Genomic DNA, 57,394 nt, shown 5'->3' with positions numbered 1-57,394 from the left:
ACGGCGCAAGCATGGCGCCACTGGCGCCGTCTACATGAAGGGCAACGTTCAGACCCTTGCGCTTTTCCAGATCGTCCAGCGCATCGGACAACGGCTTCACGGTTTCATACAGGCCGGTAAAGGTTTGACCAAAGGTCGGCACCACAACAATGGTGTTTTCATCGACGCGCTCGAGCATGTCCTCTGGCGTCATGAACCATTGCCCGTCCGACATGGGCACCTCGCGGATTTCAACATCCCAGTAACGCGCAAATTTGTGCCAGCACACTTGCACCGGCCCGCAGACCATATTCGGTGTCGTGGCCTGTTTGCCCGCTGCTTTGCGAGCGGCCCGCCAACGCCACAATGCTGCCAGCCCGCCCAACATGCAGGCCTCGCTGGAACCGACTGTCGACGTACCGATGGTGGTTGCAGCCGACGGCGAATGCCACAGATCCGCCAGCATGTGAATGCAGCGGCTTTCGAGTTCGGCGGATTGAGGGTATTCGTCCTTGTCGATCATGTTCTTGTCGATAGACAGGTCCATGAGCTTGTGCACTTCATCCTCTTCCCAGGTCTGACAGAACGTCGCGAGGTTCTGGCGGGCGTTGCCGTCCAGATACAGCTCGTCGTGCACAAGCTGGTAAACCTCACGCGCAGCCTGCTCGGCTTCGGGAAAACGTTTGGTAGCCGCGGCATGAGCCAATGCCGAAGAACCAAAGACAGGATCCGTGCCGGTATGACGTTTGATGCGGTGCAGCGCCATGGGAGCTCTCCTTGAATAATGGACCTTGGCTGGCCGACCTCCTCTTCACTGGCTCAGCGTTGGGCTAAGAGCATAGACAAGCATTTTGACTTTGCCCTGCCTGCGGGCATGTCCGGAAATTCCGTCCTATAGTTCCCGGCGACTCAACGTACGCACGGAGCGAGCGCAATGAAAACACAACCTCTCACGGTTGACGGATCAGTGACCCACGCACTGCACGAAGCCCATCAACGTTTTGCCAGCAATCACCACGGAAAAAACGCCAGTTACATTCCGTACCTGGCGTCTGTCCCTGCCAATCTGTTCGGCATCAGCATCATGTTTTGTGACGGCACCCATGCCGAGGTCGGCGACACCGATTACGCCTTTGCCATCGAGTCGATTTCAAAGGTGTTTACCCTCGCCCATGTACTGGATGACATCGGGCCGCAATCCTTGCGCAGCAAAATTGGCTGCGATCCGACCGGCGAACCTTTCAACTCTGTTGTGGCACTAGAGCTGCACAAAGGACGACCGCTCAATCCCTTCGTCAACGCCGGGGCCATGGCAACGGTCAGCCTGCTCAAGGCCGAAAATTCGACCCAGCGCTGGACGCAAATTCATTCCACGTACAACGCTTTTGCCGGACGCGATCTGGTCGTCAATGAAGAGGTGTACGCCTCTGAAGCCTCGACCAATCAGCACAATCGCGGCATTGCCTGGCTGCTTCAAAGCTACGGCTATATGTATGCCGACCCGATGGAGGTGTGCGATGTGTATACCCGCCAGTGCTCGGTTGCGATCACCTGCCATGACTTGGTCACGATGGGAGCAACACTGGCCAATGGCGGGGTCAACCCCGTGACGTACAAGCAGGTGATCGCTGCCAAAACCGTGGCGCCCATTCTGGCTGAAATGACCATGAATGGCCTCTATGACACGACGGGCGACTGGTATTACAAGGTGGGGCTACCTGGCAAAAGCGGGGTTGGCGGCGGGATTCTCGCGGTGGTTCCGGGGGTCTGCGCAATTGCGGCATTTGCCCCGCCGCTGGATGTTGCGGGCAACAGCGTTCGTGGCCAACTGGCTGCTGAACACCTTAGCCGCACGCTCAATTTGAGCCTGCTGCACTGACGCGCAAGAAGGGAGGCAATATGGCTACCACCAGTAAAGCTAAAACTTACATGTCATGGTTAACCATCTGTTTCATGATGGTTGCGGCTGTTGCCAGTATCCGCTCATTGCCAAGCATGGCGGTTTACGGCCTGGGTTCAATTTTTCTCTATGTCATCCCGGCGCTGCTGTTTTTCATCCCGGTCTCACTGGTCGCCTCTGAACTGGGAACCGGCTGGAACGGAGGCATCTATGGCTGGGTCAGGCAAGCTTACGGCGACCGCCCCGGCTTTTTCATCATGTGGTTCATGTGGATACAAGTGGTGGTCTGGTACCCGATTGTGCTTGGGTTCGGTGCAAGTACCATGGCCTACCTGATCAACCCTGAACTGGCCAAGAGCGGGGTGTTTACGGCTGCGGTCATCATTGTTCTGTATTGGTTGTCGACGTTTGTTGCCCTTAACGGGCTGACAACCCTGTCCAAGCTGACGTCGTGGTTCATGCTTCTGGGTACGGCTCTGCCCGCCGCTTTACTGGTTCTGCTGGGCGTGGCCTGGCTGGTGCTGGGGCACAAATCGGCTGCACCTCTGACCTGGGATGCATTGATTCCGGCCATCTTCGACACACACTCCACCGTCAAAACCGGCGCGCACAATCTGCATCCGGATTTGTGGCGTGAATTCACCGGCGCCATCACTGGCCTGGTGTTGATTGTGAGTAACTTCCTGGCCTTTGCCGGTATCGAAATGAACGCCATTCACGCGCGCGAATTGCGTAACCCGCAAAAAGAAATGCCCCGCGCCATTCTGCTGGCCTTTTTTATGATTCTGCTGGTGTTCATCCCGCCGACTGTCGCGATTTCACTGGTCGTGCCGGCGGATTCGACGAGCCTGACTGCGGGCGTTATTCAGGCATACGCAGCCTTCTTCGAAGGGTTCAACATGCCTTGGGCCACGCCTATCATGGCCATTTTGCTGATCATTGGCGCATTGGGCGGCGTACTCGCGTGGACGGCCGGACCCTCCACCGGCCTGCTGTTTGTGGGTAAGGCGGGAATGCTTCCACCAGTGATGCAAAAAGTGAACAGCAAAGGCGTGCAAAAAAACATTTTGTATTTACAGGCCATTATCGTCACGTTGCTTTCGACGATTTACATCTTCATCGACAACGTATCCGATGCGTTCTGGATGATCAGCGCCATGGCGGCATTGATGTACCTGATCATTTACGTATTCATGTTTATGTCCGCCATGAAGCTACGCAAAACCCAGCCCACTGTTAAACGTGGTTACGTGCTCAAGGGGCTGCATGGCTGGTGCTACCTGGGGTTGTTTTCAACGTGCGTGGCGTTGATCTTCGGTTTTATTCCACCGAATAACTTCAGCAGCATGCCGTTTTTTGAATACGCAGGGATTTTGTTGCTGGGATTGATCGTGGCAGGCGCCCCGCCGTTTGTCTTCTATGCCCTGCGCAAACCCTCATGGCAGATGGTGCCGAAGGCCGAGGCAGATCAATATTCGGCAGCTTTGCAGGATTTGCAGGATGCCGACGACAAGGCCGCTAAAACCTGATCGGCCCGGGGTGCCCAGGGCTTGTCACAGTTACAGAGCACCGACACGGCATCACGATAAATTCATGAGCAAAAAAAAAGCGTCCCTAAGGACGCTTTTTTCATGGCAGCTAATGCAACTGGCATTAGCACCTTATTTTCTACACCCATTACTGCCGGGCAGAAAATGGTCGGGGTAAGGGGATTCGAACTCCTGACATCCTGCTCCCAAAGCAGGCGCGCTACCGGACTGCGCTATACCCCGGTAAAAAAAAGGCACCTTCAAAGAGGCGCCTTCTGCGATCAGCGCTTTTGGCCTCTGATCTTAAGATCTAACCCCAGCGAACTGGAGCCAAAAATGGTGGGTCGTGTGGGATTCGAACCTACGACCAATTGGTTAAAAGCCAACTGCTCTACCAACTGAGCTAACGACCCAAAAATGGTCGGGGTAAGGGGATTCGAACTCCTGACATCCTGCTCCCAAAGCAGGCGCGCTACCGGACTGCGCTATACCCCGGCTTGAAAATGGCTCCACGACCTGGACTCGAACCAGGGACCCAATGATTAACAGTCATTTGCTCTACCAACTGAGCTATCGCGGAACTACATATTTCAATCTACAACGGCGCTGCAATACTACTTTGTAACTCTTTGCAATTCTCGTTGACTTCAGCGCATCTCCGCGTTGTCGTCTCTGAGGCGGGCCATTTTACAACCTTTGAAACCCTTGTCAACCCTTTTTTTTCGTTAGAAGACAATGATTTAGCTCTTCTAACTGACGCCTTGGTTTGGGCCAAGTTGTCGTTGCGGGTGACTGACTGCGGGGCGCACTTTACTCGCGTTTTCCTTACAGATCAACACCCTATGTAAAAAAAACCAAAAAAAGGGCCTCGCACTGCGAGGCCCCCTTTCAAAGCACCGATAACAGGCCTTATGCAAAGACGATTTCGTCGTCTTTGACGCTGGCCACCACGGTGGTTCCCGGCAGGAACTGACCCGAGAGAATCAGTTGTGCCAGCGGGTTTTCGATCCAGCGCTGGATTGCACGTTTCAGAGGACGCGCGCCATACACAGGGTCGTAACCAACCGCAATCAACTTATCCAGAGCCTCCTGGCTCAGCTCCAGGCTCAGGTCGCGTTCAGCCAGACGGCTGCGCAGGCGACCCAACTGAATCTCGGCAATGCCAGCGATCTGATCACGGGCCAGAGGCTCGAAGATCACCACTTCGTCGATCCGGTTCACAAACTCCGGACGGAAGTGAGTACTCACCGCATCCATCACTGCCGCACGTTGCGCCTCACGATCGCCCACCAACTCCTGGATCTGTGCAGAGCCCAGGTTGGAGGTCATCACGATCACGGTATTGCGGAAGTCAACCGTGCGACCGTGGCTGTCAGTCAACCGGCCATCTTCAAGCACTTGCAGCAACACGTTGAAGACGTCCGGGTGAGCCTTCTCAACCTCATCCAGCAGGATCACCGAGTAAGGCTTACGCCGTACGGCCTCGGTCAGATAGCCACCTTCTTCATAACCCACATAGCCTGGTGGAGCACCGATCAGTCGAGCCACGGAATGTTTCTCCATGAACTCGGACATGTCGATTCGCACCATCGCCTCTTCCGTATCAAAGAGGAACTCGGCCAACGCCTTGCACAACTCGGTTTTACCCACACCGGTTGGGCCAAGGAACATAAACGAGCCGCTTGGGCGATTCGGATCACTTAAGCCAGCACGTGAGCGACGCACGGCATTGGACACGGCCACCACGGCCTCGTCCTGACCAATCACGCGCTCGTGCAGCAAGCTTTCCATCTTCATCAACTTGTCGCGCTCGCCTTCGAGCATTTTGGACACAGGAATACCGGTCCATTTCGACACAACTTCAGCGATCTCTTCCTCAGTCACCTTGCTGCGCAACAACTGGTTCTCAGTCTTGCTGTGCTCATCAACCATTTGCAGGCTGCGTTCCAGGTCCGGGATGATCCCGTACTGCAACTCGGCCATGCGGTTGAGATTACCGCTGCGACGTGCCACTTCGAGTTCCTGGCGGGCTTGCTCGATCTTTTGCTGGATCTGGGCAGAGCCCTGCACTTCGGCTTTTTCCGAAGTCCAGATTTCTTCCAGGTCAGAATATTCACGCTCGTGGCGCTCAATTTCTTCCTGCAATTTTTCGAGCCGTTTTTTCGCAGCCTCGTCTTCTTCTTTCTTCAGCGCCTGCGCTTCAACCTTCAACTGAATCAGGCGGCGCTCCAGACGGTCCAGCACTTCAGGCTTGGAGTCGATTTCCATGCGAATGCGGCTGGCGGCTTCGTCAATCAGGTCAATCGCTTTGTCAGGCAACTGCCGATCAGTGATGTAGCGATGGCTAAGCTTGGCCGCTGCAATAATGGCACCGTCCGTAATCGCGACTTTGTGGTGCACTTCATAACGCTCTTTCAAGCCCCGCAGGATCGCGATGGTGTCTTCTTCGCTTGGCTCGTCGACCAGTACTTTCTGGAAGCGGCGCTCAAGGGCAGCATCCTTTTCAATGTACTGACGGTACTCGTTGAGCGTGGTTGCACCCACGCAATGCAACTCGCCCCGCGCCAACGCTGGCTTGAGCATATTGCCCGCATCCATGGCTCCTTCGCCTTTACCGGCGCCGACCATGACATGCAGTTCGTCAATGAACAGGATGATTTGACCTTCCTGTTTAGACAGCTCGTTCAGCAGCGCTTTCAGGCGCTCCTCGAATTCACCCCGGAACTTGGCACCTGCAATCAGAGCACCGATATCCAGCGACAACAGACGTTTGCCTTTAAGGCCATCAGGCACTTCGCCGTTAATGATGCGCTGAGCCAGACCTTCGGCAATCGCGGTTTTACCCACACCAGGCTCACCGATCAACACCGGGTTGTTTTTGGTCCGGCGTTGCAGCACTTGAATGGTGCGGCGAATTTCATCGTCACGACCAATCACCGGATCGAGCTTGCCTTCTTCGGCGCGCTTGGTCAGGTCAATGGTGTACTTGTCTAACGCCTGACGGGACTCTTCAGCATTGGGGTCATTGACGGCTTCACCGCCGCGCAAATTATTGATGGCGTTTTCAAGCGCTTTTTTGCTAACGCCCTGCCCCAGCAACAACTTGCCCAACTTGCTGTTTTCGTCCATGGCGGCCAGCAATACGACTTCGCTGGTGATGTACTGATCGCCTTTTTGTTGCGCCAGACGGTCCGCCTGATTCAACAGACGCGCCAAATCCTGCGACATGTTGACGTCGCCGGTCGGATTCTGAATTTTTGGCAGTTGATCGAGCTCTTTGGTCAGCTCTTTACGCAGGCTGTTTACATCGAAACCGACTTGCATCAGCAATGGCTTGATCGAGCCGCCCTGCTGCTCCAGCAATGCCTGCATCAAGTGCGCTGGCTCAATCGCCGGATGATCATGGCCGACAGCCAATGACTGAGCATCGGACAATGCCAATTGCAACTTGCTGGTTAATCTATCTATACGCATTCGTCACCTTCCTTATGAGCAGGCCGGAGGGATGGAAACTCCTGAATGAAGAAACCTGCCAGATACCTTAGTAGATGCGGGCAATTCTGGGAGTTTCAAGCGTATGACAAATGACACAGATCAGCTGGACGGTGTTTCGATCCAGACCAGCGAAGCGAAGCGACCCGTACGCGGGCTGCGGCGGTAGGAAAAGAAACGCGGGTCGGTCACCGTGCAAAACCCGCCGCCGTACACGGCATCAATACCGCAACGCGCCAGACGCAGGCGCGCCAGCTCATAGATATCAGCCATATAGCGACCGGGATGAGTGCTTGGCACGAACGCCGAGGCGGCTTGGGGCATGTCGTTAATAAAAACATCACGCACCTCGCCACCGACCTCAAATGCCTTGGGGCCAATGGCTGGACCAAGCCAGACCACTATGTCCTGAGGCTCAACATGAAGGCTACGTGCCGCAGCTTCAAGCACCCCGGCTGCCAGCCCGCGCCAGCCTGCATGCGCTGCAGCCACGCGCGTACCCGCACGGTTGCAGAACAGGGCAGGCAGGCAGTCGGCCGTCATAACCGTGCACGCAATGCCCGGCGTTGAAGTCCAACTGGCATCCGCCTCAACGATCTGCGAGGGATCGGCAGGCGCAACCACAACCCCGTGGACCTGGCTAAGCCAGGCGGGCTGTACGCGAAAGGTGCGGGTCAGGTGCTGGCGATTCAGAGCAACGGCATGCGGATCGTCGTCGACATGATCGCCAAGATTGAAGCTGTCGTACGGCGCCTGACTGACGCCGCCCGCACGGGTGGTTACGCAGGCCCTGATGCCTGCCGGCGCAGGCCAGTCAGGGATCAGGAACGCGCTCATCCGATGAACGCCTCGCGGTCTTGCTTAAGCAGCGTCAACAACCAGACAAAATCGTCAGGCAGCGGAGATTCCCAGCTCATGCGTTTACCGGTCGTCGGATGATCCAGCTCCAGGAAACGCGCATGCAGCGCCTGACGCGGGAAGTTTTTCAAGGACTCGACCATGGTTACACTGGCTGCCGGCGGGATACGGAAACGACCGCCGTAGGCAGGGTCTCCGACCAACGGGAAGTTAATGTGAGACATATGCACACGGATCTGGTGCGTACGCCCGGTTTCCAGCTTAACGCGCACATGGGTGTGGGAACGGAAGCGCTCAAGCACGCGGTAATGACTCACCGCTTGCTTGCCACCTTCCATTACCGCCATGCGCTGGCGTTGCTGGCCGTGACGGCCGATGGGCGCATCGATCTTGCCCCCGGCGGTGACGACACCGATAACAATGCACTCATAAATCCGGCTGACACTGCGGCTCTGCAATTGAGCAACCAACTGCGTCTGCGCCTGAATGGTCTTGGCGACCACCATCAAACCCGTGGTGTCTTTGTCGAGGCGATGCACGATCCCCGCACGCGGCACATTAATAATGTCCGGTACGTGGTGCAGCAACGCATTGAGCAAAGTGCCATCAGCATGCCCCGCAGCCGGGTGCACCACCAAACCCGCAGGTTTGTTGATCACCAGGATGTCATCGTCTTCGTAAACGATGTCGAGGGGAATGTCCTGGGCGATCCACTCACCCTGGGCTTCCTGCTCTGCAGTCAGCTCCAAGATGGCGCCACCATGCACGATGTCACGGGGACGTATGACGTCTCCGTCCACAGTGAGGCGGCCGTCTTTGATCCAGGCGGAAAGGCGCGAGCGCGAGTGCTCAGCGAATAATTGTGCGGCGACTTGATCGAGGCGTTGGCCGCCCAATTCGGACGGCACCTCTGCGCGAAGTAGTATTTTCTCGGACATGCTCATCAGGACGGCGCCAAGCCTTTGGTTTCGGCTGCGCGCTTGTGGTTAAATACGGCGTCTTTTGCCCCGAGGCTTTTCACGGGGCGCTCATCATAACAGGACGGCCTCGCCCAAGACAGCGGCCGTCATAGGGACGCAAGCCGCCATGCAAGTGAGACACCTGCTGCTGATCGCCATCCTCGCACTGACCGCCGCTTGCTCGTCGACAAAGGAAGTCGTTGACGAAAACCTCAGCGAAGTCGAGCTGTACCAGCAGGCACAGGCCGATCTGGACAACCACAGCTATACCAGTGCAACCGCCAAACTGAAGGCACTTGAGTCACGCTACCCGTTCGGCCGCTATGCCGACCAGGCTCAGCTTGAACTGATCTACGCCTACTATAAAAACTCCGAGCCGGAAGCTGCCAAGTCCGCCGCAGAGCGGTTTATCCGCCTGCACCCCCAGCACCCGAACGTTGATTACGCCTACTACCTCAAAGGCCTGACTTCGTTTGACCAGGACGTTGGCCTGCTGGCGCGCTTCCTGCCGCTGGACATGACCAAGCGTGACCCCGGTGCGGCCCGTGACTCGTATAACGAGTTTGCCCAGCTCACCAGCCGCTTCCCCAACAGCCGCTACGCCCCGGATGCCAAGCAGCGCATGATTTATCTGCGCAACCTGCTGGCTGCGTACGAAATCCACGTGGCGCACTACTACCTGACCCGTCAGGCCTATGTGGCGTCGGCCAACCGTGGCCGGTACGTGGTTGAAAACTTCCAGGAAACGCCCTCGGTCGCTGACGGCCTGGCAGTGATGGTTGAGTCTTACCAGCGCCTGCACCTCGACAAACTGGCTGACACCAGCCTCGAAGTGCTCAAAGACAACTACCCGAACCACCCAAGCCTGGTTGACGGTCAGTTTGTGCCTCAAGTGTCCGAAGCCGACAACCGCTCGTGGTTGAGCAAGGCAACGTTGGGCCTGATTGAATCCAGTACGCCTCTGCCACCGGGTGAAACCCGCGCCAACCAGGACGTGCAGAAGCAATTCCAGGATGCAAAAGATGCCATTCCTGCCGAGCTGAAACCTAAAGATGCCGACGGCAATATCATCGAAGCGCCAGAGACGGAAGACACCAGCCGCTCATGGTTCAGCTACATGACCTTCGGTCTTTTCGACTAATCGTCAAACCCAAAAAAAGAGCCTTCCGGGGCTCTTTTTTTTGCGTCGCATTTGTTGCTGGGCGCTTTACAGGTCCTTGGCTAAACTGGCGCATCTTTTCTCAATTAGCGATGAGCCATGTTTCGTTTACTGATCTGGGTTGCCTTGATTGCTGCGGGTGTGTGGTTGTGGCGCAAATACAAATCGGGCCTTACAACCACCCAAAAACCGGGTACCCCCAGCGCCCAACCGATGGTGCGCTGTGCCCATTGCGGTGTTCACTTGCCCCGGGATCGCGCCCTGAGCCAACGGCAAGAATGGTATTGCACCCAAAACCATTTGGAGCAAGGCCCAAGTAAAGGCTGAGCAACTGCTGTCTCAGCCTGGCAACACAAGGCTGCCAGGCAGACGCAATTATTCAGAGTCGCCCTGCAGGGGCGTACGGAGCCGGGTCAATGATAGGTGTGCGCTCCAGCATCAAATCTGCAAACAACTGGCACGATGCTGGCGCCAATACCAACCCATTGCGGTAATGCCCGCAGTTCAGCCAGAGCCCTTCTAAGCCGGGAACCGGCCCGATATACGGGATGCCCTGCGGAGATCCCGGACGCAATCCGGCCCAATGCGCAACGGGCTCGGCATCCGCCAATGCGGGAATCAACGCCACGGCCGACGCCTTCAAGCTCTCGAGCGCGCTCTGGGTTGGGGTCTTGTCGAACCCCTCGTGCTCCAGCGTACTACCAATCAGGATATGGCCATCGCGACGTGGAATGGCGTAGCGGCCGTTCGCCAACACCATGCATGACAAGAAATCCGTAGCGCATTTGTACAAAATCATTTGGCCTTTGACCGGCTCGACGGGCAACTCAAGATCCAAAAGCTTGAGCAGTTCACCACTCCAGGCCCCGGCAGCCAATACCACGGCATCACCCAATATGGAGCCTTTAACCGTATTGACGCCCGTAATCCGCTCTCCCTCCCTGACAAAACCCAGAACCTCGGATTGTTCGTGGACCGAGACATTGGGCATCGCTTGCAGAGCCGCTTTTAGTGACTTAACCAACCGCGGATTCCGTACATTCGCCACATCCTTCATGTAAATAGCACGGGAAAAACCGCTGCCCAATACGGGCACATGGCTCTCGACCGACGCAATATCTACCGAACTCAAAGGCCTGCCGGCTTGCCGGGCCCACGCCAGGGCTTGGGCCTCATCGTCCAGATCAAGCCAGTAAAGACCCGTCGTATGCACTTGCGGATCCAGCCCGGTAGTCGCCAACAAACGTTCAGCCAAATGCGGGTAAAAATCCTGGGACCAGTGGGCCAGCGCTGTTACGGCCGGGGTGTAACGCCATGGATAAAGCGGCGAAACGATCCCGCCGCCCGCCCAGGAAGACTCCTGACCGACACCACCGCGCTCCAGCAGAATTACCTGATCGACTTCTGCGGCCAGATTAAACGCAGTCAGCAGGCCGATTACTCCGCCTCCGACAATCACTACCCGTTGGTGCCTAGCCATCTATCAGTCCAGCCCTTATTCAAAAGTAATAGGTCAGCGCCCCCAACACTGCTGTGCGGTGAGGCCCGGGGCCGCCTGGGTTATCGCTGTCAGACCGGTATGCGCCAACGTGTAGTTCCCACACGAATCATTCGCCATGGGCGAGCCGTCCTTCCGTATAGCCGTCAGTAAAAAAGCATGGTCTAAAAGGTCTGACGTAATGCTGTAGTTGTCATTGCCGGCACTGATGTCCGGCAGACCGCTATATAACCCGTTTTTCGTATAGAACCGCTCTAGACTTTGGGCTTGCTCAGAGAGCAACACCACGATTTGAGAACGGTGCACGCGCTTTATGTAATCGCTGTAAAGCTGATAAACAAAGGCGCCAAGGATACCGGTGATCGCCACCACGATCATCATTTCGATCATGGTAAAACCTGCTGTGGGCCTAAACATGCATACACTTCCTATTGAATTTGTCGCCACATGACCCGACGAAAGCGTTGAACAGGAACTGCCCCCTCCCCTTGCGCCATCTGGTGGCGGGCATAAAGGGTTTCGAGCACCGTCCGGGATTGAGCTCGCAGACCAATCCCTGTTATTCGATACAAATAGACAGAACCGCTCGTTTCGGACGCTGAACGCGGGATGCTAAGCCCCAGAAACTGGAGGCCATACAAGCCATGCTCAGTTTGCATCCAGTTAATACCTGACTGAGGGTCTAACCCCGGTGACCGTCGAGTACGTACTTCTGCTGGCGGAGCGCAGCGCGTCGGTGTTTTGCACTCCGTCATGCCTGGCCATTGCCCATGCAGCCACGATTCCCCTCTATGCATCGCCGCTTCAGCCCCCTGAAATGACTGATTGGCGACCCGTATTGCTCCCGCCATTTTTTCTTGCTGCGCGGCGCTTTCCATCGCAGATAGCCCCAAAAACCCCAGCAGCATCAAAAATACCAGGCTGACCAACAGCACCATTCCTTTTTGCGTCCCTAACACTGGCAGCATACGTCTCCTTACCCCAGCCGGTTACGGACGGCGACTACCACGTGGTAGGTCTGGTCTTTTACATGGGATCGCGGATCTCTCAAGGTCAAGACCATACGTACACTGCGAATGCTCGCGGCATCTGCAGGGCTGTACTCATAGCGCACAACCGCGTTGGACCCGACGGAGTCCGCCATACCAAAGCTCACGTCGAACGCGACTACATTGTCCAGAAGCACGGCGTTAGTGGAACCGCTCCTTAATTGCCCCCCCGCATGACGATATGCAATGCGACGCACCGCAAAGCCGATGTCTCCAGGCCCCAATCCTGTCTGCGCGCCAGCAAAAGCCTGCGCATGGTTTTTGCAGTCCGTCACAACCGTCCAGTCAGGCTTGCCGGACTGAGGCCCCACATCTGCGCTAATCATTTGCAACGTTCCTGAACGTGCAGCTCCCTGCCACGAAACAGGTGTTCCAAAGGCGGCAGGCGCATTGATTATTTGCGTCAACGGCAAGCAGCCAAACATGCCAGCCATGCGAATTTCCTGAGCTATTTTGCTCAACACATAACGCGCATCTTCTTGTAGTTGAGCGGACGCAGTCTGAGCCAGAGAGGTTTGACGGGCACTCAAGAACACCTGAGTCATCCCCAGAACCAGCAGCAAGCCCAAGGTCATTGCAATCATCAGCTCAATCAAGCCAAAACCAGCGTCAGCCTGTCTCATGGCTTACGCGCAGCCTGTTGGTCGGCCAGATAGCCGGTGAGGGTGAAGGATTGAAAGGCGGCGTCTTTTTTCTCAGCACGCGAGTCATCCCAGTAAATGTTGATACTGACCTGACGATCGCTCACTGAAATCACGCCGCGTGCGTTCTCCCCACCGAAGGCGCGTATGTTGCGCTTGAAATCACTCAGATCCTGACCGACGATCCCTGCAACGCTGGAAGTGGCAACATCAACGCCTGAAAAGCGATAGTCACCTGTGGCATTGGCCCGCATTCGATCCAGCATGTCGTATGCAATAAAACTGGCCTGCGTGCTCATGCGCGCGCTGTCGGTGTACTTCAAGGCATTGATTTGTGCGCTTGCAGCCCCTAGTAAACCAAGACCTAAAATCAGTGCAGCTACCAGCACTTCAATCAGGGTCATGCCAGCTTGTTGCTGTTTGCAGCCTCGACTCTGGTGATTCATCCCTGCGCACCTGTTTTAACGGCACGTCCTGCGCCGTCATGATCACAGCCTAGACCTGCGTCAGGGGTTCACAGGTCAGAAACAGGTGAACCAAATCGAAGGAATATTCGCCAGCGTACGTGCTCTACCTGTAAAACCACGACATACATATTGGGCAACTATTGAACCGACGTTTTATACGTGGCGGCCCCGTCGTAGCCGCTATACCTAAGCGTGCTCACCACAAAAAAGTCCAGGGAGGACCCGGTGTATCAAAGAGGGATGACCTTGATTCAGCTGGTGATTACCCTGTCGATCGTGGCCATCACAGCCCAATTCGCCAGCCCGGCCTATCACACGCTTACGGAACAACAACGTCGCCAGACCACGGCCGAGCAGTTGGCCAACAGCTTGCGCAAGGCACGCAGCGAGGCGTTGATACGCCATCAGTACGTGGTGATTCACGCGCTGGATGATGACTGGAGTAATGGGTGGAGAGTGATTCTTGACGAGAGCGGCCAGGGCCATACCGATGAAAATAACCCGGTGCTGGCTGAAAAACAGAACAGGAACCTGATACCCGTAGCAGGTAATTCGCCGGTCAAACACTACGTGCGATTCAACCCGCTGGGCGAGCCATTATTAAATGCGGGAGGTTTCCAGGCGGGCACCCTGCATGTTTGCCAGGTGAAAGAAGCGTTAAGCCATTACCAGATCGTGCTGGCAAAAAGCGGGAGAATCAGCCTGCGCAACCAAAAATCTGCGCAGGCTTTGTGTGCAATGGCTTAGGTAATGGAGCGAACCCGCAATTCTTTGGGCATGGAAAAGGTGATGTTCTCTTCGCGGCCAGCCAACTCATCCGCTCCCGTGGCACCCCAGGCGTGCAATTGCTGAATCACGCCGCGCACTAGCACTTCCGGAGCCGAGGCACCCGCTGTGATACCAATGCGTTCTACACCGTCGAACCAGCTTTTTTGCATGTCTTCAGCGCCATCGATCAGGTAGGCGGGGGTGGCCATGCGCTCTGCCAACTCGCGCAAGCGGTTGGAGTTAGAGCTGTTTGGGCTGCCCACTACCAGCACAACGTCGCACTCGTCAGCCAGTTGCTTTACCGCGTCCTGGCGATTTTGCGTGGCGTAGCAGATGTCATCTTTACGGGGGCCACCAATGGCCGGAAATCGCGTACGCAGTGCATCGATAACCCGGCTGGTGTCATCCATCGACAGCGTGGTCTGTGTCACGAACGCCAGTTTTTCAGGGTTGCGCACTTGCAAATTGGCGACGTCTTTTTCGTCCTCAACCAGGTAGATAGCGCCGCCATTACTGGCGTCGTACTGCCCCATCGTGCCTTCAACTTCCGGGTGACCGGCGTGGCCAATCAGGATGCATTCGCGGCCATCACGGCTGTAGCGGGCCACTTCGATATGAACCTTGGTGACCAAGGGGCAAGTCGCGTCGAACACCTTCAGGCCGCGCCCGGCGGCTTCACTGCGTACGGCCTGAGAAACGCCGTGGGCGCTGAAGATCACGATAACGTCATCCGGTACCTGATCCAGCTCTTCAACGAAGATCGCTCCGCGGGAGCGCAGGTCTTCGACGACAAATTTGTTGTGCACCACTTCGTGGCGAACATAGATAGGCGGGCCGAATACTTCCAGAGCGCGATTGACGATCTCAATCGCTCGGTCCACCCCGGCGCAAAAACCACGGGGGTTGGCGAGTTTAATGTGCATGCTAGGCCTCGTGGGACGCGCAGAAAGATAATGCCAAACAGGCCCGGCCGAAGCCGGGCACTGGATTTACAGCGCTTTGACAGCTTGGATTTCCACTTCGAAGGTCAGGGTTTTACCTGCCAACGGATGGTTAAAATCGATGGTGACCTGCTCGTCGTCAAACGCCTTGACCACGCCCGGCAACTCGGTGTTTGCCGCGTCATTGAAGATCACCAGCAAACCTTCCGACAGCTCCATGTCTTTGAACTGCGAACGCGCAATGATCTGCACATTTTGCGGGTTGGGCTGACCGAACGCATTCTCCGGAAGAATCTCCAGTGTCCGCTTGTCACCTGCCTTGAAACCGAAAATCGCAGCCTCAAAACCGGGCAACAGGCTCCCATCACCCACTTTGAAAGTAGCCGGGGATTTGTCGAACGTGCTGTCGACCGTGTCGCCATTCTCCAGGCGCAAAGCGAAATGCAGGGTGACTTCCGTGTTCTGGCCAATACGAGGCTCAGTCATGAACGGGTTCTCCGGACTTTTTACTTTTGAACATATCCAGTGCCAGCATCACCGCACCCACACAGATTGCACTGTCGGCAAAGTTGAATGCAGGGAAATACCAGCGGTTTTGCCAGTGCACAAGAATGAAATCAATGACATGGCCGTAGGCAACGCGGTCATACAAATTGCCCAAGGCCCCGCCGAGAATCAAAGCCAGTGCAATCGCCAGCCATGTGTCATCACGTCCCAGGCGCTTAAGCCAGATCACCAGTACGGCACTGACCACCACGGCAATCAGGGCAAACAACCATCGCTGCCAACCGGCACTGTCAGCCAGAAAGCTGAAGGCCGCACCCGTGTTGTAGGCCAACGTCCAACTGAAGTAATCCGGAATGATCACGACCTGTTGGTACATCTGTAATGCGCTGTCGAAATAGACCTTGCTGGCCTGGTCAATGACCAGGACCAGCAGGGTCAACCACAGCCAGCTCAGGCGCCCGAAGCGCCCGGCAGTGCGGGCATCAGGCATAGTGACGTACCTCACCGGCGCCGCTGATGTTGTCCACGCAGCGACCGCAGATTTCCGGATGCTCAGGGTTCACGCCGACGTCTTCGCGGCAATGCCAGCAACGGGCGCACTTGGCATGAGCAGATTTGACCACTTTGAGCTTCAGGCCGGGCACTTCAGTTACCACCGCATCCGCCGGGGCCGATGCAAACGGCGCAACGCTGGCTGTTGAGGTAATCAGCACGAAGCGCAGCTCGTTGCTCAATTTGGTGAGGTCGGCTGCCAGTTCGTCTTCAGCGAACAAGGTGACTTCGGCCTGCAAGTTGCCACCAATGGCCTTGGCCGCGCGCAGGTTTTCCATTTCCTTGTTGACCGCGACCTTGACCGCCATGATCCGCTCCCAATAAGCGCGGTCCAGTTCGGTCCCTTCAGGCAGCTCGGTCAGGCCCTGATACCAGGTATTGAGCATCACGGACTCGTTACGCTCGCCCGGCAGGTATTGCCACAGCTCGTCAGCAGTGAACGCCAGGATCGGAGCGATCCAGCGCACCAGCGCTTCGGAGATATGGAACAACGCGGTCTGGCATGAACGACGGGCCTTGCTGTTGGCGCCCGTGGTGTACTGACGGTCCTTGATGATGTCGAGGTAGAAGCCACCCAGCTCTTGCACGCAGAAGTTGTGCACTTTGGAGTACACGTTCCAGAAGCGGTATTCACCGTAGTGAAGTTCCAGCTCGCGTTGCAGCAACAGTGCGCGATCCACAGCCCAACGATCCAGTGCCAGCATTTCTTCGGCAGGCAGGATGTCGGTGGCCGGATTGAAACCGGTCAGGTTCGACAGCAAGAAGCGGGCAGTGTTACGGATACGGCGATAGGCGTCGGCGCTACGTTGCAGGATCTGGTCGGAAACCGCGATCTCGCCCGAGTAGTCGGTCGAAGCGACCCACAGACGCATGATGTCGGCGCCCAGTGTGTCGTTGACTTTCTGCGGCGCAATCACGTTGCCCAAGGATTTGGACATCTTGCGACCCGCCTCGTCCACGGTGAAACCATGGGTCAGCAGTTCGCGATAAGGCGCGTGATTGTCGATGGCGCAGCCGGTCAACAACGAGGAGTGGAACCAGCCACGGTGCTGGTCGGAACCTTCCAGGTACAGGTCGGCCCGAGGGCCGGTTTCGTGACCCATCGGGTGCGAACCACGCAGCACGTGCCAGTGCGTAGTGCCCGAGTCAAACCACACGTCCAGCGTGTCGGAAATCTTGTCGTACAGCGGCGCTTCATCGCCCAAGAGTTCGGCAGCGTCCATCTTGAACCAGGCTTCGATGCCTTCCAGCTCAACGCGCTTGGCCACTTCTTCCATCATTTCAACAGTGCGCGGGTGCAGCTCGCCGCTTTCCTTGTTCAGGAAAAACGGGATCGGCACACCCCAGTTGCGCTGACGTGAGATGCACCAGTCCGGGCGATTGGCGATCATTGAGTGCAGGCGCGCCTGACCCCATGCCGGAACGAACTGGGTGTCTTCGATAGCCTGCAACGCACGGGTGCGCAAGGTATCGCCAGCAACCGGCTCTTTGTCCATGCCGATGAACCACTGCGCGGTTGCACGGTAGATCAGCGGGGTTTTGTGACGCCAGCAGTGCATGTAGCTGTGGCTGATGGTTTCGGTGTGCATCAGCGCACCGACTTCGGTCAGCTTTTCAACGATGGCCGGGTTGGCTTTCCAGATGAACTGGCCGCCGAAAAACTCCAGCGACGGCACGTACACGCCATTGCTTTGAACCGGATTGATGATGTCATCGTTGACCATGCCGTAGGCTTTGCAGGTCACAAAGTCGTCTACGCCGTAGGCCGGCGCGGAGTGAACAACGCCCGTACCGGCGCCCAGTTCGACATACTCGGCCAAATAAACAGGCGACAGACGGTCATAGAACGGGTGACGGAAGTTGATCAGTTCAAGTGCGGCACCGGTCGTGGTGGCAATGACCGAACCTTCGAGGTTGTAACGGGCCAGGCAGGCTTCGACGAGCTCTTCTGCCAGAACCAGCAACTTGTCACCGACGTCGACCAGCGCGTAGTTGAATTCCGGGTGCACGTTGAGGGCCTGGTTGGCCGGGATGGTCCACGGGGTGGTGGTCCAGATCACGATCGATGCAGGTTTGCTCAATGCAGCCAGGCCGAAAGCCTCAGCCAGCTTGGCTTCGTCGGCAATCGGGAACGCCACGTCAATGGTCGCGGACTTTTTGTCCTGATATTCAACTTCAGCTTCAGCCAGTGCCGAGCCGCAGTCGAAACACCAGTTCACAGGCTTAAGGCCCTTGAACACGAAGCCCGCCTTGACGATTTCAGCCAACGCGCGGATTTCACCGGCTTCGTTCTTGAAATCCATGGTTTTGTACGGGTTGGCGAAGTCACCCAACACACCCAAACGGATGAATTCGGACTTCTGCCCTTCGATCTGCTCAGTGGCGTAGGCACGGCACAGCTCGCGGGTTTTATCCGCAGGCAGGTTTTTGCCGTGAGTCACTTCAACCTTGTGCTCAATCGGCAAACCGTGGCAATCCCAGCCCGGCACGTACGGCGCATCGAATCCGGCGAGGGTTTTCGAGCGGATGATCATGTCCTTGAGGATCTTGTTCAGCGCGTGACCGATGTGGATCGTGCCGTTGGCGTAGGGAGGACCGTCATGAAGAACGAACTTAGGACGATCCTTGCCAATCTCGCGCAACTTCCCGTACAGGCCAATGCTGTCCCAGCGCTGCAAAATTTGCGGTTCGCGCTGTGGCAGGCCGGCCTTCATTGGGAAGGCTGTGTCCGGAAGGTTTAGCGTGGCTTTGTAGTCGGTCATTTCAGGCTCTTTTTAAGCGGTTGACCCAGCCAATAGGCTCGGGCGGCGGCGACGTCCGCATTGATCGCCGTCTTGAGCGCCTCCAGGGAGGCGAAACGCTGCTCATCACGCAGCTTGTGGTGGAATGCCACGGTCAGACGCCGGTCATACAGATCACCGGCGTAATCCAATAGATGTACTTCAAGATGGGCACTGCCATCCCCTGAAACGGTGGGCCGCACGCCAATGTTGGCGACGCCGGGCCAAGTGTTGCCGTCAATCTCGACACTGGCCAGGTAGACCCCGGTCAGCGGCACTCGACGACGCTTTAGCTGAACGTTGGCCGTTGGCGTACCCAGTTGACGCGCCAGTTTCTGCCCGTGTAGTACCCGCCCGGCAATCTGGAACGGGCGCCCGAGCAAACGTTCGGCAAGGGCGAAATCGGCATTGGCCAGGGCATCACGCACTTTGGTGCTGCTGACGCGCATGCCGTCAAGCTCAACGGTTTGCGCCGCCTCGACGGTAAAACCCTGGATGATGCCAGCCTGTTGCAGGAAATCGAAATCCCCTGCCCGGTCGCACCCGAAGCGGAAATCGTCCCCAACCTCAAGGTGTTGCACACCCAGGCCATTAACCAGAATCGTGTCAACAAACTCGGCGGCGCTGAGTTTGCTTAAACGCTGATTGAACGCCAGGCACAGTACCCGATCTACACCGGCATCAGCCAATAGCTGCAGTTTGTCGCGCAAACGCGCCAGACGTGCCGGCGCGGTCTGCGGGGCAAAGAATTCGCGCGGCTGGGGTTCAAAAATCACCACGCAGCTGGGCACACCCAACTCCAGCGCACGTTCACGCAGCCGGCCCAGGATTGCCTGGTGACCACGGTGTACACCGTCAAAGTTGCCAATAGTGGCGACACAGCCCCGATGTTGGGGCCGCAGATTGTGAAGGCCTCGAACCAGCTGCATAACGCGCTTCTTGCTCATAAAGTGGCCGATTATAACCACACCCAGCCTGCTACAACAGGCAACAGCGCAAGGCAATTCAGTCAATACGATAAAACACACGTCTGACCGGCGATTACCTTACATAAGGGACTTGCGGGCGAAATCCTTCAAACGCATGCCCAAGACCAGCAGCATACCGAAATACGCCAGCACCCCAGCGACAACAAGTCCCCCCAAACGCAGAAAGCGCTCCAGCATATGACCGTGATCCCAAGCGGGCATCAATTGCATCAAGCCCAGTAGAACGGCCGACATCACGGCCACAGCCAACACCAGTTTGAACAGGTACTTGGCCCAGCCTGGCTGCGCCACAAACAGCTTTTGACTGCGCAATTGCCAAAACAGCAGGCCGGCGTTGATGCACGCCCCCACGCTTATGGCCAGTGCAAGGCCCGCATGTTGCAACGGCACGATGAATACCAGGTTCAGCAACTGGGTCACGATCAACGTGAAAACGGCAATTTTCACCGGCGTACGGATATTTTGCTGAGCATAAAAGCCTGGGGCCAGCACCTTGATCAAAATAATCCCGAGCAAACCCACCGAGTAAGCCATCAGGGCGTGCTGGGTCATCACGGCATCATGGGCACTGAATTCACCGTACTGAAACAATGAAACCGTCAGCGGTTCGGACAGAATGGCCAGTGCCAGTGCGCAAGGCAAAACCAGCACGAAACACAGACGCAGCCCCCAGTCGAGAATCCGAGAATACTCATGACGGTCTTTATTGGCGTAGGTCTTGGACAGGGTTGGCAGAAGGATTGTCCCCAGCGCCACGCCCAGCACACCCGACGGCAGCTCCATTAAACGGTCGGCGTAGTACATCCACGACACAGACCCGGCAACCAAAAAGGACGCGAAGATGGTGTTGATGATCAAAGAGATCTGACTGACTGAAACACCCAGGATCGCCGGCAACATTTGTTTCATCACCCGCCACACCCCGGTATCGCGCAGATTAAGGCGGGGCAACACGAGCATGCCGATCTTTTTCAGGTGCGGCAGTTGAAACACTAACTGCGCCAGACCACCGGCCAACACAGCCCAGCCAAGGGCCATCACGGGCGGATCGAAATAAGGTGTCAGGAACAACGCAAAAATAATCATGCTGACATTAAGCAACGTCGGCACAAACGCCGGAACCGAGAAACGGTTCCAGGTGTTCAGAATCGCTCCTGCCAAGGACGACAGTGAAATCAGCAATATATAAGGGAAAGTAACCCGCAACATGTCACTGGTGAGCTGAAATTTTTCCGGGGTGGTGGCAAATCCCGGCGCCGTCGCCCAGATCACCCAAGGCGCAGCCAGCATCCCCACAATCGTGACAATGGCCAACACCAGGGTCAGCAAACCGGCCACATAGGCCACGAACGTACGGGTCGCTTCCTCGCCTTGCTGATTTTTATATTCCGCGAGAATCGGCACGAACGCTTGAGAAAAGGCCCCCTCTGCGAAGATCCGGCGCAACAGGTTGGGCAGTTTGAAGGCAATGAAGAACGCATCCGTGGCCATCCCGGCGCCAAATGTGCGAGCAATGATTGTGTCTCGGATAAAGCCCAAAACCCTTGAAATCATGGTGATGGAACTGACGGCAGCCAACGACTTGAGCAAATTCATTGAAAGAGTTTTTGCCTATAGAGAAAAAGAGCAGGCGAACAAAGCGTCCACTTATGCGATACTGCGCGCCGCAACAGCACAGAGCCAAGCTCGCGAGTTTACAGGTCAAGCGCCGGAAATAAATCTCCCGTCTCCCTCGATCAACCACTCAGCGGATCGTATCAAACGCCCTTGACAAGCCTTCACGTCATCGGCATGATTCGCGGCCTATTTTGTTTGCTATTTTCTAAAGTCTTTCGAGGAGCTCGACGGTGGCCAACACACCTTCCGCCAAAAAACGTGCAAAACAGGCTGAGAAGCGTCGCAGCCACAACGCCAGCCTGCGTTCCATGGTTCGCACCTACATCAAGAATGTAGTTAAAGCCATCGACGCAAAAGACGCCGCTAAAGCACAAGCTGCTTATGTTCTGGCTGTTCCTGTTATCGACCGTATGGCCGATAAAGGCATCATCCACAAGAACAAAGCTGCTCGTCATAAGAGCCGTCTGAATGGCCACGTCAAGGCGTTGAACCTTGCGACCGCCGCTTAAGCGTTAAGCTTTTTAAAAAACCGACCTCATGGTCGGTTTTTTATTGCCTGCGATTTATACCCAGGATTCACTACCCCGCCCCCACCACAAGCTCACAGGCAAAAAAAAGCTGCGTTAATCGCAGCTTTTTATAAGCACTACTGATGCGGCCACGGCAGGATCGGAATTGCCGTTACAGCATTCTGTGGACTGCCCTCAATCAGGCGATCGCTGTAGACCAGATACACCAGCGTATTGCGTTTCTTGTCAAGGAATCGCACCACCTGCATGGTCTTGAACACCAGCGACGTGCGCTCCTTAAAGACTTCATCACCGTCCTTGAGATCACCCTTGAAGCTGATCGGACCCGTCTGACGACATGCCAACGAAGCTTCAGCACGGTCCTCTGCCAACCCCAACCCCCCTTTCATGCCCCCCGTTTTAGCGCGGGACAGATAGCAGGTCACGCCCTCTACCTTGGGATCATCGAACGCCTCGACCACAATGCGGTCGTTAGGGCCAACCAGCTTAAACACGGTTGAAACCGTACCAATCTCTTCCGCCGAAGCCAGTAACGGCATCGCCAACACCAAACCCAGCAACCCTTTAATCAAGCGCATTCAAACCTCACATTCAAACCAGAATCAGGTTATCGCGATGAACCAGTTCAGGCTCCGCCATATAACCCAACAAGCTGACAATCGCATCCGACGATTGCCCGATAATTTTTTGCGCTTCCGCAGCACTGTAGTTGGCGAGCCCACGGGCAATTTCACGGCCGTCCGGCGCTACGCACACCACCATTTCCCCACGACGGAAGCCACCCTGAACCGCCTTCACCCCCACAGGCAGCAAGCTCTTGTTGCCCTGCGACAGTGCCGCGACAGCCCCCTCGTCCAGCACCAGCGTACCGCGTGTTTGCAGATGCCCGGCCAGCCACTGCTTACGGGCTGCCAACATGCCGCGTTCCGGCGACAACAAGGTGCCAATGCGCTCGCCCGCCTTAAGACGATCCAGCACCCGCTCCAGACGCCCACCCACAATAATGGTGTGCGCCCCGGAACGCGCCGCCAAACGGGCCGCCCGCAACTTGGTCTGCATACCACCACGCCCCAGCGCACCACCCGTACCGCCCGCCACTGCGTCCAGCGCCGGGTCATCCGCGCGCGCCTCATAAATCATTTGCGCGTCAGGGTTATTGCGCGGATCAGCATCAAACATGCCGTCGCGGTCGGTCAGGATTACTAACAGATCAGCTTCCACCAGGTTGGCAACCAGTGCCGCCAGGGTGTCGTTGTCACCAAAACGAATCTCATCGGTCACCACCGTGTCGTTTTCGTTGATGACCGGGATCACGCCCAACTCCACAAGGGCACGCAAAGTACTGCGGGCATTCAGGTAACGCTTGCGATCAGACAAATCGTCATGGGTCAGCAGAATTTGCGCGGTGTGCCGCGAGTGCTCGGCAAAACTCGACTCCCAAGCCTGCACCAGGCCCATCTGACCGATGGCAGCCGCCGCTTGCAATTCATGCATGGCACTCGGTCGCACCGTCCAGCCCAAGCGGCTCATCCCGGCCGCCACTGCGCCCGAAGACACCAACACCAACTCAACACCGGCTTCATGCAGGGCCACCATTTGCTCGACCCAAACACCCATTGCCGCACGATCCAGACCTTTGCCATCCGCCGTCAGCAGTGCGCTGCCAATCTTGACGACCCAACGCTGCGCACCTGTCACCTTGCTCCGCATCATCTTCCAACCTATGCCTGAGAGCAGCGCGACCGAGCGCTACCCGTGGAATTTTTGTGATTACCGTTTCGTAGATGCTAAAACGCCGCTCAATTGAGCGGCGCTGTAGTTTACTGCAACGAATCAGTCGCGGACGTAAATGATTTCCGGACCATCGTCGTCTTCAACATCTTCTTCATCCCAGTCATCGTCACCGATGTCATGGACGCTCTTCACGCCACTGCGACGCAAGGCACGCTTGTCATCCAGCGCCTGCAACTGTGCACGCGCCTCGTCTTCAATGCGCTGATCCAGCTCGGCCAGTTCTTCCTTGTAGGCAGGATCATTGGCCAGGCGGTCTGCGCGATCTTCGAGGTAGCGCATGATGTCGTGGCACAGCTTGTCGGTGCCGATTTTGGCAATAGCCGAAATCACATACACAGGACCGGTCCACTCAAGACGATCAACCACTTCTTTCACAACTGCGTCGTGCTCTTCCTGAGGCAGAGAATCGCACTTGTTCAAGACCAGCCAGCGATCACGATCAGCCAGCGCCGGGCTGAACTTGGTCAGCTCGTTAACGATGACTTCAGCGGTATCCGCAGCGCTTTCCGAACCTTCAACCGGCGCCATGTCCACGAGGTGCAGGAGCAAACGGGTACGCGCCAAATGCTTGAGGAAGCGAATCCCCAGGCCCGCGCCATCAGAAGCGCCTTCGATCAGCCCCGGGATGTCAGCAATGACAAAGCTTTTCCAGCGATCCACACTGACCACGCCCAGGTTGGGTACCAGCGTGGTGAACGGATAATCCGCCACCTTGGGCTTGGCCGCAGACACTGAACGAATAAAGGTGCTTTTACCGGCATTCGGCAAACCCAGCAAACCGACGTCAGCCAGCACTTTCAACTCAAGCTTCAAGTCGCGCTGCTCACCCGGCTTACCCGGCGTGGTTTGGCGCGGCGCGCGATTGGTGCTGGACTTGAAACGCGTGTTGCCCAGACCGTGCCAGCCGCCCTGAACCACCATCAGCTTTTGACCGGCCTTGGTCAGGTCGCCAATCACTTCTTGCGTGCCTGCATCAATAACGGTCGTGCCGACTGGCACGCGCAGGATAAGGTCATCACCCTTGCGCCCGGTGCAATCGGTACTACCGCCGTTCGAGCCGCGCTGGGCATCGAAGTGACGGGTATAACGGTAGTCAACCAGGGTGTTGAGGTTTTCGTCGGCGACCATATAGATCGAGCCGCCATCGCCCCCATCACCACCGTTAGGACCACCGTTTTCGATGAATTTCTCACGACGGAAACTCATGCAACCGTTACCACCGTCGCCCGCTTTTACCTTGATCGATACTTCATCAACAAACTTCATAACAAAACGCCTCTCGTCATCAGGACGAGCCGATAAACATAAGACATAAGACTCTTGCAAAAATGAGCGCAGCGACCTCAATCAACGACCGTTAAATCCAGCGCCAGCAGCCCATACAAACAGTTTTGCAAGAGACTCATCCCACAAACGAAAAAGCCCCGTCGCAAGACAGGGCTCTTCCAGCTACCAAGCTATTACGCTGCGACGACTTCAGTCTTCGGAACGATGCTTACATAGCGACGACCGAAGGCGCCTTTAACCTGGAACTTGATCACGCCTTCCACTTTCGCGAACAGGGTGTGATCTTTGCCCATACCAACGCCGTAGCCAGCGTGGAATTGGGTACCGCGCTGACGCACGATGATGTTGCCTGGAACGATAGCCTGGCCGCCATACATCTTCACGCCAAGGCGTTTGGCTTCTGAGTCGCGACCGTTACGGGTACTACCACCAGCTTTTTTGTGTGCCATGAGTCAATTCTCCTAGTGAGGAATTAGGCTGAAATTAAGCCTGAATACCGGTGATTTTGATCTCGGTGTACCACTGGCGGTGGCCCATACGCTTCATGTGGTGCTTACGACGACGGAACTTGATGATGCGGACTTTATCGTGACGACCTTGGGAGATCACTTCAGCCACAACAGTGGCGCCAGGAACAACTGGAGCGCCGATGTTCACGTCGTCGCCATTGGCGACCAACAGAACGCGATCAAAAGTTACGGATTCGCCGGTAGCGATTTCCAATTTTTCGATCTTCAGGTATTCACCTGGAGCTACTTTGTACTGCTTGCCACCAGTAACGATTACTGCATACGACATGGTATTTCTCCGATAATCCTGCTCACCCAGCGCTTTATAGGTAAAGGTATTGGCTGGCATGGCTGCATGGGGCTGGAACGGCCCAAGTGCAATTGCGTAAGGCAGGTGCTGCCCAGGAAGTTCAGGGTGCGCGATTGTACGCAAGGCAAGAGGACGTTGCAAGGGGCCGCCCATCGTGCCTTGACAGGCCATCCCCCCCGACCTAGCATGCCGCGCAACCCTTCTGGAGCACCTGTCGCTGATGCAACCCCAAGCTTTCTACCGCGCGGTGGCGGACGATTTTAGCGCCGTCGACGGCATCATCAAGAAGCAGCTGACTTCACGCGTACCGCTGGTCTCAAAAATCGGCGACTACATTACTTCGGCCGGCGGCAAACGCCTGCGTCCTTTATTAGTGTTGCTATGTGGCAAGGCACTGGGCCGCGAAGGCGATGACTTGCGTCTGTTGGCGGCAACCATCGAGTTCCTGCACACCGCCACCCTGCTGCACGACGACGTGGTGGACATGTCCGGCATGCGCCGTGGCCGCAAGACCGCCAATGCAACGTGGGGCAACGCGCCCAGCGTGCTGGTGGGCGACTTCCTGTACTCGCGCTCCTTCGAAATGATGGTTGAGCTGGGCTCGATGCCGGTGATGAAGATCTTGTCGCAAGCGACGCGCATTATTGCCGAAGGCGAAGTACTGCAACTGTCAAAAGTGCGCGATGCCAGCACCACCGAAGAGACCTACATGGAAGTCATCCGCGGCAAAACCGCGATGCTCTTTGAAGCCTCGACCCACAGCGCAGCCGCTCTGGCCGGTGCGACACCCGAGCAAAGCGAAGCATTGCGCATGTTCGGCGATCACTTGGGCGTGGCTTTCCAACTGGTGGACGACCTGCTCGACTACCGTGGCGATGCCGAAACCCTGGGCAAGAACGTGGGTGACGACCTGGCTGAAGGCAAGCCGACGCTGCCCTTGATCTACACCATGCGCGAAGGCACGCCGGAACAAGCCGCACTGGTTCGCCAGGCCATTCAGAAAGGCGGGATTGAAGACCTCGAAAGCATCCGCGCCGCGGTTGAAGCCTCAGGCTCGCTGGAATACACCGCACAATTGGCCCGCGATTTCGTTGCACGCGCCATTGTCTGCCTTGAAGCCCTGCCGCCGAGCGAATACCGCGACGCGCTGGTCGAACTGAGCGAGTTCGCGGTCGCACGCACACACTGATCCACACACCGCAAACCGCTCCCGCCTCCCAAGACCTTCACACGAGGGTCTTGGGCAGTGACTGCAAGTCCATCCCGCCGCACTTTCCCCGCCCGCCGAAAAAACCCTATACAATGCGTGCCTTTTAGCCATCCTGACTTTTAAGGAGCGCAAGTGAGCACTTTGCCACCCTGCCCGAAATGCAATTCCGAATACACCTATGAAGACGGCGCTCAGCTGGTCTGCCCGGAATGCGCCCATGAGTGGTCTGCCAACGCTGAAGCAGAAGTCGACAGCGACGTAAAAGTCTACAAAGACTCCGCTGGCACTGTCCTGAACGATGGCGACACCATCACCGTGATCAAGGACTTGAAGATTAAAGGCACCTCGCTGGTGGTTAAAGTTGGTACCAAGGTCAAGAACATTCGCTTGTGCGATGGCGATCACGACATCGACTGCAAAATCGACGGCATCGGCCCAATGAAGCTCAAGTCCGAGTTCGTGCGCAAAGTCTGATTCTGTTGCCATTCCTTCCTGCGCCTGGCGCAGGAAGGGGTTGTTTCCCCTCCTCCCTGCCCCTGCCTCTACCCGACTCAACACGCGATATCAAAGAGCCAGTTACTTTGACCGGTAGCAACCTGATCGCAGAAAACACGCCAATCCGCCAATAGGCACTTGCTATTAATTGAATAGGAATTATTCTCATTGATATCCATCAAGGAGAAGACACACATGACTTATTTAATTGACGCTTGGCTGGACCGACCACATCCCTATCTGCGAATCCTGCATCGGGAAACCGGGGAAGTGTGTGCCGTTCTGGAAGAAGACGCGCTGAATGAACTGCAAGATCAGGGAGACCTGGATTTTTCAGGGCTTAACTCAAACGAGCCGGTGGTGCTCAAAGAGATGGTGCGCAACCTGTTTCTGTTCTGTTACGCCCGGGCGTTGCGCCCTGTCGGTTCGGCTGACGCCCATGAGCATCTGGCCAAAATAGAACTATGAAGCCAACGGTGTAATGACGGGCCAGCCAACAACCCGTCATTACCGCTAAACCGTGGGGTTCTTACAGAACGTCCAGCAGCTCAACGTCGAATACCAGCACGCTGTGTGGAGCGATGCTGCCAACGCCTTGGGCGCCGTAAGCCAGTTCGCTCGGCACGTAGATGCGCCATTTGCTGCCAGCGTTCATCAATTGCAAGGCTTCAGTCCAGCCAGCAATCACGCCACCGACCGGGAACTCGGCAGGCTGGCCACGCTCGTAAGAGCTGTCGAACACAGTGCCGTCGATCAGGGTGCCGTGGTAGTGAACACGCACGGTGTCTTCACGGGATGGCTTGGCGCCTTCACCTGCTGTCACAACTTCGAATTGCAGACCCGAAGCCAGGGTGGTGATGCCGTCTTTCTTCGCGTTTTCAGCCAGGAAAGCCTTGCCTTCGCCCGCTGCAGCTTCAGCCTTGGCAGCCGCTTCAGCTTGCATGATCTCGCGGATCACTTTGAAACTGGCGGACATTTCTTCCTGACCAACACGGCTTTCTTTACCGGCGAACGCGTCGGTCAAGCCTGCCAGAATGGCATCCAGGCTAACGCCCGGTGGCGGGTTGTCGCGCAGCTGGTCGCCCAACTGACGGCCAATGCCGTAGCTGACGCGGGTTTCGTCGGTCGACAGATTTACTTCGGACATAACACTGCTCCGCTGTGGGACGTTGCAGGCCAGTTAACTGAACGACTGACCCTCACGCCCTGAACAAAAAAAGGGCGAGCAGACTAACACAGCCCCCAAAGCCTTCGCAGCCCGGGTTATGTAGGCGCTAACAGCCCGCCCGGCCTCAGTGCTTGGTGATCTTGTCCAGATACCCCATGGCAAACGCCGAGATCACAAATGTCATGTGGATAATCACGTACCACATCAGGTACTGGGGCTCGATGTTGCGCGCGTCCATAAACACCCGCAGCAAGTGGATCGAAGAGATCGCCACAATCGATGCCGCGACTTTCATTTTCAGCGACGTGGAGTCCATCGTGCCCAACCAGCTGAGCTTCTCTTTGTGCTCGTCGATATCCAGTTGCGAGACGAAATTCTCATAACCCGAAATCATGACCATGACCAGCAGACCGCCCACCAGCGCCATGTCGATCAGCGACAGAATGACCAGGATCAAGTCCGACTCAGATAGCGCAAACACGTTCGGGATTACGTGAAACACTTCCTGGAAGAATTTCAACGCCAGCGCTAGCAGGCCAAGCGACAAACCAAAATAGATCGGCGCCAGAATCCAGCGCGAGGCGTACATTGCATTTTCGATAAAGCGTTCCATTGAAACTCACAGGAAGTAAAAAAATGGGCGCGAGTATATCAGCGGGAATTCACCAGAGATAAAGCCCCGGACACAGTCTGTAAAAACTTTTTCTGCTAGTGTCCACCTACTCGGCATCGTTTACGGACAGGAAACCTGAAGAATGGATCTGCGATTCCCCTTGGCTAGTCTCGGACTCTCATTGGCGCTGCTCGCCACGGGAGGCTGCTCACCGGATGACCAACACCCGCTCGCCAGCCTGGAAGAAAGAACCGCCCAATTCGAACAGAACCTCGACACCATCAAAGACCAACAACTGAAAGATGCCGTAGCGGACCTCGGTGGGTCGCTGCTGCTGTTGGAGCGCGCGCGGCTCAAACTGCAAGACAAACCGGTTGAAACCGAATACACCACCGACGATCTGGCGCTGCTCAATCACTACCCCAGCATTCAGGCACTGACGGACACTTACATCAACGGCCTGTTTGTCCTGCGCAAAAATGCCAGTTCAGACTACCTGACGGACCTGGAGCCCGTGTTCCCCTTCCCGATCAACAGCGCCTCAGAATTCCCTTTCCCCCACGCACTGGAATGGCAATCCGTCACCTTGAGCAATAAGCAAGACGTGCCGTTCCAGCCCGAGTGGTCCGAAACCGATCCCGGCATTCAGTTGAGCCCCTCCAGCGCCAACCTGAGCAACCCGGACGACCTGACCGTCACCTACCCTTACATCGACGGGGTTGAAACCGAAAACGTCCAGCAGCCGCAACCGGTGATGCTGCATGGCAAGGTAGAAGTCATTGCGCCGGGCAAGGTCGTACATTTCAAGCTCAACGGCAAAGACGTGGGCCAGACACGGACCGATGGCACCATCAGCGTGACCCTGTTGGCGCTGGGCAACAACTTCGCTGAAGTCGAGATCCGCAACAGCGCCGCGCCCGCCAAGGCCGTGGGCAACACTGAACTGAACCCCTTGATCATCCAGGCCCGCGATCAATCAGGCCAATTTCTCTCGCGCGCAGGCTCGATCAACGAAAATGCCGAGCAACTGGCGTTTTACCAGCAACAACTGGCCGCGATGCTCAAGCAGACCGCCTGGAGCGAAGCGTTCGAACGGCAGTTGGCAGACGAAGAAAAAGCCTTTGAGCAACAACACCCGAATCACTACAGCAAGGTTTACTTCAACGGCAACGTCGACGCGCTGGACATCAGCGTCATGGACTTCTCCAGCGCCACGGTGACCCGCAAAGCCCTCGACCTGCCCGTGCGACGGCTCGATAAAAACATGACCAGCAAGGAGCTTCAGCCCCTGCCGCTCTCGGTCGTGGTGTACGACGACCAGGCGCCCGCGTACCTGAAAAACGCCAACCTCGACCCTGAGCACTTCATAAAGACCGTGATCATCACCCAGTCCATTGACGACGCCAGCGCAGCGACGCTGGAGTTCAGCCACCCGCCGACCTTCAATGACGAGTTGGTCGGCACGCTGCCCGACGCCTCCGATGCCCCGGTCACGTTCTTCGCTGAAGACGACAATGGCAAACGCAGCGAGCCGCTGGAGCTGCCAGAAGAAGCGTTCGATGTGGACCCGCATACCGGCGTTATCACCTACGACCTGAACTTGTTCCCGGAAACCCCGGCCTATGCCATTGGCTCAATGCCGATGTACATCGCCGCCGTAGACAAACAGACGCTGAGCATTGAGCACCTGCCCACAGGGCTGGAGCTCAAGGGCAACGCACTCATAGTCGACCAAAAGGCCTTCCCGTCGGATGCATGGCGCTTCTACGCCAAGGACGACACCGGCAACTACCTGAAAGAAGTGCTGGCCGTCAGCCACAGCGCGGAAGCAGAAGGCCCTGCGCTATTTGACGTGCATTACTTCTATGGCCAGCCGACCCAACTGGAAAGCTATGCCCGCACTGACCTGACGCCTGTGGAGTATGGCTTTGAGGTCAAGCTCGACAAGGTGCCCGACGTCAGCCCGCCCCATTGAACCCTGCCATCAACGAGACGCGTGACAGCGCGCGCCGTTGATTTGCCGCAGCTGGGCCTGCACATGCAGGCACCAGATCTGCGGATCGTCCGCTAGCTCATAGCCATGCAGCGTCAAGCTTTCGACGATGGATTCAAGAATGGTTTCAGCCGCAAACGGGCCGGGAAACGGGCCCTGGGACTTGATCGTGGTGGGCTGCTCGCCCGCCAGACCGGCAGCAAACAATAACGTCCACATACCGGTGCCCCCTGCGAGGGGGCGTACGCTGCATTCAATACGCGTGACCAGTCCCAGGCATTGGCGGGTAAGACAAAGGTTGCGCGACATGGCGGCGACCCTCGGTGGTTCCTGTATTCAGCCGCACACAACGGGCTGCATCGTTCCAGTGACGACAGTGGAGGTCCTTGAGCTGAGAATAGAAGAAAAACGGCGCCCGCAAAGGCGCCGTGACCAACGGAGGGTAAAACGCGTAACCACCGCAGAGGGCTCTAGACGGTTTTTTTAGCCGCCAGGGTTTCGGCGATCAGTTCTTTTTCAGCCTCCTTGAGATCCTCATCGCTGATCATTTCCGCAATCACCCGCAGGCGTTCGACCACCCGCGCATTCACGCTGCCTTCCGGGAACTGGCCTTCGGCATCCGGCTCACCCGCAGGCTCACCTACCAGCAAACTCAGGGCTTCGTCCGCCTGACGCACCGCGTACACGTGGAATTTGCCCTCGCGCACGGCCTGCAGCACTTTCTCGTCGAGCATCAAGGTGGCCACGTTGGCCTGGGGAATGATCGCGCCCTGCTCGCCGGTCAGCCCACGGGCCTCACACAGACGGAAGAAGCCTTCAATCTTCTCGTTGACCCCGCCCACCGCTTGCACTTCACCGAATTGGTTGATCGAACCGGTAATTGCAAAACACTGCTTGAGCGGCGTTTTGGACAACGCAGAAATCAACGTGCATGCCTCGCCCAGTGACGCACTGTCGCCGTCCACGTACCCGTAAGACTGCTCCAGCGCGATACTGGCCGAGATCGCCAACGGAAACTCCTGTGCATAACGGCTGCCCAGATACCCGGTCAAGATCATCACCCCCTTGGAGTGAATCGGCTGCCCGAGGTTAACTTCGCGCTCAATGTCGACGATTCCGCTGCCACCCGGGTACACCGTGGCCGAAATCCGCGCCGGCACGCCGAACGCTGAATCCCCCACTTCCAGTACAGTCAGGCCGTTGCATTTACCGACAGCAGCGCCATCGGTGTCGATCAGGATGATACCCGCCAGCATGTCATCGAGAATCCGCGCCGATACGCGACCGGTACGGGTGGCCTTGGCCTTGAGCGCACGTTCGATGTGCCCGGCGTCGGTCATCTCATCGTTGGCCAAATGACGAATGAAATCCGCCTCGCTGACCAACTGGAACAGATCACCGATGCGTGCCGACAACCGCCCCTGATGCTCCGCCAACCGCGCGCTATACGTGGCCAGTCGCGCTACTGCGTCGGCGGTGAGAGGCGCCATGCCTTCTTCAGACGTGCGCGTGGTCAGCAGCTGTGCGAACTGCTCAAGGCTTTCGTCGACCATCGGGATGTCTTCATCGAAGTCCACCAGCACCCGGAACATCTCCTGGAAGTCCGGGTCGAGGTCTTGCAGCGTGTAATACAGCTGACGGGCGCCAATGATAATGACCTTGACCTGCAACGGGATCACTTGCGGGCTCAGGGTGACGGTCGCCAGACGGCCCATCTCGCCCAGCGGCGACTCCATTTTCAGCTTGCGCGATTGCAGGGCGCGCTTGAGCGCATCCCACACAAACGGCTCGCTGAGCATCTTCTCGGCCTCCAGGATCAAGAAACCACCATTGGCGCGATGCAGCGCACCCGGTCGCAACTGACGGTACGTGGTGTACAGCGCGCCCTGATCGGTGCTGTATTCGATACGGCCGAACAAGTTGTCATAGGTCGGGTGCGACTCAAACACCACCGGGGCGCCGCCACTCATGGGCTGACCGACAACCAGGCTCGGCAGGTACTGCTCTTCCAGCAGCTTGCGCGCCTGGGCATCGGTCTTGCTGTCATCAACCAACTGCTCGACCACGGTTTTGAGCAGGTACACCTGCATAGCCTGCAAATAACCACACACCGCGCCGTTTTCGGCGTACTTCTGCGACAAAGGCGCCAGCAACGGTTGCAGCGCCAGGGTGATGGTTTCTTCGTTCAGGTGGCGCAGCTGGTTATTGGACTCACGCTTCCATTGCGGCAGGCTCGCCAGCTCTTCATTGAGACGCTCTTCGAGCTGCGAAATATCTTCGTGAAAACGCTCGCGCTCCTCTTCCGGCAACTGTGAAAACTCGGCTTCATCCAGCGCCTTGCCATCGCTCATTGGCGTGAAGGCGACATTACTGCTGTCGCGGTACAGCGCCACGCCTTTTTCCAGCGCCAGCCGTTCGATCACATCCAGCGCACGGTCATAGCGCTGGTTAAAGCCCCGGTCGATGGCGCTTTTGCGCTGTTGATAAGTCGGGTGTTCGAACACCGCCGGGAACGTCGCCAGCAGGTTATCAATCAACCCATTGATGTCAGCGATGAACGCTCCGGCGCCGCTGGCCGGCAACTCCAGCGCCCGTGGTTCGCGCGGGTCATCGAAGTTGTTGACATATACCCAGTCGCTGGGGGACTTCAGGCGCTTGCCTTCGGCCTTGAGGTAGCGTTTGACGAATGAAAAACGCCCGGTGCCGGGCTCACCCATCACAAAGACGTTGTAACCCGGACGCGGCATGGCCACGCCAAACTGCAAGGCTTCGACCGCACGTTCCTGGCCGAGAATGCCGCGAAAAGGCTCCAGATCATTGGTGGTAGAGAAGCTGAACTGTTCAGCGGAAAACGGACGGGTCAGCGCATCAGGCGCTAAACGCAAGCTGGCAGCAACAGGATCAGGCATCGGGCTTCCTTACATCGGGCGGGGCAGATGGCAGCATTCTGGCGCTGGCTGTACGCCACTGGCAAGGCGCACGATGCGTGAATTCCGGAGGGCCTGCATTTGCGGGATAAAACTGCGCTTGATCAATGATTGTTTTACAAAAAAAGACGGAACCTGCAGAACGTGCCTAGACTCCAAGGTGTTACGCGGCTGGAAGTCATAACTGGCCCGTACTGGCGCTTCAGGGCCAGACACCCTTGTCCATTGGTTGCACACACATAGAGAACAAAGCTATGAAACGGATTCTTCTCGGTACTCTCTTCACTGTTGTTTCCCTCAATGCCATGGCTCAGGCACCCGGTGGCCCAAACTGCGGTTGGGGCAACATGTTGTTTGAAGGCCAGCGCGGCACACCGGCCCACTTCCTGGCGTCTACCACCAACGGCACTTCCGGCAACGCTACCTTCGGCATGACATCCGGCACCAACGGTTGCACCACCAAAGACGCGCTGACTTACGGCGGCAAATCGTGGATTGCCATGAATGGCATGATGAACGAGCTGTCCGAAGACATGGCTAAAGGCAACGGCGAAGCACTGACCACCTACGCGGTGGTATTGGGTGTAGCCCCTGAAGACCGCGAGCATTTTGCTGCTGTCACCCACGAACACTTCCAGCAGATCTTCAGCAAAGCTGACGTGACCGCAGATGACGTTCACAACAACACCCTGGCCGTCCTGAAAAGTGATGCACGCCTGTCCAAATACGCCACTGCTGCGTAAATGAGACCTGCCCGCTCCTTTCGGAGCGGGTATTCTTCTGCTTCATTTCTATTTGTCTGACAACAGTTGCCCACCATGCTCAAACGCCTTGCCTATCTGGCGCTCTGTGCCTGCGCCCCGTTATATGCCGCGCCCCATATCGACAATCAACGTTTGCAGCAGTTGGCCAACGACCCTTTCTGGATTTCCCTCGGGCATTATGAAGCCCGCACACTCGGCGGCTGGCGCAGTTACGTCAGCGACGACAAATTCTTCATCGCCCCCGACGGTGCCCAACACCCGGACGCCGAACTGCGCGCCACCGTCGAGGCGCTGTATTCGCCGTTAAGCCTGGGGGACAAACACCCGCAGTGCGTGTACCCGGCCCGTACCCGCTGGCTCAAGGCCCAATTGAACCTGAACGACCTGCCGCCCGCCCCCTGCGCAGAGTTCACGCAATGGTTCAAAGACGTGGCCCCGCACAGCACCGTCATGATTTTCCCGGCGGCCTACCTCAACAGCCCGTCATCAATGTTCGGCCACACTTTGCTGCGCATCGATCAGGCAGACGTGCAAAGCAACAAGACCGCACTGCTGAGCTACGCGATCAACTTTGGCGCCTACATTGAAGGCTCCGACAACAGCATTCTGTACGCGTGGAAAGGACTGGCCGGTGGCTACCCGGGCCTGTTCGCGCTGGTGCCGTATCAGGAAAAACTCTCGGAATACCGCAGTCTCGAAAACCGTGACCTGTGGGAATACCGCCTGAACCTGACGCCCGTAGAAACCCGACGCATGGTCGAACACGTGTGGGAGCTGAAACAGATCCAGTTCGATTACTTCTTCTTCGATGAAAACTGCTCTTATCGCCTGCTTGAGTTGCTGCAAGTAGCGCGTCCGGGCCTGCAACTGACGACCCAGTTTCCCCTCACGGCGATCCCCACCGACACCGTGAAAGGCGTCAAGGAAGCCGGTTTGGTCGAGAGTATCGAATACCGGCCTTCCCGCGAACGTGAGCTGCTGGATCGCGCCAAGGTACTCGACCCCGAGGAGCAGCAATGGGTGCTGCAAGTCAGCGCCGACCAGAAACAATTGCAGAACCCGGACTTCAAGGCCCTACCCAAAGCGCGTCAGGCGCTGATTATCGATGCGGCGTATCGCCTTGAACGTTACCGCGCCAACGGCCTGGAGCGGGACACCGACCGTTCGCAACGCAGCTTTGAACTGCTGCGGGCGATTAATCAAAATCCGGCCCCTGAACTGGACGTCGAAAAACCCGAGCTGCCAGAGAACGGCCACGAATCGCGTACCTGGCAATTGGGCGTCGGCAGCCGTGACGACAAGGCCTTTGCCGAATATGGCCTGCGCATGGCCTACCACGACCTCAATGACAACGCGCCGGGCTTCCCGCTGGGTGCGCAAATTGAAATCCTGCAGCTCAAACTGCGTCAGTACGAAGGCAACCACTGGCAAATCCAGCAGTTGGACCTGGCCAACATCCGCTCCCTTACCCCGCGCAATGACTTGCTCAAACCCTGGTCATGGCAAGTGGGTGGTGGGCTGGAGCGGGTACTCGGTAAACATGGCGATGAAACCCTCGTCACCCATGTCAACGGCGGCGCAGGTGGCACCTGGCAACTGGCTGACGACGTGCTGGGCTTCGCCCTCGGCACCGTGCGCGTGGAGCACAACAACGACTTTGCGGCTTTCGTATCACCAGCGGCGGGCTTTAACACCGGCCTGCTGTGGCGCAACCCGATCGGCAACCTGAGCCTGGAAGCCAAAGGCGATTACTTCACCAACGGAGAAATACGCCGCACCTTGAGCCTGAACCAACAATGGGAACTGTCGCGCAACCTTGGTTTACGCCTGACGGCTCAGCGCGAGTTCAGCCACTTGACCTCGCCAGTGAACGAAGTGATGTTGGAAGTGAAGTGGTATCACTACTGAAGGGAGCTTCACCACATGGCGATAACGTGCCAAAACCTGGAAGACGTACGGGCACACATCGACGAACTGGACCGCCAGATTGTCGGCTTGATCGCACAGCGCGGGGCGTATGTTTCGCAGGCCGCCCGGTTTAAAAAGGACAGCAACGCGGTCAAAGCCCCACAGCGTGTGGAGCAAGTTTTCCTCAAGGTCAGGGCATTGGCCGAGGAACTCGGTGCCAACCCCCACGTTACCGAGCAGGTGTACCGCGCCATGGTCGCGGCATTTATCCAGCAGGAGCTGGCTGAACACGCGACCCTCGGGGGCTCAACCTGATCACTGACATCGCATTGACATCGGGTTGACGTCTCACTCACAGATCCCGGCCTACACTCACCTCATCAGCCGTTCAACGGTGCAATGAGGTGGGTTATGTGGCGCAGGTGTGTGGGGGTGGGGATGCTGATTGCAGTATTGGCCGGGTGTCAGACCACCCACCAGGAGCTGCTGGCCAAAGGGTATCCACCCGCCTTTGCCGACGGCTTTGATGAGGGTTGCAGCAGCGGCCGACAAGCAGCAGGCGTGATAACAGGTGAATTCAAGAAAAACGTCCCGCGCTATTTGAATGATCCCACCTACGCTCAAGGCTGGGATGACGGCTTTCGTCAGTGTCAGGCCATGCGTGAAAGCGAGGACCGTGAGCAGTATCAAGAGCGCCATTGGGATCAACGCGAACGCGACTGGCAACACGAGAAGGATGTGGACGCGGCCCGGGCTCATCGCTCGCAATAATCTGAACCCTGACCGGCCCGCGAGCTCTTAACCTTATCGCCATAAGGGACAGTTGCCATGAGCCGCGCGTTTGTAAATGAAGACAGCGCCGCTGACCACGCCAATGCCCCCATTGAGCGTCAGGTCAGCAGCCAGCCCAATTACGTCACCGCCCGGGGTCTTGCTTTATTGCAAGCCAAAGTCAGCGAGCTACAGGCTCAGCATGCTCACGAAACCGCCAAAAGGGAGGAAGCCGACAAGCAACGTCTGGCTGATCTCGACCGTGACTTGCGTTACTTCAATCAGCGCTTGCTGAGTGCGCAGGTCGCCGCCCCGGCCACGTCCACAGAAAAAGTGCAGATCGGCAGCAGGGTGACGTTCGTCGACGAACACGACAATGAGCAACAGGTGCAACTGGTGGGCGAAGATGAGGCCGATGCTACCCAGGGCTTGATCAATTGGGGATCGCCACTGGGCCGTGCGCTGTTGGGCGCAGGCCCCGGCGATGAAGTGCTATGGCTTCGACCTGCGGGGGATTTGCAGGTCGAAATCCTTCGCGTAGACCCGGCTTAAACCACGCCCTGCGCCAGCATGGCATCGGCCACTTTGACAAACCCGGCGATGTTGGCACCTTTGACGTAATTGATACGGCCGTTTTCTTCACCATAGTGAACGCACGCGTGGTGGATCGACTGCATGATGTTGTGCAACTTGCTGTCCACCTCACCCGCGGTCCAGAGCAAACGCATGGCGTTTTGCGACATTTCCAGACCACTCACGGCCACGCCGCCCGCATTGGAGGCTTTGCCCGGAGCGAACAGAATGCCCGCCTCGATAAACAGGTCCACCGCCTCCAGCGTGGTCGGCATGTTAGCGCCTTCGGCCACGCACACGCAGCCATTGCTCAGCAGCGCACGTGCCGCGTCGGCGTCCAGTTCATTTTGCGTAGCGCACGGCAAGGCGATGTCGCAGGTCAGGTTCCAGGGGTGCTGCCCGGCCAGGAACTCCAAGCCAAACTGGCTGGCCAATTCGCTGATACGCCCACGCTTGACGTTTTTAAGCGCCATCAGCGCATCCCACTGCTCGTCGTTCAATCCCGCTTCGCAGTAAAGAGTGCCTTCGGAATCAGACAGCGAAATCACTTTGCCACCCAAGTCCATGACTTTACGCGCGGCGTACTGCGCCACGTTACCGGAACCCGAGATCGCCACACGCTTGCCATCAATGCGCTGGCCGCTGCGTTTAAGCATTTCCTGAGCAAAATACACGCAACCAAAACCGGTGGCTTCCGGGCGAATCAGGCTGCCGCCGTAGCTCATGCCTTTGCCGGTCAACACGGACGTGAACTGGTTACTCAGGCGCTTGTACTGACCGAACAGGAAACCGATTTCACGGGCGCCGACACCAATGTCACCGGCGGGCACGTCCACGTCAGAACCGATGTGGCGGTACAGCTCGCTCATGAAGGCCTGACAGAAACGCATGACTTCAGCGTCGCTTTTGCCCTTGGGGTTGAAGTCTGAACCGCCTTTGCCGCCGCCCATAGGCAACGAGGTCAGGGAGTTTTTGAAGGTTTGTTCGAACGCCAGGAACTTCAACACGCCCAAGTTCACCGACGGGTGGAAGCGCAGGCCGCCTTTGTAAGGGCCAATCGCGCTGTTCATCTGAATACGGAAGCCGCGGTTGACCCGCACTTTGCCTTCGTCATCTACCCACGACACACGAAACACAATCGCCCGCTCAGGTTCGCATATACGTTCAAGAATCCCGGAAGTCAGGTAATGCGGATTGGCTTCTAGAAAAGGCCACAGGCTACGCAGGACTTCTTCCACCGCTTGGTGGAATTCTGGCTGGTCGGGGTCACGTTTTTTGAGGCGGGAAAGGAAGTGGTCGACGGATTCGATCATGGGCAAGTCTCGGCAAATTTATTGTCGTTAAACGGAGATTGGCCGGAACTTTATCAATTCATGTCGCACCGCGACAGCGCAAAATGTCGCAGTTCTGAATTTAAATGGTGCTTTTATATAAATAGCGCTACTTTTTTTGTGTTTTGCGCACCAAAAAAGTGAATCTTGTACCCATTTCTGCACCAGCAATAGCCATTACGTACAGCCAAAACAGGCAAAAAAAACGGAGCCCCGTGGGGCTCCGCTTTTTGCAAACCGGCCTTACTGGGCCAGTTTTTTGTGACGCACACGGTGCGGCTGAGTAGCCGCCTCGCCGAGGCGCTTTTTGCGGTCAGCTTCGTACTCGGTGTAGTTGCCCTCAAAGAAGACTGCTTGAGAGTCATCTTCATACGCCAGGATGTGGGTCGCGACGCGGTCAAGGAACCACCGGTCGTGAGAGATCACAATGGCGGCGCCAGGGAAGTCCAGCAGCGCTTCTTCGAGCGAACGCAGGGTCTCAACGTCAAGGTCGTTGGACGGTTCGTCGAGCAGCAGCACGTTGGCGCCCTCTTTCAAGGTCAGGGCCAGGTGCAAGCGACCACGCTCACCACCGGACAGGTCCTTGACGAACTTCTGCTGATCGCCCCCTTTGAAGTTGAAACGCCCTACGTAAGTACGCGAAGGGATTTCATAGTTGCCGATACGGATGACATCGGAACCGTCAGAAATGGCCTGGAACACCGTTTTGCTGCCGTCGAGGTCGTCGCGGCTCTGGTCAACGCATGCCAATTGCACGGTTTCACCGATTTCGATGCTGCCCGAATCCGGCTGCTCTTTGCCCATCAGCATGCGGAACAGGGTGGATTTACCCGCACCGTTACCACCGATCACGCCAACGATGGCGCCTTTTGGCATGGCGAACGACAGGTTGTCGATCAGCACGCGATCGCCGTAACCCTTGGAGACGTTCTTGAACTCGATAACCTTGTCACCCAGGCGCGGACCGGCCGGGATGTAGATTTCGTTGGTCTCGCTGCGCTTCTGGAATTCCTGCGATTGCAGTTCTTCAAAGCGTTGCAGACGGGCCTTGGATTTGGACTGACGCGCCTTGGCGCCTTTACGCACCCATTCCAGCTCGTCTTTCATGGCCTTCTCGTGGGCCGACTGCTGCTTGGATTCCTGGGCCAGACGATCGGACTTGGCTTCAAGCCAGCCCGAATAGTTGCCCTCGTAAGGAATGCCGGCGCCGCGGTCGAGTTCCAGAATCCAGCCCGCTACGTTGTCCAGGAAGTAACGGTCGTGCGTGATCGCAACCACGGTGCCCGGGAAGTCGTGCAGGAAGTGCTCCAGCCAGGCGACCGAGTCGGCATCCAGGTGGTTGGTCGGTTCGTCGAGCAGCAGCATGTCCGGGGCCGACAGCAGCAAGCGGCACAAGGCCACACGGCGCTTCTCACCACCCGACAGGTGTTCAACTTTCGCGTCCCAGGCTGGCAGGCGCAACGCGTCGGCGGCGACTTCCAGCTGGCGCTCAAGGTTGTGACCGTCGCCTGCCTGCAGGATGGCTTCGAGCTTGGCCTGTTCGGCGGCCAGCTTGTCGAAGTCGGCATCCGGGTCGGCGTATTCCGCGTAGACCTGGTCCAGACGCGCTTGCGCGTCCTTGATCACGCTCACGGCCTCTTCAACCACTTCGCGAACGGTTTTGCTCGGGTCCAGTTGCGGCTCTTGCGGCAAGTAGCCGATGTTCAAGTCCGGCATTGGACGGGCTTCGCCGTCGAACTCGGTGTCGACGCCAGCCATGATTTTCAACAGGGTGGATTTACCCGAACCGTTCAAACCGAGTACGCCGATCTTGGCGCCCGGGAAAAACGACAGGGAGATGTTTTTCAGGATTTCCCGCTTCGGCGGAACAACTTTGCTCAGCCGATGCATGGTGAAAACGTATTGAGCCATGGTGAACCTAGCGTCAGTGACAGGTGAATAAGGCGCGAGCAATGCACGGCTCAGGCCATAGCAGAAGGACAGGGATTGATCTGGGTCAATGCCTGCTCATGTAAAAAGCCTGAGTGTAGGAGCCCTTGTGCCCCCGCGTAACCGGCAAAGCTACCTGAATGCGCAGTGCAGGGCAAACCAGCGCCCACCAGGGGGCTGGCACTTTGCCACAGTCCAAGGCATGCTAGCCGCCCTTTGGGCGTCCCGCTTATAGTGCGTATCGCACCATTGCAGCCAAATCGCAGGATCACAGCTTGCCCAACGTCACACCGTCTAACCCCGCGCGTGCTCCAGGCCCATGGCTTGGCACCCCCGTGCGCGGCACGTTAAAAGGCGCGCTGGCCACGTTGGTCTTGCTATTGCTGGGCATGTTGTTCTGGCTGCTGATCGAGCAATTTCAGTCAACGGTCGAGCATCAGCGCCAATACAGCGCCGCTTATAGCGCCGACCTGGCGGATCACGTCAATGTGAGCATGGCCCTGCGGGCGGAGATGGCGCTTAATCTGCTGCCCGCCCAACAACCCCCCGGCACACTGCGCGAGTTACGCGCCCAGGTCAGCCGGATGCGTCAGTCGCTGCCGTCGTTGCAGAGCCTGGCCCTGCTCAGCCCGGAAGGCGAAGTGCTGCTCGACAGCGGCGGTATCAGCCCGGACGCGGCTTTTCTGCGTGACTGGGTCAAACACAATCAATCGCGCACGCGCACCGACAGTTATTACTTCAGCAACAACAGCGATGCCAGCACCCTTTATTTGCTGCTCGCCAAACCCGGTAGCCCGTCAGGCGGCTACTGGTTACTGCGCCTGAGACCGGACATGTTGCACAGCCTGACCTTACAAACCCGGCAGGCCGACCGGCCGCACTGGCTGATCGAAAATGCCCAGACCCACAAAGTACTGAATCACAGCACGGCCCCTGTCACGCCCGCCTCCACCCTCAGCTCGCAAGACGCGACCGATACGGTCGCGCTGTTGCCGCTGAGCCACAGCGACTGGCAACTGCGTGCGCTGTTCAACGAAGAGCGGGTGATTGGGCAACTGTTGCCCGGGCTTATCGGTAAATGCCTGCTCGGTCTGCTGTTTTCCCTGCTACCGGTGATCGCGCTAATTAACATGCGCCGCCGCCAGCGTCAGGCCCATGAAGGGCGCCGCCGCTATCACGACATTTTTGAAGGCACCGGGGTCGCCCTGTGCGTGCTTGACCTCTCCAGCCTGCCGGGCTTTCTGGAGCGCGAGCAGTTATATGACAGCACTGCGCTCAAACACTGGCTCAACAACAACCCCGTGCAACGCCAGCATTTGTGTGAGCAGTTACGCATCACGGAAGTCAATCAGGTGGCGTTGCAGTTGCTGGGCGTGGACTCGTGCGAAGGTGCCTGGGAAAAACTGATCAACGGTTGCCCGAACAACACCTCGGCCATTAGCTATCAAGTCATCGAGGCGGTGCTCAACCATCAACAACAACTTGAGCTGGAAATCACCCTCGTCGACGCCCTGGGGCAGGACCAACATTTATGGCTGGTGCTGCGTCTGCCGCAAGATCGCAGCGATTTTCAGGCCGTGATCTTGAGCATCAGCGACATCACCAGCCGCAAGCTCATCGAACTGTCGCTGCAGGAGCGCGAGAGTTTCTGGTCAGATGTGGTGCGCACTGTGCCCGACCACCTGTATGTGCAGGACGTCATCAGCCAGCGGATGATTTTCAGCAACCACCACCTGGGCCACACCCTGGGGTACAACGCCACCGAACTGCAGCAAATGGGCACTTACTTCTGGGAACTGCTACTGCACCCCGAAGACGCCGAGCATTACCACCTGATGCGCAAGCAACAGCGCCACGGCGGCTACGCGCACCTGCTGCAATGCCATCTGCGTTTTCGTCACTGCAACGGCGTGTGGCGCCGCTTCGACATCCGCGAACAGGCACTGGCGCGGGACGCGTACGATCAGGTCACACGTATCGTGGGGGTGGCCAAGGACATCACAGACCAGATCGAAGCCAGCGAATCGTTACGCGACAGTGAACAACGCTATCGGATGCTGGCCGAAAGTATCAGTGATGTCATTTTCTCGACCAACAGTGCGCTGAAACTCAACTACGTCAGCCCCTCCGTTCACACCGTACTGGGCTTCGACACCGACTGGGTGTACAAGCACGGCTGGCAATCCACCATCGCCAACCCACAACAATTGGCGGGTGTTTACAGCTTGATTGAACGGGTCAGCCACGCGCTCGACAAACCGGACCAACTGGCCGCCCTGCGCACCGAACTCGATACTCAACTGTTCCTGTTCGATTGCCTGCGGGCCGACGGGCGCAAGATCCCGATCGAGCTGCGTCTGGTACTGGTGTGGGATGAGAACGATGCGTTCGAAGGCATCCTCGGGGTCGGCCGCGATATCAGTCAACAGCGCCGCGCGGAAAAAGACCTGCGCATGGCAGCCACGGTATTTGAACACTCGACCTCGGCCATCCTCATTACCGACCCGGCGGGTTATATCGTGCAGGCCAACGAGGCCTTCAGCCGGGTCAGCGGCTACGCCGTGTCGCAAGTGCTCGACCAATTGCCGAGCATGCTCACCGTCGATGAACAGCAACAAGCGCATTTGCACTACGTACTCAAGCAACTGCACCAGCACAACACGTGGGAAGGCGAAATCTGGCTCAAGCGCCTGAACGGCGAACACTACCCGGCGTGGGTCGGCATCACGGCGGTCTTCGATGACGAAGGCGATCTAGCCAGTTATGTGTGCTTCTTCAGCGACATCAGTGAGCGAAAGGCCAGTGAACAGCGGATTCACCGCCTGGCCTATTACGACGCCCTGACCCACTTGCCGAACCGCACCTTGTTCCAGGACCGTCTGCACACCGCGCTGCAGCAGGCTGAGCGCAACAAGTCGTGGGTGGTGCTGATGTTCCTTGACCTCGACCGCTTCAAACCGATCAATGACTCGCTGGGCCACGCGGCGGGCGATCGCATGCTCAAAGACATGGCCATTCGCCTGCTCGCCTGCGTGGACAATGACGACACCGTGGCGCGCATGGGCGGCGATGAGTTCACCCTGTTGTTGCAACCCCGTGCGACCCGCGACATGGCACTCAACCGCGCCATCAGCGTGGCCGAGCAGATCCTCGCCAGCCTGGTGAAGCCGTTTGTGCTGGAGAGCCGCGAGTTCTTTGTCACGGCCAGTATCGGCATCGCCCTGAGCCCGCAGGACGGCAACGAACTCAGCCAGTTGATGAAGAACGCCGACACGGCGATGTACCACGCCAAGGAACGTGGCAAAAACAACTTCCAGTTCTATCAGGCAGACATGAACGCCAGCGCGCTGGAACGTCTGGAACTGGAAAGCGACCTGCGCCATGCACTGGAGCAGGAAGAGTTCATCCTCTATTACCAGCCGCAATTCAGCGGCGACGGCAAGCGCCTGACTGGCGTCGAAGCGTTGCTGCGCTGGAACCACCCGCGTCGTGGCCTGGTGCCGCCGGGCGACTTTATCCCGGTACTTGAGGAACTGGGGCTGGTGGTGGATGTGGGCGACTGGGTGCTGGCTGAATCGTGCCGTCAGCTCAAGCAATGGCACCAAGCCAAAGTGCGCGTGCCGAAAGTCTCGGTCAACATCTCGGCGCGGCAATTCTCCGACGGCCAGTTGGGCACGCGCATTGCCAATATCCTAAAGGAGACAGGCCTGCCCCCGGCCTGTCTGGAGCTGGAACTGACCGAGAGCATCCTGATGCGCGAAGTCAGCGAAGCGCTGCAAATCCTTGCCAGCCTGAAAAACCTCGGCCTGAGCATTGCCGTTGACGACTTCGGCACCGGGTACTCGTCGCTCAACTACCTCAAGCAGTTCCCCATCGATGTGCTGAAAATCGACCGCACCTTTGTCGACGGTCTGCCCGAAGGTGAACAGGACGCACAGATCGCCCGCGCCATCATCGCCATGGCCCACAGCCTGAACCTGGCCGTAATCGCTGAAGGCGTCGAAACCCACGAACAGCTGAACTTCCTGCGTGAACATGGCTGCGATGAAGTGCAGGGTTACCTGTTCGGGCGGCCCATGCCTGCGCGGCAATTTGAAGCACATTTCAGCCAGGAAGCCCTGCCAGTGTTCGAGTAAGGCTTCAAAAGCTCGCTAAAACCCCGTACCTGAAAGCCACTTGTCTGCCACATGATTGCCTTTCATATGCCAGATAAAACCCGTTGGGTTAGAATGCCCTCCTTTTCTGCCCCCGATCCTTGAGGACCGCCATGTTCAGCCGTGATTTGACACTTGCCAAGTTCGACGCCGACCTTTTTGCCGCCATGGAGCAAGAAGCTCAGCGCCAGGAAGAACACATTGAGCTGATCGCTTCGGAAAACTACACCAGCCCAGCGGTGATGGAAGCTCAAGGCTCGGTACTGACCAACAAATACGCCGAAGGTTATCCGGGCAAGCGTTACTACGGCGGCTGCGAATACGTCGACGTGGTTGAGCAACTGGCCATCGACCGCGCCAAAGAACTGTTCGGCGCCGATTACGCCAACGTTCAGCCGCACGCTGGCTCCCAGGCCAACAGCGCGGTGTACCTGGCGCTGCTGTCGGCCGGCGATACCATCCTGGGCATGAGCCTGGCCCATGGCGGTCACTTGACCCACGGCGCCACCGTTTCGTCCTCGGGCAAGCTGTACAACGCTATTCAATACGGCATCGACGCCAACGGCCTGATCGACTACGACGAAGTCGAGCGCCTGGCGGTTGAGCACAAGCCAAAAATGATCGTGGCCGGTTTCTCCGCTTACTCGCAGATCCTGGACTTCCCGCGCTTCCGTGCCATCGCTGACAAAGTCGGCGCTTACCTGTTCGTGGACATGGCGCACGTGGCCGGTCTGGTCGCAGCAGGCGTTTACCCGAACCCTGTGCCGTTTGCTGACGTAGTGACCACCACTACCCACAAAACCTTGCGCGGCCCACGCGGCGGCCTGATCCTGGCCAAAGCCAACCCCGAAATCGAGAAGAAGCTGAACTCCGCTGTTTTCCCGGGTTCGCAAGGCGGTCCGCTGGAACACGTGATCGCCGGTAAAGCAGTGTGCTTCAAAGAAGCCCTGCAACCGGAGTTCAAGGTTTACCAGCAACAAGTGGTGAAGAACGCCCAGGCCATGGCTTCGGTGTTCATTGAGCGCGGTTATGACGTGGTTTCGGGCGGTACTGAAAACCACCTGTTCCTGCTGTCGCTGATCAAGCAAGACATCTCGGGTAAAGACGCCGACGCCGCGCTGGGTAAAGCGTTCATCACCGTGAACAAAAACTCCGTGCCGAACGACCCGCGCTCTCCGTTCGTGACCTCGGGTCTGCGTTTCGGTACTCCGGCTGTGACCACCCGTGGCTTCAAGGTTGAAGAATGCCGCGAGCTGGCTACCTGGATCTGCGACATTCTGGACGACATCACCAACGAAGCCGTGATCGACGCTGTTCGCGAGAAAGTCAAAGCCATCTGCAAGAAGCTGCCGGTTTACGGCAACTGAGTGTAAATAGCTGAACAAAAAGCCCGGCTCTTGAGCCGGGCTTTTTTGTGGGCGCTGCATGCTGGGTTGCACAGTGCATCGCTTTACGCGCTGTCACTGCCTGATGCCGGGGCCACGCTGAAAGTTTTGGTGCGGGAAACGTGAGGCAAGCGCCCTCTCACGCATTCCCGAGGCGAGCAAAACCCTCGCGAATCTCTTCCTCGGGGAGCGCGTCGGCAATAAACACCATCACACTTTCGCGCGTCTCTCCCTCAGTCCATTCCGTGTCCCAATCAAAGCCATAGAGTTTCAAAACCCCTTGAAACACCAGGCGTCGCGCTTCGCCCGCAATATGGAGCACACCTTTGTAACGCAGCAGTTGCTTGCCATGGTTTTCAAGCAGTTCATTCATGAATTCGCTCAGGCGATCGATGTCCAGCGGCTTGTCGGTGCGCAGCACCAGGCTGGAGATACGATCAATCGACGCTGCGGGCTGCACTGGCCGCAAACTCACCCCGCCGCCTAAATCGGCATTGAGGTTAAAACCGCGCACGTCCAGCAACTCGGCCAGATCGATTTTGCCGTGCTCAACCACGCGGATCGGCGCCCGACGGTTGATGCGGGTCAAGCGCTCGCTCAGGGCCTCGAAGGTGGCGTCGTCCACCAGGTCGCACTTACTCACAAGCAAGCGATCAGCAAAGCCGATCTGGGCCTGGGCGATGGTCTGGGTCAAATGAACATCCGCATGGGCTGCGTCTACCAAGGTGATGATGCCGTCCAGCAGGTAGCGTTCACGCAATTCTTCATCGATGAAAAAGGTTTGCGCCACGGGCGCCGGGTCGGCCAGACCAGTGCACTCAATGACCAACCGGTCAAAGGCAATCTCGCCGCTGTCCAGCCGCTCAAGCAGCAGGTAAAGGGCTTTGGTCAGGTCAGTGTGAATGGTGCAGCACACGCAGCCATTGGCCAGCGTCATGACGTGTACCGGCTCGTCGCCCAACAGTTGGGTGTCGATCCCGGCATCACTGAATTCGTTTTCGATCACAGCAATTTTAAGGCCGTGTTCGGCCTTGAGCAGGTAACGCAACAACGTGGTTTTGCCAGCCCCCAAGAAGCCGCTGAGGATGGTGACGGGGATGGGAGAGGACATGCAGTCTCCTTGACGATGGATGTGCAAAAACGACAACAGGAGCGAGCCTGTTCGCGAAAACAAGGGGCCATTCAACTCAATCGTTGACTGACACCCTGGCGTCACGAACAAGCCCGCTCCTGCACAAGGGCTAGCGGGTTAGCAACACTTGGGGCCACCCTTGCCGCCGTAACGGGCCTCCTGGCGTTCGCGGAAGAACGCCTCATAACTCATTACCGGCTTGTCCGGGTGTTTGGTTTGCATATGCTCGACGTACGTGTCGTAGTCAGGCATGCCGACCATCAGGCGCGCAGCCTGACCGAGGTATTTACCGAGGCGACTCAGGTCGTTGAACATGTTTGCAGCCCTCAGTCACTCTTGCGGCATGGCCTGGAATGGCGCTTCTTTGTCGGTACGTTCTTTGGTGCCCCAAGCGGCAATGCCGACTTTGAGCGCATAGAACAGGATGCTGAAGACCACGAACAGGAACAGCACGGTCAAACCCGCGTTGGTGTACGCGTTGATAATCACGTGTTGCATCTGGTCGATGTTTTTCGCCGGGGCGATCACTTGGCCGGCTTCCAGCGCTGTGCTGTATTTGTTCGCCAGCGCCAGGAAACCCACTGCCGGGTTGGCATCGAACAGCTTGATGAAGCCTGCGGTAGTGGTGCAGATCAGCAGCCAGACCGCTGGCAACATGGTCACCCAGATGTAACGCTGGCGCTTCATTTTGATCAGCACGACCGTGGCCAGCATCAACGCGATACCTGCCAGCATCTGGTTGGAGATACCAAACAGTGGCCACAAGGTGTTGATGCCGCCCAGCGGATCGATTACGCCCTGGTACAGCAGGTAACCCCACATCGCCACACAGCCGGCCGTGGCAATCAGGTTGGCAGGCCACGATTCCGTACGTTTGAGCGCGGGGACAAAGCTGCCGAGCAAGTCTTGCAGCATGAAACGTCCGGCACGTGTACCGGCATCGACTGCCGTCAGGATGAACAAGGCCTCAAACAAAATAGCGAAGTGATACCAGAACGCCATTGTATTTTCGCCGGGCAGCACGTGGTGCAGGATTTGCGCGATACCCACCGCGAGGGTCGGTGCACCGCCCGCACGTGCCAGGACAGTGGTTTCACCGATGTCCTTAGCCAGCGCCGTCAGTGCATCCGGGGTAATGGCAAACCCCCAGCTGGTGACAGTTTGTGCAACGCTGACAACATCCGATCCCACGATGGCAGCCGGGCTGTTCATGGCGAAGTACACGCCCGGCTCGATGACCGAGGCGGCAACCATCGCCATGATGGCCACGAACGACTCCATCAACATGCCGCCATAACCGATGTAACGGGCGTTGGTTTCGTTATCCAGCAACTTGGGCGTAGTGCCCGACGAAATCAGCGCATGGAAACCCGAGACCGCACCGCAGGCAATGGTGATGAACAGGAAGGGGAACAGGCCACCTTTCCAGACCGGGCCATTGCCGTCGATGAATTGGGTAACCGCCGGCATTTTCAGCTCGGGCATGGTGATCAGGATGCCGATCGCCAAAGCCACGATAGTGCCAATTTTGAGGAAGGTGGACAGGTAATCGCGTGGAGCCAGCACCAGCCACACTGGCAACACCGCCGCTACAAAACCGTAGCCGATCAGCATCCAGGTGATTTGCACACCCGTGAAGGTGAACACGTGCGCCCACTCAGGATCGGCCGCAATCTGGCCCCCCAGCCAGATCGAGCCGAGCAGCAGGAGCACGCCGATGATGGAGATTTCACCGATGCGGCCCGGGCGGATGTAGCGCATGTAAATGCCCATGAACATCGCAATCGGGATAGTGGCCATTACCGTGAACATGCCCCACGGGCTTTCGGCCAGGGCTTTGACCACGATCAGCGCCAGCACCGCGAGGATGATGATCATGATCAGGAAGCAGCCAAACAGCGCAATGGTGCCCGGCACCTTGCCCATTTCTTCGCGCACCATGTCGCCTAGCGAGCGGCCATTGCGACGCGTGGACATGAACAGCACCATGAAATCCTGCACCGCACCCGCAAGCACGACACCGGCAATCAGCCAGAGCGTGCCGGGCAGATACCCCATTTGCGCAGCCAATACCGGCCCGACCAAGGGGCCGGCGCCAGCGATGGCGGCAAAGTGGTGACCGAAAAGAATGTGTTTGTTGGTCGGCACATAGTCCAGACCGTCGTTGTTGACCACCGCAGGCGTTGCCCGGCTCGGGTCCAGCTGCATCACCCGGGTGGCGATAAACAAACTGTAGTAACGATAAGCAACCAGATAGATGGCAACCGCTGCCACCACGATCCACAAGGCGTTGATTGCCTCGCCCCGACGCAATGCCACGACGCCAAGGGCGCAGGCGCCTACAATTGCCAGCACCAGCCACGGGATGTGGCGGAGCAAGCTATTTTTATTATTCATTTTTATATTCCGGCCAGTTGGACAAGAAGGACTGCTTCCGGCAGTTTAGCGCTCCCAGCACTAAAGACCACCCCCTGACGTTGGTCTAGAGCCTTCTTCGAAAGGTTTTTTTCATCACGGGCAATGGGTGGATCGGGTCTATAGTTCACCCATGCCCAGAGGGTTTGACCATGCCTGAACAGCCTGAAGAACGTCGGCGCTTTACCCGTATTGCCTTTGATGCCCAGACCCGGATCAGTCAGGGACCTTTGCACTGGTCAGTCAAACTGCTGGATGTGTCGCTCAAAGGGTTGCTGATTGAGAAGCCGCAGGACTGGCGCCCCGCCCCAGCCCCTGAATTTACCGCCGACATCCACCTCAGCAATGAAACGCACATCATCATGGTCGTGCACCTGGCCCACACCGAGGCCCACCAACTGGGTTTTGAATGCACCCGCATCGACTCCGAGTCGATCGGCAACCTGCGTCGATTGGTCGAACTGAATCTGGGCGATCAAGACTTGCTTCAGCGCGAGTTAAAAGCCTTGATCACAGATGAATAACGCTACTCAAACAGTGCATCCAGCGCCTGTTCAAGACGCGTGACGCCGATAATCTGCAAGCCCGGTGGCGACTCTTTCGGGGCATTGCCCTTGGGCACGATGGCGCGTTTGAAACCGTGCTTGGCCGCTTCTTTGAGGCGCTCCTGCCCGCTCGGCACCGGGCGCACTTCGCCAGACAGCCCGACTTCGCCAAATACCAGCAAGTCGTGAGGCAACGGCCGATTACGCAAACTCGACATCACCGCCGCCATCAAAGCCAGGTCAGATGCCGTTTCAAGCACTTTCACCCCGCCTACCACGTTGAGGAACACGTCTTGATCGTGGGTCGGGATGCCACCATGGCGATGCAAAACGGCCAGCAACATGGCCAACCGATTCTGGTCCAGACCCAATGTCACGCGCCGCGGGTTGGACATGTGGCTGTCGTCCACCAGCGCCTGCACTTCGACCAGCATCGGACGGGTGCCTTCCCATGTCGCCATGACCACACTGCCTGGCACTTCTTCCTGCGCGCGCGTCAGGAAAATCGCTGAAGGGTTGGACACTTCTTTCAGGCCTTTGTCGGTCATACCGAATACGCCCAATTCGTTGACGGCGCCAAAACGGTTTTTCACTGCGCGCAGCAGGCGCAAACGTCCATCGGATTCGCCTTCAAAGTACAACACGGTGTCGACCATGTGCTCCAGTACGCGCGGCCCGGCCAGCGCACCTTCTTTGGTCACGTGGCCGACAAGGAAAATCGCCGTGCCACTGGACTTGGCATACCGCACGAGCAACGCCGCGCTTTCACGCACTTGCGAAACGCCCCCCGGAGCCGATTGCAGTTGCTCGGTAAAGATGGTCTGGATCGAGTCAATCACCATGACTTTGGGCTTTTCGAGCTTGGCCGTGGCGATGATGCTCTCAATGCACGTCTCGGTCATCACCTTGAGACGGTCCTGCGGCAGCCCCAGGCGGCGGGCGCGCATGGCCACTTGCTGCTGGGATTCTTCCCCCGTGACATACAGCGCAGGCATGCGCGTAGCCATGTGACAGAGGGTTTGCAGAAGGATGGTGGATTTGCCGATACCCGGATCACCGCCAATCAACACCACGGAGCCATCGACCAGCCCGCCACCGAGCACGCGGTCCAGCTCCCCGGACGCCGTCGAAAAACGCGGAATCTCCTCAATGCTGACTTCAGCCAGGGTTTTGAGCTGGGCTTGCTGCCCGGTCCAGCCGGTACGGCCGCTCGGCGGTGCCGCAGACCCGCTCTCTACAACAGTTTCAACCAATGTGTTCCAGACACCGCACTCGGCGCACTGTCCGGCCCACTTGGGAAACGTTGCACCGCACTCGGTGCAGCCGTAAATGCGCTTGGGCTTGGCCATCTGAACTCCACGGAAAAAACGCGATGATAGCCCACTCGGCCAGGATCAGCGCGCCGCCGGCATGCGGATTTCGCCTCTGGCCAGCCGAGCGGCACTGTTGCCCAACGGATCTTCGGCATTCAGATCGGCGCCCTGACGGGTCAAATCGTTGAGCAATTCGACGCGTTTGAACAGGCCCGCGTACATAGCGGCAGTCTGGCCTGCATGGTTGCGCTGATCCGGGTTGCAATCGGTAGCCAGCAACCGGCGGGCAATTTTCAACTCGCCTTTAAAAATGGCGCCCATCAGGGCCGTGTTACCGCGTTTGTCTTGCACACAGGCATTGGCACCGGCAGCCAGTAAATGCTCAACGGCATCGGACTGACCGTGATACGCCGCCAGAATCAAGGCGCTGTAGCCTTTGCTGTCCTGAGTGTCGAGGGCGTACCCCGACTCAATGAAGGTGTCGAGCATTGCCACATCGCCGCGCCGTGCAGCATCGAAGTAATAATCCTGAAGCTGTACGTGCATATCAGGTTCATCGGCCTGGGCGCAGACACTTATACACAGCAGCGCGAACGGTATAAAAAAACGCATGGTTGCGACCTCCCCGGAGGTAAACCCTGCAATCACTGCCGAGCAGCAATTACAGGGTGTGCGTATTAGTCCACCAGCTTGGCAGCCAGCGCCTTGACACGTGCCAGATCACCTTTGGCCACGTTGCTCACGCCGGTCCCGTACTCAGGGTCAGCCTTATAGAGGAAGGACAGAATGATGTGCTTGCTTTCATCGTCCGTTGTCGCCAACGAGCCGCCGAAGTTTTCAATCAGGTCCTGACGCTCTTTCTTGCTGAATGAGCGGTACAGGTCGCCCGCCTGCTTGAAGTTCTGCTCACGCACGATCTTCGCTTGCTGGGTCGTTCCCGACAGAGCCATCTCGCTGTAACGCGCGGCTTTTGGCTCTTCACGAGGTTCCAGACGGCTAGGCTGGTAGTTCACACCTGAGGTGGAGTGACCGAGGTTCATCGCGCCATCCTGGTTGCCGTTGTTGACGGCTACACGGGGTGCGTTGATCGGTAATTGCAGGGCGTTCGCACCCAAACGGTACATTTGCGTGTCAGCGTAAGAGAACACTCGGCCTTGCAGTAGACGGTCCTCAGACGGTTCGATACCCGGCACCAGGTTGGCGGGCGCCATGGCAACCTGCTCGGTTTCCTGAAATACGTTGCCCGGGTTACGGTTCAACACCATCTGACCCACTTTGCGCTCCGGCACATTCGGCCAGATCTTGGTCGCATCCAGTGGGTCGAAATCAAAGGATTTCAGGTCTTCAGGCTTGAGGACCTGCACGTACAAGTCCCACTTGGGGAAGTCGCCTTTTTTGATGTGGGTGACCAGATCATTGCTCATGTGGCTGTAGTCTTTGCCCTGAACCTCGGTCACCTGTTTGGGATCAAGGTTTTTCTGCCCTTGCAGGCTTTTCCAGTGGAACTTCACATAGCGCACGTCGCCTTTGGCATTCACCAGTTTGTAAGCGTGCACACCGTTACCGTCCATTTCACGGTAACTGGCTGGCGTGCCCGAGTTGGAGTACAGCTCAGTCAAGGTGCGGGTCGCTTCCGGTACGTGGGAGAAGAAATCGAAACGCCGTGAGTCATCGTCCAAGTTGGTGCGCGGGTCAGGCTTGAAGGCATGCACCATGTCCGGGAACTTGATCGCATCACGGATGAAGAACGTCGGGAAGTTGTTGCCGACCAGGTCCCAGTTGCCGTCAGCGGTGTAGAACTTGGTCGCGAAACCGCGCGGATCGCGCAGGGTTTCGGGGGAGTGGTTGCCATGAACCACTGCCGAGAAACGCACAAATACCGGTGTAACTTCACCGCCAGCAAACACTTTGGCTTTGGTCAGATCGCTGAGGTCGTTGGTCACCGTAAATGTGCCGTGAGCGCCCGCGCCACGGGCGTGAACGACCCGCTCAGGGATGCGCTCACGGTCAAAGCGCTGGAGTTTTTGCAGCAGCTGGACGTCTTGCAGCAACACCGGGCCATTGGCCCCGGCTGTTTGCGAATTTTGGTTATCGCCTACGCCAGCACCGTTATCGCGGGTCAACGTGGCTGCATGGACAGAAGCCGATAACAAGCTGGCACTCACAACACACAGCAAGCGTCTGTGTGAAAACATTCCGAAGCCAAGGGAGGTGGTCATGCGTAGATCCTCTATTTATTAGGCGCACCAACGTGCACTGAGCCAAGGCTAGAGGTCTGCGGGGCAAATTCTAAATAGAAAGCGCTCAAGCCACCCATTAAGAAATAAGCCTGGAGTTGAGCGTCTGACTCGCGTATTGGCGGACGTTGAAGGTGGTTTGAAAACTAAAGAGGACTGAGCGTGTCGATAACGAAGGCGTAGCGCTAAACAGCCAGTCGGGCAAGATCCGCAAGGCTGATTTACACTGCGTTAACCAACCTCATCTGTAACAAGGAATAACCTATGGGCGTGATAAGTGAGTTCAAGGCCTTCGCGGTCAAAGGAAACGTGGTCGATATGGCCGTCGGTATTATCATCGGCGCCGCGTTTGGCAAAATCGTTTCATCCTTCGTCGGCGACGTGATCATGCCTCCCTTGGGTTTGTTAATCGGTGGCGTGGATTTCACCGACCTGGCCATAACGCTCAAAGCGGCTGCGGGTGATGCACCGGCGGTCGTGCTTGCCTACGGTAAATTCATCCAGAGCGTGATCGATTTCATCATCGTGGCGTTTGCCATCTTCATGGGCGTCAAGGCAATCAACCGCCTCAAGCGCGAAGAGGCCGTGGCCCCCAGTGCCCCTCCCGTTCCGACCAAAGAAGAAGAGTTGCTGGGTGAGATTCGTGACTTGCTCAAGCTGCAAAACAACCGCCCTTAAACCGGGCGTTAACACGAGCGGCGCCATCAGGCGCCGTTTTTATTTAAACGTTACGTGGTTTCAGGGTTACCAATAGTTCTCGACCGCTACTTGCCCCGGCTTGCGGGCCAAACTCAAGCGCATCTCTTTTTGTTTTAACAACGTGCGCACATCGTCAATCATTTGCGGATTGCCACATATCATCACCCGGGAATGCTCAGCCGTTAACGCTACACCCGCAACACGCTCTAACTCACCACTTCCAATAAGTGATGTCATTCGCTCATTTAATGCACCTGCCACTTTTTCACGCGTCACAACAGGTACATAGACAAACTTGTGCTCATGTTCAGCCAAGTAATCTCGCTGCATTAACTGTTGAATCAAGGGTTGATAAGCCAGCTCTTTTTTTTCACGCGCACTGTAAACAAGAATAACGCGCTCAAACTTCTCCCACACTTCAAAGTCCTGAAGGATTGATAAAAATGGCGCGACCCCTGTACCGGTTGCCAATAACCATAAGTCGCGGCCATCCACGAACCGATCAAGGGTTAAATAACCAAATGCCTGCCGATCCACCAGCAGGGTATCGCCCGCTTCCAGACGGCTCAGCTCACTGGTGAACTCGCCACCCGGGACCACAATGGAGAAAAATTCGAGGAAATCATCATGCGGCGAAGACACCATTGAGTACGCACGCCAGACCGTAGTGCCGTCAGCCTTGGTCACGCCCAGCCGGGCAAACTGGCCTGCCGTAAAGCGAAAACCCTTATCCCGCGTGGTGCGCAGGGTAAACAGGCTCGGGGTCAAAGGGCGAACTTCAAGCAGGGTTTGGCGGGTAAATTTCTCTGCGCTGGCAGTCATGGTGCACTCCATTGGCTCGTGCCCTAGTGTCGCGCAAAGTCGGCATCAGGAACACCGACGATTGAGAGGGCCTTTCGCCGCCTCTGTAACGTCCGTTTTAAATAAACACTTTAAATAGGGCGCACACCCAATATGCCACCTGCGCTTGATGCCTGTTCTTCGCCAGAAAAAACATTAATAAATGGCGTCAAAAATACGCTAGCTCGTACTCCCTATATTGGAACAGTTCTATCGTGCGGGCTCACCAGGTATCGCTTGTCGATACTGGTGCTTTTACACTAATTCACTTAATTAAACTTATTTAACAAACAAGACCAATAGCTTTGAAATTTCCTACAAACCTCTACTACTATGAGGACGTCATGCAAATTGGATCACATAACCAGGGGCAAAGGATCTCCTCATGAAAACCCATCAAAGGCTTTATGAAAATCAGAGCAGTACCGACAAAAACGAACACCAACTCTTTGAGAGCACACTCAAAAGGATAGAAGAGTATGGTTTTGAATACTTTCTATTCCGATCGATCCCGCGCTTTGGAAATATCGCTACGCATAGCAAAACAATAACTAACTATCCAAAAGAGTTTATTGCACGTTATGAAAGCAATCATTATGTACAAAGAAACCCAATTATCATCCACTGTCAGCTGTCCATCGCCCCTCTGATCTGGGGCGAAGAGGTATTTCATGACACCCCCGAGTTATGGGAGGGCACGCGTGCGTTTGGGTTAAACCATGGATGGTCACAATCGGTGCATGACAACAAGCGGCGTTTTGCAAGGTAGTTGTCGCGTCAGCCGTGTTTTTAAGCTGCTATTTTCACTGCCGGCTGCTCCCTCTCTGGGTTGAGTGTGACGGCGCCGATAGGTTGCCAATTTCGCGTTGCACCTGAC

General features: G+C 57.2%; 52 protein-coding genes, 4 tRNA genes and 1 pseudogene (1 of these 57 cut by a window edge). 20 read left to right on the top strand and 37 right to left on the bottom strand.

Translation table 11 applies throughout. The features are described from left to right. On the bottom strand, window positions 1-745 hold the 5' portion of the coding sequence (gene gad, locus HBN61_RS17475; protein ID WP_094994982.1) for a glutamate decarboxylase. It extends 653 nt beyond the left edge of the window; the window shows 745 of its 1,398 coding nt (coding positions 1-745); its start codon is at window positions 743-745; the stop codon falls past the left edge of the window. 168 nt (window positions 746-913) lie between these two features. On the opposite strand from gad, the gene glsA reads away from it, so the two are divergent. Both glsA and HBN61_RS17465 read left to right on the top strand, forming a co-directional pair. Continuing rightward, window positions 914-1,858, top strand: coding sequence for a glutaminase A (gene glsA / locus HBN61_RS17470; protein ID WP_094994981.1), 945 nt, complete (start codon window positions 914-916; stop codon window positions 1,856-1,858). Between the two features lie 20 nt (window positions 1,859-1,878). Then, window positions 1,879-3,408 (top strand): amino acid permease, encoded by a 1,530-nt coding sequence (locus tag HBN61_RS17465; protein ID WP_094994980.1) that lies wholly within the window; start codon window positions 1,879-1,881, stop codon window positions 3,406-3,408. A 166-nt stretch (window positions 3,409-3,574) separates the two neighbouring features. Here HBN61_RS17465 and HBN61_RS17460 read toward each other — a convergent pair. The 7 genes from HBN61_RS17460 to rluD form a co-directional block, all read right to left on the bottom strand. Continuing rightward, window positions 3,575-3,651: transfer RNA gene (locus HBN61_RS17460), tRNA-Pro, on the bottom strand. 94 nt (window positions 3,652-3,745) lie between these two features. After that, window positions 3,746-3,821: transfer RNA gene (locus tag HBN61_RS17455), tRNA-Lys, on the bottom strand. A 5-nt stretch (window positions 3,822-3,826) separates the two neighbouring features. Continuing rightward, window positions 3,827-3,903, bottom strand: a tRNA-Pro gene (locus HBN61_RS17450). A gap of 9 nt (window positions 3,904-3,912) precedes the next feature. Then, window positions 3,913-3,988 (bottom strand) — tRNA-Asn (locus tag HBN61_RS17445). A 329-nt stretch (window positions 3,989-4,317) separates the two neighbouring features. Then, a complete protein-coding gene (clpB, locus tag HBN61_RS17440; RefSeq protein WP_094995093.1) occupies window positions 4,318-6,882 on the bottom strand; it encodes an ATP-dependent chaperone ClpB in 2,565 nt (854 codons plus the stop codon). A gap of 120 nt (window positions 6,883-7,002) precedes the next feature. Further along, entirely contained in the window at window positions 7,003-7,737 is a 735-nt protein-coding gene (gene pgeF / locus HBN61_RS17435; RefSeq protein ID WP_170047369.1) for a peptidoglycan editing factor PgeF, read from the bottom strand. Then, a complete protein-coding gene (gene rluD, locus HBN61_RS17430) occupies window positions 7,734-8,696 on the bottom strand; it encodes a 23S rRNA pseudouridine(1911/1915/1917) synthase RluD (RefSeq protein ID WP_047279261.1) in 963 nt (320 codons plus the stop codon). The genes pgeF and rluD overlap by 4 nt, the downstream gene beginning before the upstream one ends. Before the next feature lie 148 nt (window positions 8,697-8,844). Between rluD and bamD the strand changes: the two genes are divergently transcribed. Then, window positions 8,845-9,858, top strand: coding sequence for an outer membrane protein assembly factor BamD (bamD, locus tag HBN61_RS17425; RefSeq protein ID WP_169964049.1), 1,014 nt, complete (start codon window positions 8,845-8,847; stop codon window positions 9,856-9,858). Window positions 9,859-9,975: 117 nt separating this feature from the next. Further along, window positions 9,976-10,203, top strand: a complete 228-nt coding sequence (locus HBN61_RS22705; RefSeq protein ID WP_094995096.1) for a PP0621 family protein — start codon at window positions 9,976-9,978, stop codon at window positions 10,201-10,203. A gap of 52 nt (window positions 10,204-10,255) precedes the next feature. Here the strand turns inward: HBN61_RS22705 and thiO are convergent, their stop codons facing one another. From thiO to pilV, 5 genes are read right to left on the bottom strand one after another with little or no spacing between them, the layout of a single operon-like run. Beyond that, the gene (thiO, locus tag HBN61_RS17420; protein ID WP_170047367.1) at window positions 10,256-11,356 is read right to left on the bottom strand and encodes a glycine oxidase ThiO; all 1,101 of its coding nucleotides are present in this window, start codon (window positions 11,354-11,356) and stop codon (window positions 10,256-10,258) included. Window positions 11,357-11,389: 33 nt separating this feature from the next. Continuing rightward, on the bottom strand, window positions 11,390-11,791 hold the full coding sequence (locus HBN61_RS17415; protein WP_094995098.1) for a type IV pilin protein: 402 nt from the start codon (window positions 11,789-11,791) through the stop codon (window positions 11,390-11,392). 11 nt (window positions 11,792-11,802) lie between these two features. Further along, entirely contained in the window at window positions 11,803-12,342 is a 540-nt protein-coding gene (locus tag HBN61_RS17410) for a pilus assembly PilX family protein (protein ID WP_262498795.1), read from the bottom strand. 8 nt (window positions 12,343-12,350) lie between these two features. Beyond that, window positions 12,351-13,046 carry a PilW family protein gene (locus HBN61_RS17405; protein WP_094995100.1) on the bottom strand — a complete coding sequence of 232 codons (696 nt, stop codon included), beginning with the start codon at window positions 13,044-13,046 and terminating at the stop codon, window positions 12,351-12,353. Further along, a complete protein-coding gene (gene pilV, locus HBN61_RS17400; protein WP_170047365.1) occupies window positions 13,043-13,510 on the bottom strand; it encodes a type IV pilus modification protein PilV in 468 nt (155 codons plus the stop codon). The genes HBN61_RS17405 and pilV overlap by 4 nt, the downstream gene beginning before the upstream one ends. 261 nt (window positions 13,511-13,771) lie before the next feature. On the opposite strand from pilV, the gene HBN61_RS17395 reads away from it, so the two are divergent. Then, entirely contained in the window at window positions 13,772-14,278 is a 507-nt protein-coding gene (locus HBN61_RS17395) for a GspH/FimT family pseudopilin (protein ID WP_170047363.1), read from the top strand. Here the strand turns inward: HBN61_RS17395 and ispH are convergent. The 6 genes from ispH to murJ form a co-directional block, all read right to left on the bottom strand. Continuing rightward, window positions 14,275-15,222: a 4-hydroxy-3-methylbut-2-enyl diphosphate reductase gene (gene ispH, locus HBN61_RS17390; RefSeq protein ID WP_094995103.1), complete on the bottom strand. Its 948-nt coding sequence runs from the start codon at window positions 15,220-15,222 to the stop codon at window positions 14,275-14,277. The two genes, HBN61_RS17395 and ispH, sit on opposite strands and share 4 nt — an antisense overlap. Window positions 15,223-15,288: 66 nt before the next feature. After that, complete coding sequence (fkpB, locus tag HBN61_RS17385) at window positions 15,289-15,726, bottom strand: FKBP-type peptidyl-prolyl cis-trans isomerase (RefSeq protein ID WP_094995104.1); 438 nt, start codon at window positions 15,724-15,726, stop codon at window positions 15,289-15,291. Then, window positions 15,719-16,237, bottom strand: a complete 519-nt coding sequence (lspA, locus tag HBN61_RS17380; protein WP_094995105.1) for a signal peptidase II — start codon at window positions 16,235-16,237, stop codon at window positions 15,719-15,721. Before lspA ends, fkpB begins: the two co-directional genes overlap by 8 nt. Continuing rightward, window positions 16,230-19,061 (bottom strand): isoleucine--tRNA ligase, encoded by a 2,832-nt coding sequence (ileS, locus tag HBN61_RS17375; protein ID WP_170047361.1) that lies wholly within the window; start codon window positions 19,059-19,061, stop codon window positions 16,230-16,232. The genes lspA and ileS overlap by 8 nt, the downstream gene beginning before the upstream one ends. Continuing rightward, a complete protein-coding gene (gene ribF / locus HBN61_RS17370; protein WP_094995107.1) occupies window positions 19,058-20,008 on the bottom strand; it encodes a bifunctional riboflavin kinase/FAD synthetase in 951 nt (316 codons plus the stop codon). The genes ileS and ribF overlap by 4 nt, the downstream gene beginning before the upstream one ends. Before the next feature lie 117 nt (window positions 20,009-20,125). Continuing rightward, window positions 20,126-21,664, bottom strand: a complete 1,539-nt coding sequence (gene murJ, locus HBN61_RS17365) for a murein biosynthesis integral membrane protein MurJ (protein ID WP_094995108.1) — start codon at window positions 21,662-21,664, stop codon at window positions 20,126-20,128. 251 nt (window positions 21,665-21,915) lie between these two features. Between murJ and rpsT the strand changes: the two genes are divergently transcribed. Continuing rightward, a complete protein-coding gene (gene rpsT, locus HBN61_RS17360) occupies window positions 21,916-22,194 on the top strand; it encodes a 30S ribosomal protein S20 (RefSeq protein ID WP_003443902.1) in 279 nt (92 codons plus the stop codon). A 137-nt stretch (window positions 22,195-22,331) separates the two neighbouring features. Here rpsT and HBN61_RS17355 read toward each other — a convergent pair whose 3' ends face one another. From HBN61_RS17355 to rplU, 5 genes are all read right to left on the bottom strand, one after another. Continuing rightward, a complete protein-coding gene (locus HBN61_RS17355; RefSeq protein ID WP_170047359.1) occupies window positions 22,332-22,793 on the bottom strand; it encodes a CreA family protein in 462 nt (153 codons plus the stop codon). A 13-nt stretch (window positions 22,794-22,806) separates the two neighbouring features. Further along, a complete protein-coding gene (proB, locus tag HBN61_RS17350) occupies window positions 22,807-23,925 on the bottom strand; it encodes a glutamate 5-kinase (RefSeq protein ID WP_094995115.1) in 1,119 nt (372 codons plus the stop codon). Between the two features lie 123 nt (window positions 23,926-24,048). Beyond that, complete coding sequence (gene cgtA / locus HBN61_RS17345; protein ID WP_047273596.1) at window positions 24,049-25,275, bottom strand: Obg family GTPase CgtA; 1,227 nt, start codon at window positions 25,273-25,275, stop codon at window positions 24,049-24,051. 194 nt (window positions 25,276-25,469) lie between these two features. Next, complete coding sequence (gene rpmA / locus HBN61_RS17340; protein WP_047273595.1) at window positions 25,470-25,745, bottom strand: 50S ribosomal protein L27; 276 nt, start codon at window positions 25,743-25,745, stop codon at window positions 25,470-25,472. Between the two features lie 34 nt (window positions 25,746-25,779). Next, window positions 25,780-26,094 (bottom strand): 50S ribosomal protein L21, encoded by a 315-nt coding sequence (gene rplU / locus HBN61_RS17335; RefSeq protein ID WP_007901869.1) that lies wholly within the window; start codon window positions 26,092-26,094, stop codon window positions 25,780-25,782. 241 nt (window positions 26,095-26,335) lie between these two features. Here rplU and HBN61_RS17330 point away from each other — a divergent pair, with 241 nt between their 5' ends. From HBN61_RS17330 to HBN61_RS17320, 3 genes are all read left to right on the top strand, one after another. Then, a complete protein-coding gene (locus HBN61_RS17330; RefSeq protein ID WP_094995109.1) occupies window positions 26,336-27,304 on the top strand; it encodes a polyprenyl synthetase family protein in 969 nt (322 codons plus the stop codon). Between the two features lie 153 nt (window positions 27,305-27,457). Then, the gene (locus HBN61_RS17325; protein ID WP_094995110.1) at window positions 27,458-27,799 is read left to right on the top strand and encodes a zinc ribbon domain-containing protein YjdM; all 342 of its coding nucleotides are present in this window, start codon (window positions 27,458-27,460) and stop codon (window positions 27,797-27,799) included. A 216-nt stretch (window positions 27,800-28,015) separates the two neighbouring features. After that, on the top strand, window positions 28,016-28,288 hold the full coding sequence (locus HBN61_RS17320) for a PA4570 family protein (protein ID WP_094995111.1): 273 nt from the start codon (window positions 28,016-28,018) through the stop codon (window positions 28,286-28,288). A gap of 61 nt (window positions 28,289-28,349) precedes the next feature. Here the strand turns inward: HBN61_RS17320 and HBN61_RS17315 are convergent, their stop codons facing one another. Continuing rightward, window positions 28,350-28,967 carry an FKBP-type peptidyl-prolyl cis-trans isomerase gene (locus HBN61_RS17315; protein ID WP_047273586.1) on the bottom strand — a complete coding sequence of 206 codons (618 nt, stop codon included), beginning with the start codon at window positions 28,965-28,967 and terminating at the stop codon, window positions 28,350-28,352. A gap of 145 nt (window positions 28,968-29,112) precedes the next feature. Continuing rightward, window positions 29,113-29,601, bottom strand: a complete 489-nt coding sequence (locus HBN61_RS17310) for a TIGR00645 family protein (protein ID WP_047273583.1) — start codon at window positions 29,599-29,601, stop codon at window positions 29,113-29,115. 142 nt (window positions 29,602-29,743) lie between these two features. Between HBN61_RS17310 and HBN61_RS17305 the strand changes: the two genes are divergently transcribed. Beyond that, a complete protein-coding gene (locus HBN61_RS17305) occupies window positions 29,744-31,576 on the top strand; it encodes a hypothetical protein (protein WP_170047357.1) in 1,833 nt (610 codons plus the stop codon). Window positions 31,577-31,585: 9 nt separating this feature from the next. On the opposite strand, the gene HBN61_RS17300 is transcribed toward HBN61_RS17305, so the two are convergent. Both HBN61_RS17300 and HBN61_RS17295 read right to left on the bottom strand, forming a co-directional pair. Beyond that, a complete protein-coding gene (locus HBN61_RS17300; RefSeq protein WP_094995113.1) occupies window positions 31,586-31,903 on the bottom strand; it encodes a PA4575 family protein in 318 nt (105 codons plus the stop codon). Between the two features lie 161 nt (window positions 31,904-32,064). Then, window positions 32,065-34,503: a Lon protease family protein gene (locus HBN61_RS17295; RefSeq protein WP_170047355.1), complete on the bottom strand. Its 2,439-nt coding sequence runs from the start codon at window positions 34,501-34,503 to the stop codon at window positions 32,065-32,067. 272 nt (window positions 34,504-34,775) lie between these two features. On the opposite strand from HBN61_RS17295, the gene HBN61_RS17290 reads away from it, so the two are divergent. From HBN61_RS17290 to HBN61_RS17270, 5 genes are all read left to right on the top strand, one after another. Further along, window positions 34,776-35,264 (top strand): DUF3015 domain-containing protein, encoded by a 489-nt coding sequence (locus tag HBN61_RS17290; protein ID WP_019411892.1) that lies wholly within the window; start codon window positions 34,776-34,778, stop codon window positions 35,262-35,264. A gap of 75 nt (window positions 35,265-35,339) precedes the next feature. Beyond that, window positions 35,340-37,193: an Lnb N-terminal periplasmic domain-containing protein gene (locus HBN61_RS17285; RefSeq protein ID WP_170047353.1), complete on the top strand. Its 1,854-nt coding sequence runs from the start codon at window positions 35,340-35,342 to the stop codon at window positions 37,191-37,193. 15 nt (window positions 37,194-37,208) lie between these two features. Next, entirely contained in the window at window positions 37,209-37,508 is a 300-nt protein-coding gene (locus HBN61_RS17280) for a chorismate mutase (RefSeq protein WP_094992227.1), read from the top strand. A gap of 96 nt (window positions 37,509-37,604) precedes the next feature. Beyond that, window positions 37,605-37,964 (top strand): hypothetical protein, encoded by a 360-nt coding sequence (locus HBN61_RS17275; protein WP_170047351.1) that lies wholly within the window; start codon window positions 37,605-37,607, stop codon window positions 37,962-37,964. A 57-nt stretch (window positions 37,965-38,021) separates the two neighbouring features. Next, window positions 38,022-38,516 (top strand): GreA/GreB family elongation factor, encoded by a 495-nt coding sequence (locus HBN61_RS17270; RefSeq protein ID WP_170047349.1) that lies wholly within the window; start codon window positions 38,022-38,024, stop codon window positions 38,514-38,516. Here HBN61_RS17270 and gdhA read toward each other — a convergent pair. Beyond that, window positions 38,513-39,850: an NADP-specific glutamate dehydrogenase gene (gdhA, locus tag HBN61_RS17265; RefSeq protein WP_094992224.1), complete on the bottom strand. Its 1,338-nt coding sequence runs from the start codon at window positions 39,848-39,850 to the stop codon at window positions 38,513-38,515. The two genes, HBN61_RS17270 and gdhA, sit on opposite strands and share 4 nt — an antisense overlap. Before the next feature lie 261 nt (window positions 39,851-40,111). Next, window positions 40,112-41,779 carry an energy-dependent translational throttle protein EttA gene (gene ettA / locus HBN61_RS17260; protein WP_047273569.1) on the bottom strand — a complete coding sequence of 556 codons (1,668 nt, stop codon included), beginning with the start codon at window positions 41,777-41,779 and terminating at the stop codon, window positions 40,112-40,114. 1,004 nt (window positions 41,780-42,783) lie between these two features. Between ettA and HBN61_RS17255 the strand changes: the two are divergent. Beyond that, window positions 42,784-45,933: pseudogene (locus tag HBN61_RS17255) on the top strand (sensor domain-containing protein); the annotation flags it as partial. A gap of 131 nt (window positions 45,934-46,064) precedes the next feature. After that, window positions 46,065-47,318, top strand: coding sequence for a serine hydroxymethyltransferase (gene glyA / locus HBN61_RS17250; protein ID WP_094992222.1), 1,254 nt, complete (start codon window positions 46,065-46,067; stop codon window positions 47,316-47,318). Window positions 47,319-47,475: 157 nt separating this feature from the next. On the opposite strand, the gene yjiA is transcribed toward glyA, so the two are convergent. The 3 genes from yjiA to HBN61_RS17235 form a co-directional block, all read right to left on the bottom strand. Further along, on the bottom strand, window positions 47,476-48,447 hold the full coding sequence (gene yjiA, locus HBN61_RS17245) for a GTPase (RefSeq protein ID WP_170047345.1): 972 nt from the start codon (window positions 48,445-48,447) through the stop codon (window positions 47,476-47,478). 138 nt (window positions 48,448-48,585) lie between these two features. After that, window positions 48,586-48,783 (bottom strand): YbdD/YjiX family protein, encoded by a 198-nt coding sequence (locus HBN61_RS17240; RefSeq protein WP_010448516.1) that lies wholly within the window; start codon window positions 48,781-48,783, stop codon window positions 48,586-48,588. Window positions 48,784-48,798: 15 nt separating this feature from the next. Next, entirely contained in the window at window positions 48,799-50,865 is a 2,067-nt protein-coding gene (locus tag HBN61_RS17235) for a carbon starvation CstA family protein (protein ID WP_094992220.1), read from the bottom strand. Window positions 50,866-51,035: 170 nt separating this feature from the next. Here HBN61_RS17235 and HBN61_RS17230 point away from each other — a divergent pair, with 170 nt between their 5' ends. Beyond that, window positions 51,036-51,407, top strand: a complete 372-nt coding sequence (locus tag HBN61_RS17230) for a PilZ domain-containing protein (RefSeq protein WP_170047343.1) — start codon at window positions 51,036-51,038, stop codon at window positions 51,405-51,407. 2 nt (window positions 51,408-51,409) lie between these two features. Here HBN61_RS17230 and radA read toward each other — a convergent pair whose 3' ends face one another. The 3 genes from radA to katB form a co-directional block, all read right to left on the bottom strand. After that, entirely contained in the window at window positions 51,410-52,777 is a 1,368-nt protein-coding gene (gene radA / locus HBN61_RS17225) for a DNA repair protein RadA (protein WP_047292009.1), read from the bottom strand. A 45-nt stretch (window positions 52,778-52,822) separates the two neighbouring features. Then, the gene (locus tag HBN61_RS17220) at window positions 52,823-53,353 is read right to left on the bottom strand and encodes an ankyrin repeat domain-containing protein (RefSeq protein WP_170047341.1); all 531 of its coding nucleotides are present in this window, start codon (window positions 53,351-53,353) and stop codon (window positions 52,823-52,825) included. 65 nt (window positions 53,354-53,418) lie between these two features. Continuing rightward, window positions 53,419-54,936, bottom strand: coding sequence for a catalase KatB (katB, locus tag HBN61_RS17215; protein WP_524539079.1), 1,518 nt, complete (start codon window positions 54,934-54,936; stop codon window positions 53,419-53,421). Window positions 54,937-55,242: 306 nt separating this feature from the next. On the opposite strand from katB, the gene mscL reads away from it, so the two are divergent. Beyond that, window positions 55,243-55,656 carry a large-conductance mechanosensitive channel protein MscL gene (gene mscL / locus HBN61_RS17210; RefSeq protein WP_094992216.1) on the top strand — a complete coding sequence of 138 codons (414 nt, stop codon included), beginning with the start codon at window positions 55,243-55,245 and terminating at the stop codon, window positions 55,654-55,656. Between the two features lie 66 nt (window positions 55,657-55,722). Here the strand turns inward: mscL and HBN61_RS17205 are convergent, their stop codons facing one another. Next, window positions 55,723-56,499: a ferredoxin--NADP reductase gene (locus HBN61_RS17205; protein WP_094992215.1), complete on the bottom strand. Its 777-nt coding sequence runs from the start codon at window positions 56,497-56,499 to the stop codon at window positions 55,723-55,725. A 403-nt stretch (window positions 56,500-56,902) separates the two neighbouring features. Between HBN61_RS17205 and HBN61_RS17200 the strand changes: the two genes are divergently transcribed. Then, window positions 56,903-57,286 (top strand): autoinducer binding domain-containing protein, encoded by a 384-nt coding sequence (locus HBN61_RS17200; protein ID WP_170047339.1) that lies wholly within the window; start codon window positions 56,903-56,905, stop codon window positions 57,284-57,286. The last annotated feature ends 108 nt before the right edge of the window (window positions 57,287-57,394 follow it).

Origin of the sequence: Pseudomonas sp. WS 5071 (assembly GCF_012985765.1) — a bacterium.
Taxonomy (GTDB): domain Bacteria; phylum Pseudomonadota; class Gammaproteobacteria; order Pseudomonadales; family Pseudomonadaceae; genus Aquipseudomonas; species Aquipseudomonas lundensis_A.
Note: the sequence above shows the minus strand (reverse complement) of the source record. Positions and strands in the feature narration are given on the sequence as shown.

Coding starts and splice junctions, on each gene's coding strand:
- glsA (WP_094994981.1), top strand. CDS start 914: ATGAAAACACAACCTCTCACGGTTGACGGATCAGTGACCCACGCACTG.
- HBN61_RS17465 (WP_094994980.1), top strand. CDS start 1,879: ATGGCTACCACCAGTAAAGCTAAAACTTACATGTCATGGTTAACCATC.
- clpB (WP_094995093.1), bottom strand. CDS start 6,882: ATGCGTATAGATAGATTAACCAGCAAGTTGCAATTGGCATTGTCCGAT.
- pgeF (WP_170047369.1), bottom strand. CDS start 7,737: ATGAGCGCGTTCCTGATCCCTGACTGGCCTGCGCCGGCAGGCATCAGG.
- rluD (WP_047279261.1), bottom strand. CDS start 8,696: ATGTCCGAGAAAATACTACTTCGCGCAGAGGTGCCGTCCGAATTGGGC.
- bamD (WP_169964049.1), top strand. CDS start 8,845: ATGCAAGTGAGACACCTGCTGCTGATCGCCATCCTCGCACTGACCGCC.
- HBN61_RS22705 (WP_094995096.1), top strand. CDS start 9,976: ATGTTTCGTTTACTGATCTGGGTTGCCTTGATTGCTGCGGGTGTGTGG.
- thiO (WP_170047367.1), bottom strand. CDS start 11,356: ATGGCTAGGCACCAACGGGTAGTGATTGTCGGAGGCGGAGTAATCGGC.
- HBN61_RS17415 (WP_094995098.1), bottom strand. CDS start 11,791: ATGTTTAGGCCCACAGCAGGTTTTACCATGATCGAAATGATGATCGTG.
- HBN61_RS17410 (WP_262498795.1), bottom strand. CDS start 12,342: ATGCTGCCAGTGTTAGGGACGCAAAAAGGAATGGTGCTGTTGGTCAGC.
- HBN61_RS17405 (WP_094995100.1), bottom strand. CDS start 13,046: ATGAGACAGGCTGACGCTGGTTTTGGCTTGATTGAGCTGATGATTGCA.
- pilV (WP_170047365.1), bottom strand. CDS start 13,510: ATGAATCACCAGAGTCGAGGCTGCAAACAGCAACAAGCTGGCATGACC.
- HBN61_RS17395 (WP_170047363.1), top strand. CDS start 13,772: ATGACCTTGATTCAGCTGGTGATTACCCTGTCGATCGTGGCCATCACA.
- ispH (WP_094995103.1), bottom strand. CDS start 15,222: ATGCACATTAAACTCGCCAACCCCCGTGGTTTTTGCGCCGGGGTGGAC.
- fkpB (WP_094995104.1), bottom strand. CDS start 15,726: ATGACTGAGCCTCGTATTGGCCAGAACACGGAAGTCACCCTGCATTTC.
- lspA (WP_094995105.1), bottom strand. CDS start 16,237: ATGCCTGATGCCCGCACTGCCGGGCGCTTCGGGCGCCTGAGCTGGCTG.
- ileS (WP_170047361.1), bottom strand. CDS start 19,061: ATGACCGACTACAAAGCCACGCTAAACCTTCCGGACACAGCCTTCCCA.
- ribF (WP_094995107.1), bottom strand. CDS start 20,008: ATGCAGCTGGTTCGAGGCCTTCACAATCTGCGGCCCCAACATCGGGGC.
- murJ (WP_094995108.1), bottom strand. CDS start 21,664: ATGAATTTGCTCAAGTCGTTGGCTGCCGTCAGTTCCATCACCATGATT.
- HBN61_RS17355 (WP_170047359.1), bottom strand. CDS start 22,793: ATGCGCTTGATTAAAGGGTTGCTGGGTTTGGTGTTGGCGATGCCGTTA.
- proB (WP_094995115.1), bottom strand. CDS start 23,925: ATGCGGAGCAAGGTGACAGGTGCGCAGCGTTGGGTCGTCAAGATTGGC.
- cgtA (WP_047273596.1), bottom strand. CDS start 25,275: ATGAAGTTTGTTGATGAAGTATCGATCAAGGTAAAAGCGGGCGACGGT.
- rpmA (WP_047273595.1), bottom strand. CDS start 25,745: ATGGCACACAAAAAAGCTGGTGGTAGTACCCGTAACGGTCGCGACTCA.
- rplU (WP_007901869.1), bottom strand. CDS start 26,094: ATGTCGTATGCAGTAATCGTTACTGGTGGCAAGCAGTACAAAGTAGCT.
- HBN61_RS17330 (WP_094995109.1), top strand. CDS start 26,336: ATGCAACCCCAAGCTTTCTACCGCGCGGTGGCGGACGATTTTAGCGCC.
- HBN61_RS17320 (WP_094995111.1), top strand. CDS start 28,016: ATGACTTATTTAATTGACGCTTGGCTGGACCGACCACATCCCTATCTG.
- HBN61_RS17315 (WP_047273586.1), bottom strand. CDS start 28,967: ATGTCCGAAGTAAATCTGTCGACCGACGAAACCCGCGTCAGCTACGGC.
- HBN61_RS17310 (WP_047273583.1), bottom strand. CDS start 29,601: ATGGAACGCTTTATCGAAAATGCAATGTACGCCTCGCGCTGGATTCTG.
- HBN61_RS17305 (WP_170047357.1), top strand. CDS start 29,744: ATGGATCTGCGATTCCCCTTGGCTAGTCTCGGACTCTCATTGGCGCTG.
- HBN61_RS17300 (WP_094995113.1), bottom strand. CDS start 31,903: ATGTCGCGCAACCTTTGTCTTACCCGCCAATGCCTGGGACTGGTCACG.
- HBN61_RS17295 (WP_170047355.1), bottom strand. CDS start 34,503: ATGCCTGATCCTGTTGCTGCCAGCTTGCGTTTAGCGCCTGATGCGCTG.
- HBN61_RS17290 (WP_019411892.1), top strand. CDS start 34,776: ATGAAACGGATTCTTCTCGGTACTCTCTTCACTGTTGTTTCCCTCAAT.
- HBN61_RS17285 (WP_170047353.1), top strand. CDS start 35,340: ATGCTCAAACGCCTTGCCTATCTGGCGCTCTGTGCCTGCGCCCCGTTA.
- HBN61_RS17280 (WP_094992227.1), top strand. CDS start 37,209: ATGGCGATAACGTGCCAAAACCTGGAAGACGTACGGGCACACATCGAC.
- HBN61_RS17275 (WP_170047351.1), top strand. CDS start 37,605: ATGTGGCGCAGGTGTGTGGGGGTGGGGATGCTGATTGCAGTATTGGCC.
- HBN61_RS17270 (WP_170047349.1), top strand. CDS start 38,022: ATGAGCCGCGCGTTTGTAAATGAAGACAGCGCCGCTGACCACGCCAAT.
- gdhA (WP_094992224.1), bottom strand. CDS start 39,850: ATGATCGAATCCGTCGACCACTTCCTTTCCCGCCTCAAAAAACGTGAC.
- ettA (WP_047273569.1), bottom strand. CDS start 41,779: ATGGCTCAATACGTTTTCACCATGCATCGGCTGAGCAAAGTTGTTCCG.
- glyA (WP_094992222.1), top strand. CDS start 46,065: ATGTTCAGCCGTGATTTGACACTTGCCAAGTTCGACGCCGACCTTTTT.
- yjiA (WP_170047345.1), bottom strand. CDS start 48,447: ATGTCCTCTCCCATCCCCGTCACCATCCTCAGCGGCTTCTTGGGGGCT.
- HBN61_RS17240 (WP_010448516.1), bottom strand. CDS start 48,783: ATGTTCAACGACCTGAGTCGCCTCGGTAAATACCTCGGTCAGGCTGCG.
- HBN61_RS17235 (WP_094992220.1), bottom strand. CDS start 50,865: ATGAATAATAAAAATAGCTTGCTCCGCCACATCCCGTGGCTGGTGCTG.
- HBN61_RS17230 (WP_170047343.1), top strand. CDS start 51,036: ATGCCTGAACAGCCTGAAGAACGTCGGCGCTTTACCCGTATTGCCTTT.
- radA (WP_047292009.1), bottom strand. CDS start 52,777: ATGGCCAAGCCCAAGCGCATTTACGGCTGCACCGAGTGCGGTGCAACG.
- HBN61_RS17220 (WP_170047341.1), bottom strand. CDS start 53,353: ATGCGTTTTTTTATACCGTTCGCGCTGCTGTGTATAAGTGTCTGCGCC.
- katB (WP_524539079.1), bottom strand. CDS start 54,936: ATGTTTTCACACAGACGCTTGCTGTGTGTTGTGAGTGCCAGCTTGTTA.
- mscL (WP_094992216.1), top strand. CDS start 55,243: ATGGGCGTGATAAGTGAGTTCAAGGCCTTCGCGGTCAAAGGAAACGTG.
- HBN61_RS17205 (WP_094992215.1), bottom strand. CDS start 56,499: ATGACTGCCAGCGCAGAGAAATTTACCCGCCAAACCCTGCTTGAAGTT.
- HBN61_RS17200 (WP_170047339.1), top strand. CDS start 56,903: ATGAAAACCCATCAAAGGCTTTATGAAAATCAGAGCAGTACCGACAAA.